This window comes from Rubrivirga litoralis (genome assembly GCF_031846415.1).
GTDB classification, from domain to species: domain Bacteria; phylum Bacteroidota; class Rhodothermia; order Rhodothermales; family Rubricoccaceae; genus Rubrivirga; species Rubrivirga litoralis.
Window position 1 is genome coordinate 1 of the sequence record NZ_JAVRHT010000022.1, and the last position, 56,956, is coordinate 56,956.

General features: G+C 73.7%; 46 protein-coding genes, 1 tRNA gene and 2 pseudogenes (1 of these 49 cut by a window edge). 25 read left to right on the plus strand and 24 right to left on the minus strand.

The features are described from left to right. Window positions 1-278 (plus strand): DUF4411 family protein (locus tag RM540_RS10240; protein WP_311663746.1); only part of this gene is annotated, 278 nt, incomplete at its 5' end. 194 nt (window positions 279-472) lie between these two features. On the opposite strand, the gene RM540_RS10245 is transcribed toward RM540_RS10240, so the two are convergent. Together RM540_RS10245 and RM540_RS10250 are read right to left on the minus strand one after the other, a co-directional pair. Next, window positions 473-2,767, minus strand: coding sequence for a glutamine--tRNA ligase/YqeY domain fusion protein (locus RM540_RS10245; RefSeq protein WP_311663748.1), 2,295 nt, complete (start codon window positions 2,765-2,767; stop codon window positions 473-475). Between the two features lie 597 nt (window positions 2,768-3,364). Continuing rightward, entirely contained in the window at window positions 3,365-5,452 is a 2,088-nt protein-coding gene (locus RM540_RS10250) for a prolyl oligopeptidase family serine peptidase (protein WP_311663750.1), read from the minus strand. 120 nt (window positions 5,453-5,572) lie between these two features. On the opposite strand from RM540_RS10250, the gene RM540_RS10255 reads away from it, so the two are divergent. Then, window positions 5,573-6,187 (plus strand): GNAT family N-acetyltransferase, encoded by a 615-nt coding sequence (locus RM540_RS10255; RefSeq protein WP_311663752.1) that lies wholly within the window; start codon window positions 5,573-5,575, stop codon window positions 6,185-6,187. Here RM540_RS10255 and RM540_RS10260 read toward each other — a convergent pair. From RM540_RS10260 to RM540_RS10280, 5 genes are all read right to left on the minus strand, one after another. Continuing rightward, on the minus strand, window positions 6,184-6,504 hold the full coding sequence (locus tag RM540_RS10260; RefSeq protein WP_311663754.1) for a putative signal transducing protein: 321 nt from the start codon (window positions 6,502-6,504) through the stop codon (window positions 6,184-6,186). The genes RM540_RS10255 and RM540_RS10260 overlap by 4 nt on opposite strands. A 115-nt stretch (window positions 6,505-6,619) precedes the next feature. Then, complete coding sequence (locus tag RM540_RS10265) at window positions 6,620-7,522, minus strand: endonuclease/exonuclease/phosphatase family protein (protein WP_311663756.1); 903 nt, start codon at window positions 7,520-7,522, stop codon at window positions 6,620-6,622. Window positions 7,523-7,574: 52 nt separating this feature from the next. Then, complete coding sequence (locus RM540_RS10270) at window positions 7,575-8,093, minus strand: VOC family protein (RefSeq protein ID WP_311663758.1); 519 nt, start codon at window positions 8,091-8,093, stop codon at window positions 7,575-7,577. A gap of 11 nt (window positions 8,094-8,104) precedes the next feature. Beyond that, window positions 8,105-9,442: a TlpA family protein disulfide reductase gene (locus RM540_RS10275; protein WP_311663760.1), complete on the minus strand. Its 1,338-nt coding sequence runs from the start codon at window positions 9,440-9,442 to the stop codon at window positions 8,105-8,107. 45 nt (window positions 9,443-9,487) lie between these two features. Then, a complete protein-coding gene (locus RM540_RS10280) occupies window positions 9,488-12,040 on the minus strand; it encodes a M14 family metallopeptidase (RefSeq protein WP_311663762.1) in 2,553 nt (850 codons plus the stop codon). Between the two features lie 183 nt (window positions 12,041-12,223). Between RM540_RS10280 and aroC the strand changes: the two genes are divergently transcribed. Further along, window positions 12,224-13,438, plus strand: a complete 1,215-nt coding sequence (gene aroC / locus RM540_RS10285) for a chorismate synthase (protein WP_311663764.1) — start codon at window positions 12,224-12,226, stop codon at window positions 13,436-13,438. A 322-nt stretch (window positions 13,439-13,760) separates the two neighbouring features. Here the strand turns inward: aroC and RM540_RS10290 are convergent, their stop codons facing one another. Beyond that, a complete protein-coding gene (locus RM540_RS10290) occupies window positions 13,761-14,918 on the minus strand; it encodes a mechanosensitive ion channel family protein (protein ID WP_311663766.1) in 1,158 nt (385 codons plus the stop codon). Window positions 14,919-14,987: 69 nt separating this feature from the next. Beyond that, entirely contained in the window at window positions 14,988-15,497 is a 510-nt protein-coding gene (locus tag RM540_RS10295; protein ID WP_311663768.1) for a hypothetical protein, read from the minus strand. Window positions 15,498-15,745: 248 nt separating this feature from the next. Between RM540_RS10295 and alaS the strand changes: the two genes are divergently transcribed. The 4 genes from alaS to RM540_RS10315 all read left to right on the plus strand — a co-directional run bounded on the left by alaS (window position 15,746) and on the right by RM540_RS10315 (window position 19,744). After that, on the plus strand, window positions 15,746-18,709 hold the full coding sequence (gene alaS / locus RM540_RS10300) for an alanine--tRNA ligase (protein WP_311663770.1): 2,964 nt from the start codon (window positions 15,746-15,748) through the stop codon (window positions 18,707-18,709). 198 nt (window positions 18,710-18,907) lie between these two features. Next, window positions 18,908-18,994 (plus strand) — tRNA-Ser (locus RM540_RS10305). Between the two features lie 88 nt (window positions 18,995-19,082). Continuing rightward, the gene (locus RM540_RS10310) at window positions 19,083-19,511 is read left to right on the plus strand and encodes a putative toxin-antitoxin system toxin component, PIN family (protein ID WP_311663771.1); all 429 of its coding nucleotides are present in this window, start codon (window positions 19,083-19,085) and stop codon (window positions 19,509-19,511) included. Further along, a complete protein-coding gene (locus RM540_RS10315; protein ID WP_311663772.1) occupies window positions 19,508-19,744 on the plus strand; it encodes a toxin-antitoxin system HicB family antitoxin in 237 nt (78 codons plus the stop codon). Before RM540_RS10310 ends, RM540_RS10315 begins: the two co-directional genes overlap by 4 nt. Window positions 19,745-19,850: 106 nt before the next feature. On the opposite strand, the pseudogene RM540_RS10320 reads toward RM540_RS10315, so the two are convergent. Continuing rightward, window positions 19,851-20,285 (minus strand): annotated as a pseudogene (locus tag RM540_RS10320) (lysozyme); the annotation flags it as partial. Window positions 20,286-20,388: 103 nt separating this feature from the next. Between RM540_RS10320 and RM540_RS10325 the strand changes: the two are divergent. The 3 genes from RM540_RS10325 (at window position 20,389) to RM540_RS10335 (ending at window position 24,482) form a co-directional block, all read left to right on the plus strand. Further along, window positions 20,389-22,458, plus strand: a complete 2,070-nt coding sequence (locus tag RM540_RS10325; protein WP_311663774.1) for a S46 family peptidase — start codon at window positions 20,389-20,391, stop codon at window positions 22,456-22,458. Between the two features lie 135 nt (window positions 22,459-22,593). Then, complete coding sequence (locus tag RM540_RS10330; RefSeq protein WP_311663776.1) at window positions 22,594-23,253, plus strand: hypothetical protein; 660 nt, start codon at window positions 22,594-22,596, stop codon at window positions 23,251-23,253. Further along, the gene (locus RM540_RS10335) at window positions 23,250-24,482 is read left to right on the plus strand and encodes a glutathionylspermidine synthase family protein (RefSeq protein ID WP_311663777.1); all 1,233 of its coding nucleotides are present in this window, start codon (window positions 23,250-23,252) and stop codon (window positions 24,480-24,482) included. Before RM540_RS10330 ends, RM540_RS10335 begins: the two co-directional genes overlap by 4 nt. Window positions 24,483-24,702: 220 nt before the next feature. Here RM540_RS10335 and RM540_RS10340 read toward each other — a convergent pair whose 3' ends face one another. After that, complete coding sequence (locus RM540_RS10340; RefSeq protein ID WP_311663778.1) at window positions 24,703-25,248, minus strand: hypothetical protein; 546 nt, start codon at window positions 25,246-25,248, stop codon at window positions 24,703-24,705. Window positions 25,249-25,401: 153 nt separating this feature from the next. On the opposite strand from RM540_RS10340, the gene RM540_RS10345 reads away from it, so the two are divergent. The 4 genes from RM540_RS10345 (at window position 25,402) to RM540_RS10360 (ending at window position 30,356) form a co-directional block, all read left to right on the plus strand. Continuing rightward, complete coding sequence (locus tag RM540_RS10345) at window positions 25,402-26,547, plus strand: M23 family metallopeptidase (RefSeq protein ID WP_311663779.1); 1,146 nt, start codon at window positions 25,402-25,404, stop codon at window positions 26,545-26,547. Between the two features lie 466 nt (window positions 26,548-27,013). Beyond that, entirely contained in the window at window positions 27,014-29,380 is a 2,367-nt protein-coding gene (locus RM540_RS10350) for an acyl-CoA dehydrogenase family protein (RefSeq protein WP_311663781.1), read from the plus strand. A gap of 127 nt (window positions 29,381-29,507) precedes the next feature. Continuing rightward, window positions 29,508-29,738 carry a hypothetical protein gene (locus tag RM540_RS10355; RefSeq protein WP_311663782.1) on the plus strand — a complete coding sequence of 77 codons (231 nt, stop codon included), beginning with the start codon at window positions 29,508-29,510 and terminating at the stop codon, window positions 29,736-29,738. 45 nt (window positions 29,739-29,783) lie between these two features. Continuing rightward, entirely contained in the window at window positions 29,784-30,356 is a 573-nt protein-coding gene (locus RM540_RS10360) for a hypothetical protein (RefSeq protein WP_311663783.1), read from the plus strand. Window positions 30,357-30,434: 78 nt separating this feature from the next. Here RM540_RS10360 and RM540_RS10365 read toward each other — a convergent pair whose 3' ends face one another. The 7 genes from RM540_RS10365 to RM540_RS10395 all read right to left on the minus strand — a co-directional run bounded on the left by RM540_RS10365 (window position 30,435) and on the right by RM540_RS10395 (window position 37,832). Then, window positions 30,435-31,238: a DUF922 domain-containing protein gene (locus RM540_RS10365; RefSeq protein WP_311663784.1), complete on the minus strand. Its 804-nt coding sequence runs from the start codon at window positions 31,236-31,238 to the stop codon at window positions 30,435-30,437. Between the two features lie 164 nt (window positions 31,239-31,402). After that, window positions 31,403-32,617: an ABC transporter permease gene (locus RM540_RS10370; protein WP_311663786.1), complete on the minus strand. Its 1,215-nt coding sequence runs from the start codon at window positions 32,615-32,617 to the stop codon at window positions 31,403-31,405. Window positions 32,618-32,762: 145 nt separating this feature from the next. Beyond that, window positions 32,763-33,986 carry an ABC transporter permease gene (locus RM540_RS10375; protein ID WP_311663788.1) on the minus strand — a complete coding sequence of 408 codons (1,224 nt, stop codon included), beginning with the start codon at window positions 33,984-33,986 and terminating at the stop codon, window positions 32,763-32,765. A 234-nt stretch (window positions 33,987-34,220) separates the two neighbouring features. Next, on the minus strand, window positions 34,221-34,709 hold the full coding sequence (locus RM540_RS10380; RefSeq protein ID WP_311663790.1) for a GNAT family N-acetyltransferase: 489 nt from the start codon (window positions 34,707-34,709) through the stop codon (window positions 34,221-34,223). 150 nt (window positions 34,710-34,859) lie between these two features. Further along, window positions 34,860-35,273 (minus strand): HEPN domain-containing protein, encoded by a 414-nt coding sequence (locus RM540_RS10385; protein ID WP_311663792.1) that lies wholly within the window; start codon window positions 35,271-35,273, stop codon window positions 34,860-34,862. Then, window positions 35,260-35,625 carry a nucleotidyltransferase domain-containing protein gene (locus RM540_RS10390; protein WP_311663793.1) on the minus strand — a complete coding sequence of 122 codons (366 nt, stop codon included), beginning with the start codon at window positions 35,623-35,625 and terminating at the stop codon, window positions 35,260-35,262. Before RM540_RS10390 ends, RM540_RS10385 begins: the two co-directional genes overlap by 14 nt. An 80-nt stretch (window positions 35,626-35,705) precedes the next feature. Continuing rightward, entirely contained in the window at window positions 35,706-37,832 is a 2,127-nt protein-coding gene (locus RM540_RS10395; RefSeq protein ID WP_311663794.1) for an ATP-dependent helicase, read from the minus strand. A 115-nt stretch (window positions 37,833-37,947) separates the two neighbouring features. Here RM540_RS10395 and RM540_RS10400 point away from each other — a divergent pair, with 115 nt between their 5' ends. Continuing rightward, window positions 37,948-38,709, plus strand: a complete 762-nt coding sequence (locus RM540_RS10400; protein WP_311663795.1) for a peptidase associated/transthyretin-like domain-containing protein — start codon at window positions 37,948-37,950, stop codon at window positions 38,707-38,709. A gap of 7 nt (window positions 38,710-38,716) precedes the next feature. Here RM540_RS10400 and RM540_RS10405 read toward each other — a convergent pair whose 3' ends face one another. After that, the gene (locus RM540_RS10405) at window positions 38,717-38,911 is read right to left on the minus strand and encodes a hypothetical protein (RefSeq protein ID WP_311663797.1); all 195 of its coding nucleotides are present in this window, start codon (window positions 38,909-38,911) and stop codon (window positions 38,717-38,719) included. Between the two features lie 229 nt (window positions 38,912-39,140). Here RM540_RS10405 and RM540_RS10410 point away from each other — a divergent pair. From RM540_RS10410 to RM540_RS10420, 3 genes and pseudogenes are all read left to right on the plus strand, one after another. Next, window positions 39,141-39,914 (plus strand): annotated as a pseudogene (locus RM540_RS10410) (ParA family protein); the annotation flags it as partial. Window positions 39,915-40,337: 423 nt separating this feature from the next. Continuing rightward, on the plus strand, window positions 40,338-41,282 hold the full coding sequence (locus tag RM540_RS10415; RefSeq protein WP_311663801.1) for a ParB/RepB/Spo0J family partition protein: 945 nt from the start codon (window positions 40,338-40,340) through the stop codon (window positions 41,280-41,282). Between the two features lie 64 nt (window positions 41,283-41,346). After that, window positions 41,347-42,018 (plus strand): DUF5683 domain-containing protein, encoded by a 672-nt coding sequence (locus RM540_RS10420; protein ID WP_311663803.1) that lies wholly within the window; start codon window positions 41,347-41,349, stop codon window positions 42,016-42,018. 77 nt (window positions 42,019-42,095) lie between these two features. Here the strand turns inward: RM540_RS10420 and RM540_RS10425 are convergent, their stop codons facing one another. Beyond that, window positions 42,096-44,177 carry an MFS transporter gene (locus RM540_RS10425; RefSeq protein WP_311663804.1) on the minus strand — a complete coding sequence of 694 codons (2,082 nt, stop codon included), beginning with the start codon at window positions 44,175-44,177 and terminating at the stop codon, window positions 42,096-42,098. Between the two features lie 160 nt (window positions 44,178-44,337). Here RM540_RS10425 and RM540_RS10430 point away from each other — a divergent pair, with 160 nt between their 5' ends. After that, on the plus strand, window positions 44,338-45,444 hold the full coding sequence (locus tag RM540_RS10430; protein WP_311663805.1) for a porin: 1,107 nt from the start codon (window positions 44,338-44,340) through the stop codon (window positions 45,442-45,444). Window positions 45,445-45,480: 36 nt separating this feature from the next. Here RM540_RS10430 and RM540_RS10435 read toward each other — a convergent pair whose 3' ends face one another. Then, the gene (locus RM540_RS10435; protein WP_311663807.1) at window positions 45,481-47,079 is read right to left on the minus strand and encodes a glycoside hydrolase family 10-like protein; all 1,599 of its coding nucleotides are present in this window, start codon (window positions 47,077-47,079) and stop codon (window positions 45,481-45,483) included. 181 nt (window positions 47,080-47,260) lie between these two features. Between RM540_RS10435 and RM540_RS10440 the strand changes: the two genes are divergently transcribed. Beyond that, complete coding sequence (locus RM540_RS10440; protein WP_311663809.1) at window positions 47,261-48,208, plus strand: DsbA family protein; 948 nt, start codon at window positions 47,261-47,263, stop codon at window positions 48,206-48,208. Between the two features lie 37 nt (window positions 48,209-48,245). Here the strand turns inward: RM540_RS10440 and RM540_RS10445 are convergent, their stop codons facing one another. The 3 genes from RM540_RS10445 to RM540_RS10455 form a co-directional block, all read right to left on the minus strand. Further along, window positions 48,246-48,794, minus strand: coding sequence for an outer membrane beta-barrel protein (locus tag RM540_RS10445; RefSeq protein WP_311663811.1), 549 nt, complete (start codon window positions 48,792-48,794; stop codon window positions 48,246-48,248). A gap of 153 nt (window positions 48,795-48,947) precedes the next feature. Further along, window positions 48,948-50,204 (minus strand): NADP-dependent isocitrate dehydrogenase, encoded by a 1,257-nt coding sequence (gene icd / locus RM540_RS10450; protein WP_311663813.1) that lies wholly within the window; start codon window positions 50,202-50,204, stop codon window positions 48,948-48,950. A 270-nt stretch (window positions 50,205-50,474) separates the two neighbouring features. Next, entirely contained in the window at window positions 50,475-51,269 is a 795-nt protein-coding gene (locus RM540_RS10455; protein ID WP_311663815.1) for a polyprenol monophosphomannose synthase, read from the minus strand. A 254-nt stretch (window positions 51,270-51,523) separates the two neighbouring features. On the opposite strand from RM540_RS10455, the gene pdhA reads away from it, so the two are divergent. The 5 genes from pdhA to RM540_RS10480 form a co-directional block, all read left to right on the plus strand. Then, complete coding sequence (gene pdhA, locus RM540_RS10460) at window positions 51,524-52,684, plus strand: pyruvate dehydrogenase (acetyl-transferring) E1 component subunit alpha (RefSeq protein ID WP_311663817.1); 1,161 nt, start codon at window positions 51,524-51,526, stop codon at window positions 52,682-52,684. Further along, complete coding sequence (locus tag RM540_RS10465; protein ID WP_311663819.1) at window positions 52,602-53,759, plus strand: pyruvate dehydrogenase complex E1 component subunit beta; 1,158 nt, start codon at window positions 52,602-52,604, stop codon at window positions 53,757-53,759. Before pdhA ends, RM540_RS10465 begins: the two co-directional genes overlap by 83 nt. A gap of 93 nt (window positions 53,760-53,852) precedes the next feature. Further along, window positions 53,853-55,409 carry a pyruvate dehydrogenase complex dihydrolipoamide acetyltransferase gene (locus tag RM540_RS10470; protein WP_311663821.1) on the plus strand — a complete coding sequence of 519 codons (1,557 nt, stop codon included), beginning with the start codon at window positions 53,853-53,855 and terminating at the stop codon, window positions 55,407-55,409. Window positions 55,410-55,594: 185 nt separating this feature from the next. Beyond that, window positions 55,595-56,425: a metallophosphoesterase family protein gene (locus RM540_RS10475; protein WP_349256320.1), complete on the plus strand. Its 831-nt coding sequence runs from the start codon at window positions 55,595-55,597 to the stop codon at window positions 56,423-56,425. 52 nt (window positions 56,426-56,477) lie between these two features. After that, window positions 56,478-56,956 carry the start of a DUF3667 domain-containing protein gene (locus RM540_RS10480; protein ID WP_311663823.1) on the plus strand. Its footprint extends 826 nt past the window's final position, so only the first 479 of its 1,305 coding nucleotides appear in the window; the start codon lies at window positions 56,478-56,480; its stop codon lies beyond the right edge, outside the window.

Below are 56,956 nucleotides of genomic sequence, written 5' to 3' on the forward strand. Positions count from 1 at the left end.
AAAATCAGCCGGTCGCCAACTTGTATGCACAGATGATCGCTTGGGTTCAGGCAAACAAGCAGTTCTCCGACGCTGCTAAAGCCGAGTTCGCCTCTGTTGCGGACGGCTGGCTCGCCGCATACGCTCATGCCAACAGCTGCACCATAATTACGGAGGAAAAATTTATTCACAACATAAGAAAGCGGGTACCCATTCCGAATGTCTGTGATGAATTTGACATCCCGTACACGGACACGTTCGATATGCTTCGCTCTTTGGGTTGCCAGTTTACCTCGTAAGCCAGCCTTGTGGCCAAGCTGCACAACCTGCGGCTGCAGGCCGGCAATGGGCTCCAGCGCCCTTGCTTCGTCCGGGCCTCGGCGTCTACGTTGCCATTCCGACCGTTCGCGGTCGCTGCCCATTGCGGCTGAGCCGCCCACTGTTAGGCCTCGCCCCGCCCGCCGTATAAGCGGGCGCTCCGTGGGCGGGGCGGCTACGCCAGCCGTTCGCGGAGCAGCGTCTGCACCTTCTGCGGGTTCGCCCCCTTGCCCGCGCGGCGCATGGCTTGGCCCACGAAAAAGCCGAACAGCTTCGTCTCGCCGGCTTGGTAACGCGCGACCTCGTCCGGGTTCTCATCGAGGGCCGCGTCGACGGCCGGCGCCAGCGCCTCGGCGTCGTGGATGGCCGCCAGCCCGCGGGCCGCGACGACGTCCTCGGCCGCCCCGCCCTCGGCGGCGAGCGCGGCGACGGCCTCGGCGGCCGCGTTGCGCGTGAGCGCCCCGGCCTCGACCATGCGGAGGACGGCGGCCAGCGACACGCCCGTCGCCCGGGCCGTGGCGACGGGCGCCTCGCCCAGCGCGCGCCGCAGGTCGTGGACGAGCACGGCGCCGGCCTCGCGCGGCGCGTCGTGCTCGGCGACTGTCTCCTCGAACAGAGCGAGCAGGTCGGCGTCGGCGGCCAAGACCGCCGCCTCCTCCTCGCCTACGCCCCGCCCGACGAGCACGTCGTAGCGCCCGCGCTCCTCGTCAGTCAGCGCGCTCGCTGGGTCGCGCGGGCCGGCGTCCCGTGCCGGGGCGGCCGCCTTCTCCGGGCGGGGCGGGGCGGGGGCCGCCTTCTTGCCCCAGCTGTCGCGGAGCGCCACGATCCGGTCGAACACGAGCGCGTCGGGCGCCGAGTCGACGGGGTCCCGCCAGAAGTAGCCCAGGCGCTCGAACTGGTACCGCGTGTCGGGCGCGTCGTCGGCGACGCTGGGCTCGACGTAGCCGCCCCGCTCGACGAGCGAGTCCGGGTTGAGCTCGTCCAGAAAGTCCTCGCCGGGCTGGGGGACCGTGAACAGCCGGTCGTAGAGGCGGAAGGTGGCGGGGCGGGCGTCGGCCGCATTCGCCCAGTGGACCACGCCGGCCACGCGGCGGCCTTCGGGCTCGGCGTCGAGCGTGTCGAGGTCGGCCGTCGCCCGCACGGCGACTACCCCGCCCGCGTCGTCGGTCTCGATGTCCGTCACGCGGACGACGTAGCCGTGGCGGAGGCGGACCTCGGCGCCGGGCGCCAGCCGGCGCCACCCCTTCGGCGGGTCGACGGAGACGTCGTCGCGCTCGACGTAGAGGTCCGGCCCGAGCGTGAGCGCCCGCGTGAGGGGCGCGCCCTCGGGCGGGGTGACGTCGTGGGGCCAGTAGGGGGCCTCGACCGTGACCGCCGCGTCCAGGTTCTCGACCGTCAGCGGGACCGGGTCGGTCACCGCCATCACGCGCCGGGCCACGCCGTTCAGGTCGTCGCGGACGGCGTACTCGTACTGCGGGTACTGGACGCTCCCGTTCACCTTCGTCACGCCCAACCCGTCGAAAAACGACCGGATGGCCTGCGGGCGCACGCCGCGCCGCCGCTGGCCCGCGATCGTCGGCATCCGCGGGTCGTCCCAGCCCGAGACCGCCCCGCCCTCGACGAGCGCGCGGAGCTTGCGCTTGCTGGTGACGGTGTAGTCCAGGTTGAACCGGGCGAACTCGTACTGGTGGTTCCTCGGCTCCGCGATCCCGATGGCGTCGAGGTACCAGTCGTAGAGCGGCCGGTTGACGTCGAACTCCAGCGTGCAGACCGAGTGCGTGACGCCCTCGATGGCGTCGCCCTGGCCGTGCGCCCAGTCGTAGAGCGGGTAGACGTGCCAGTCGTCGCCGCGCCGGTAGTGGCCGGCGTTCCGGCGGACCCGGTACATGATCGGGTCGCGGAGCTTCATGTTCGGGTGCGCCATCGGCCCGTGCTCCGTGTCGATCCGCGCGCGGAGCACGTAGGCGCCGTCCGGGTGTTCGCCGCGGCGCATCTCGTCGAGCAGGCGCAGGCTCTCGGCGGCGGGCCGGTCGCGGTCCGGCGACGGCGTCCCGGGCTCGGTGACGGTCCCCCGCCCCGCCCGGATCTCGTCGTCCGTCTGGCCGTCGACGTAGGCCAGTCCCTTGTCGACGAGCTCGACGGCCCAGGCGTAGAGCTGCTCGAAGTAGTCGGACGCGAAGCGGACCTCGGCGGGCTCGAAGCCCAGCCACCGCACGGCGTCTTCGAGAGCGCGCGCGAACTCCAGGCTCTCGCCCTCGGGGTTCGTGTCGTCGTAGCGGAGGTTGGTGGCCCCGCCGAACTCGGCGGCGAGCCCGAAGTTGAGGCAGATCGACTGGGCGTGCCCCAGGTGCGGGTACCCGTTGGGCTCGGGCGGGAACCGCGTGACCACGCGCCCGCCGTGACGCCCGGCGGCGACGTCGGCGGCGACGATGTCGCGGAGGAAGTTGGACGGGCGGGGCTCGGTCTCCACGGGCGGACGGCGGGGGCGGGGCGGTCGGGGGCCGCCACGATAACGCCGCCCCGCCCGAGCGCCACGCCGGGGCGGGGTGGAGACCGGGCGGAATCGGGCGGGGCGGGGGGGATGCGGGGCGGGCAGAGCCGGGCCGCCCCGCTCTGGCGCTGGGAGGCGTCGAGCCGCTCCCGTACGCCTCGGCACCCCCTGCTTTTCGGCCGGTCGCTGCGCTCCCAGGTCGAAAAGCTGTCCCCCTTGAACAAGCAGGGCCGGTACGTTCTGACACAGCCTCTCCTCCTTTGTCATCCTGAGCGTAGCGAAGGATCTCGACGCGGCCCCCGAGTCGTCGCCGGGACGTCCTGAGGGCGCCGCTCGCCCCTCCTGGATCCCCGCCTGCGCGGGGATGACGTCTATTTTAGGGCTTGTTTGGTGCTGAACTACAGAACTTAACAGCCCTGCCCTTGAAGAGGGGGGCAGTCCGAGCGCTCTTGAGCGAAGCGGTGGGCGGGCGGACGGGGGGTGCGCTCGGGCGGGGCTGCCCGCTCGACCGCCCCGCCCTCGTGCGGGCCACGTGGGGGCGGGGCGGCCACCCCGCCCGCCCCCGCGCCGGGGCGGCTACCGGAGCCGGTCCCAGAGGTACCCGTAGGTCACCGCCGTCGTCGTCGCCCGCTGCTCCGGCGTCACGCCCGACCCGTGGCCGCCCTCGGTGTTCTCGAAGTAGCGGACCGGGTGCCCCAGCGACTCCATGAGCGCCGCCATCTTCCGCGCGTGGCCCGGGTGCACGCGGTCGTCCCGCGTCGTCGTGGTGAAGAGCGGGACCGGGTAGTCGGCGTCCGCGTCGACGTTCTGGTACGGGCTGTATTCGCGGATAAAGGCCCAGTCGTCCGGGTCGTCGGGGTCGCCGTACTCGGCCATCCAGCTCGCGCCGGCCAACAGCTTGTGGTACCGCCGCATGTCGAGGAGCGGGACGCCGACGACGACGGCCCCGAACAGGTCGGGCCGCTGCGTCATCGCCGCGCCGACGAGGAGGCCCCCGTTCGAGCCGCCCATGATGCCGAGGTGCTCGGGCGACGTCACGCCGCGCGCGACGAGGTCCTCGGCGACGGCGACGAAGTCGTCGAACGCCCGCTGGCGGTTCTCGCGCTGGGCCGCCCGGTGCCACGCCGGCCCGAACTCGCCGCCGCCCCGGATGTTGGCGAGCGCGTAGACGCCGCCCCGCTCCAGCCACGCCGCGCCCGTGACCTCGTTGTACGACGGCGTGAGGGCGACCTCGAACCCGCCGTAGCCGTAGAGCAGCGTTGGGCTCTGGCCGTCGAGGTCGGCGCCCTCCTTGGCGACCAGGAAGTAGGGGACGCGCGTGCCGTCGTCCGACGTGGCCTCGTGCTGCTCCACCACGAGCCCCGAGGCGTCGAACCGGGCGGGGAGGGAGCGGACCGACTCGGCCGAGCCGTCGGGCTGGGCGAGGTAGAGCGTCGTCGGCTGGAGGAACGAGCTGTAGGCGAAAAAGAAGCGGTCGTCGTCGTCGCTCGCGCTCACCACGTCGACGCTCCCCAGCGGCGGCGCCTCGACCCGGTCGCCGTCCCACCGCTCGCCGTCCCACCGGAACCGGCGGAGCTCGCTGGACACGTTGTCGAGGAGCGAGACGAGCACGTAGTTCTCGGTCGTCGCCGTGCCCTCGACCGTCTGCCGCTCCGACGGCGCGAAGACGACCTCGAAGTCCCGGTCGCCCGCGAGGAAGTCCTCGTAGCCGATCCCGAGCAGCGCGCCCTGCGGGTACGTCTGGCCCCCGATCTCCCACTCGGAGCGGAGGTAGACGGTCAGCCGGTCGGCCACGAATCCGGCGTCGGCGTCGGCCGGGAGGTCCAGGAGGACGGGGCTCCCGTCGCGGAGGACGTAGGTCTCGCCCTCGAAAAAGCTGGGCCGGCGGACGACGACCGGGACCGTCTCGCCGCCCCGCCGGAACGACGCGGCCCACACGCCGACGTCGTCCGGCTCGCCCTCGTAGACCGTCTCGGCGCTGGCCAGCGGCGTCCCCCGCCGCCACCGCTTGACGACGCGCGGGTAGCCCGACGTCGTCATCGAGCCGTCGCCGAAGTCGGTCGCGACGAGCACCTCGTCCTCGTCGATCCAGGCCGTCGCGCCCTTGGCCTCGGGAAGAAGAAAGCCGCCGTTCACGAACGCCTTGTCCTCGACGTCGAACTCGCGCGTCTCGACCGCGTCCGCCCCGCCCCGCGACAGGCGGACGAGGCAGCGCCGGCCCTCGGGCTCGAGGCACGACGCTCCCTTGTAGGCCCAGTTCACGCCCTCGGCCTCGCCCAGGGCGTCGACGTCGAGGAGCGTCTCCCACGTGGGGTCGCCGCCCAGGTAGTCGTCCCACGACGTCCGCCGCCACAGGCCGCGCGGGTTGTCGTCGTCGGTCCAGAAGTTGTACAGCCAGTCGCCGCGGATGGACGGGAAGGGCACGCGGTCGGTGGCCGTGAGGAGTTCGAGGGTCCGGTCGTAGATCGGGCCGTAGTCCGGGCCGGCCCGGTAGTGGTCGAGCGTCTCGGCGTTGCGGGCCTCGACCCAGGCGAGCGCCGAGTCGCCCTCGACGTCTTCGAGCCAGAGGAACGGGTCGCTATCCGGGCGGGGCGGGGCGGCGTCTTGGGCGGTCACGGGCAGGGCGAGCAGGGCGAGTCCGAGGGCGGCGGCGGGGCGGAGCATGGCGGACGGGGCGGGGTGGGGGCACAGGATACTCTGCCGCCCCGCTCGCGCCGCGCGCCGCGTGCTCCGGGCGGAGCGGCTACCGGCGGTAGGTTCGCCGGCCCTCCGCCCACCCCGCCCATGAGAGGCCGCGGCCCCGCCCCGCCCCCCGGCCCCGATCCGTTCGCGGACGGGCTCCCCCCGCTCGACGGCGACCGCGTCCGCCTGCGGGCGCCGCGGCCGGCCGACGCCGCCGACGTGCTCGCCGTGTTCGGCGACGCCGGCCACCTCCGCTACTGGAGCCACGGGCCGCTCGCCGACCTCGACGCCGCGCGCGCCTACGTCGACGGCATCGGGGCGGGGTGGCGCGAGCGGCGGCTGTTCCAGTGGGCCGTCACCGAGCCGCCCGACGACCGGCTCGTGGGGACGGTCACGCTCGTGGACTGGGACCGCGAGCACCGCCGCGCCGAGGTCGGGTTCATCCTCCACCCCGCCTACGCCGGGCGCGGCCTGGCGACCGACGCCGTCCGCACGGCGCTCCGGTTCGCGGTCGGCGCGATGGACCTGCACCGCGTCGAGGCCGACGTGGACCCCGAGAACGCGGCGTCGCTCCGGCTCCTGGAGCGGCTCGGGTTCCGCCGCGAGGGCGTCCTCCGCGAGCGGTGGTTCACGTTCGGGACGTGGAAGGACAGCGTCGTCCTCGGCCTCCTCGCCGCCGACCTCGCGGGCGGGGCGGACGCGGGCGGGGCGGGCTAGGCCGCCTCGATCGGCCCCGGCGCCGGCTCCCCGCACGACCAGCACACGCCGAACTGGCCCTCGACGGTCTCGCCGCACCCACACGTCCACGGCTTCGCGTCCGGCCCCTCGTCGACGAAGCTGCGGACGGTCTCAGCCGAGGCGAGCGCCTCGTCGTCCGGGACCCAGACCTCGACCCACGCCTCGATGGGCGGGATCTCGCCCACGAACGCCGCCCGCGTCTCGCCGCGGACCTCGGCGCCGATGCCCTCGGCCTCCAGCGCGTGGCGGACGAGGTGGGCGACCGGGGCGTTCGGGGTGCTGTAGACGCGGGTCATGGTGGCGGGGGCGGGATGGCGTCGGTGTACGGCCGCCCCGCCCGCCGGGTCCGCCCAGGCCTTGCGCCCGCCCCGCCCGCAACTCGCGGGGCGGGGTGGAGGACCCGCGGCGCTCTTACGGCGCGTCCAGGACGAGCGTCGCCGTCACCGGGGTGTGGTCCGAGGGGAGACGCCGGCTGTCCGTCCCCGCGACGTCGCCGATCGTCCGGTCGTCGGTCGCCGCGCGGAGCACGCGGACGGGGCCGCTGACGAAGACGAAGTCGATCCGCCGGTCGTCCGTCGCGCGGCCAAAGTCGGTCCACGTCGCGGTCGGTCCCGTCGCCGGCGCCTCCGACACGAGGCGGGCGTCGCGGAAGTCGGCCGTGAGCGTGCGGTAGACGGCCGAGGTGTCGGCCGCGTTCACGTCGCCGGTGACCACGAGCGGGCCGTCGCCCGCGAGCGCGCGGGCGCGCTCCACGAGCAGGCGCGCGCTCTCGCGCCGGGCGGTCTCGCCGACGTGATCGAAGTGCGTGTTCACGGCGACGAGCGCCGCCCCGCCCCGCCGGTCGCGGAGCCGCGCCCAGGTCGCGATGCGTGGGAGCGCGGCGTCCCAGCCCACGCTGCCCGGGACGTCGGGCGTGGGCGAGAGCCAGAACGTGCCCGAGTCCAGCACCTCGAAGCGGTCGGCGCGGTAGAGGAGCGCGCTCTGCTCGCCGCCGCCGTCCGCCTCGCGGCCGACGCCGATCCGGGCGAAGCCGGGGAGGCGCGCGTCGAGGTCGTCGAGCATGGCGGGCGTCGCCTCCTGCACGCCGGCGAGGTCCGCCCCGCCCACGATGGCGGCCGCGGCGTCGCGGCGGTGCGGCCACGCGTTAGCGCTGTCGGACGCGAGGTGGAGCCGCAGGTTGAAGCTCATGACGCGCACGGCGGCGTCGGTGGCCGCGCCGTCCTGAGGTCGGTCTGGTCGGGCCGTTCCGCAGGCGCCGAGGGCGAGGAGGCCGGCGAGGGCGGCGAGGACGAGGGCGGGGCGGCGGACGGTCACGGCGAGCCCGGAGGGCGGGGTGGTGGGCCGCCAACGTACGCCCGCCCCGCCCTCAGCCCGCCACGTCGTTGACCTCGATCCAGTAGCCGTCGGGGTCCTGGACGTAGATCTGGCGGACGCCGTCGCCCCGCGTGCTGACGGCGCCGGCCACGCCGGGCCAGTCCGAGTACGGCACGTCGAGCGCCTGCACGCGGGCGATGAGCGCGTCCAGGTCCGACACGCGGAGCGCGAAGTGGACGGCCCGCGTGGGCTCGACGAAGCCCTCGCCGTAGTGGATCAGGTGGAGCTGGTCGGTGCCGCCCAGCGACAGCCACCGGATGACGGCCGGGTCGCCGGGCGCGGCGATCTCCTCCAGCCCGAACAGCCGCTCGTAGAACGCCACGCTCCGCCCGAGGTCGGCCACGTGGAGCGCCGTGTGGTCGAACCCGACGGCGAATGACACGTCGGCGGCCGAGACCGCCCCGCCCGCGCGCTCGGCCGCCGGGGGCGGGGCGGCGTCTTGGACCTCGGCGGCCGACTGGCACCCGCCGACGGCGAGGGCGGCGAGGAGGAGGGCGGGGCGGAGGCGCATGGGCGGGGTGGCTACGGTCGGACGGGGAGCGCCCGAACGTACGCCTCGACCTCGCTCAGCGAGAGGTTTCGGCGGCCTTCCCGCGACTCGACCAGCACGCGACTCGATGGGTCGACGAGGAGGTACAGCGGCCACCCCACCACGTCGAACCGCTCCGTGAGCACGCCGTCCTCCGTGTCCGTCACGACCGTCGTCTCCAGCCCGTACTGCCCGATCGTCTCGCGGACGGCGTCGAGCGGGGTGTCATAAACGACGTCGTTGTTGACGCTGACGATGGTGAGCCGGTCCCCGTACGTCTCGTCGAGTCGGTTGAGCGTTGGGATCTCCTCGATGCACGGGCCGCAGCCGATGGACCAGAAATCGAGCAGGACCAACCCGCCCCGGACCGACGCGAGGTCGAGCGATCCCGCGGCCCCGACGCGATCAAACGTCCCGGAGAGGTCGGCCGTTTCGCTCGACGGGACGAGGAGAGTCGACGTGGCGGGGCGGACGCGGTCAATCCGGTCGGGCTCCGCCCCGCCCTCGACGTACCACGCGGCGAGGCGTTCGGTGGGGAGGATCTCATCGGAGAGCGCGCGCCCGAGCAGGTCGTAGATGGCAAGCGCCTGGCCGGTCTCGCCTCGTCCGACATAGGCAAGCGCGAGGCGGCGGCCGAGGGCGTCAGCGCCGTAGGGCGTCCGGCCAACTCCGACCCAAGTCACGAGCCCCACGAGCGCGTCGGCGAGGTCCCCGTCCCGAAGCGCCTGCTCGACCTGCGCCTCGTCGAGGTAGCGTGTGGCCGTCGCCCGGAGGCCAGCGACGTAGGCCTCGTCAGGGCCGGAGTCGGGGTCGCCGTCTGCCAAGTCGCTCGCGAGGTAGGCGTCTGCGGCCTCGACGTAGAGCCGGAGCGCGCGTACGAGTCGCTCCCAGGCGTCAGCGGAGAGGACGCACCCCCTCAAGCTCGCGTTGTACGCCCAGTCGAGGTTGGGCCGGAAGAAGAGTGCCGCTCGGTCGAGCGAGGGCGAGGAGGCGGCGAGGTCGTCCGCATCGCCGGCGAAGGCCGGCACGGCGAACCGCTCCCACACCCGGCACTGGCTGGCGGTCGTCGTGTCCTGCCCGTACATCTCGAGGACGGCCCACATCGACGGGTACGTGCCCCACCGCCGGTAGGCCGCAGGCTGCTCAGCCATCTGCTCGTCCCAACGGTCTGCCAGAAGCTGCACGAACTGCACCGGGTCCTCGGGCGTCTCGCCCGCTGCGTCGAGCGCCTGCCACACCTCGACGGCGAGCATCTGCTGGTGGAGGTTCCGCAACCCGAGCGACGAATCGGGCGGGGCGGCGAGGAGGAGGGCGGCGAGCGCGACGGTCATGTCGATACGGGGCTGAACTCCTTGCAACGTAGGGCCGCCCCGCCCTCAGAACGCCCCGCCCAGGTAGACCGCGTTGAGGAGGAGCCCGTCCGTGCCCCGCCAGAACGCGCGGAAGGCCGGATCGAAGTCCAGGAGCGCGACGCCGCCCCGCCCGACGCGCCGCGCCTTGAGGGCCGCCGCGCCCGGCAGGCGCTCCAGGTTGCGGCCAGAGATGTAGCCGCTCAGGACCGGCTCGTCCGTAAACACGCCGACGTCCACGCCCGCCCCGCCCTCGCCGGGCTCGAAGAGGGCCGCGTCGCCCTTGAAGACGGCCACGCGGTCGCCGTAGCCGTAGGCCAGCGGGTGCGTCGGGTCGAGGGCTACGTCGAAGATGGAGCCGCCGACGGCCTGCGCCCCGCGCGCCGCGTCGCGGTCGGCGTAGAGGTAGTCCGTCGAATCGGGCGGGGCGGGGCGGGGCTCGGCGCCCAGGAGCCCGGCGCGGGCCGCCCACCGCGCCCCGCCCTCGGTCGCGACGAGCGTGCCGCCGTCGCGGACCCACGCCTCCACGCGCGCCGTCGCCGCCGAGTCGATGGGGGCGTAGGAGCCGTCGGCCATCACGAGGACCGTGTAGCGGTCGAGGTCGGCGCGGCCGACGTCCTCGGGCTCCAGCAGCGACACGCGCTGCCCGAACCGCTCGCTCAAGAGGTGCCACGCCTCGCCGGCCCCGTACGGGCTCGCGCCCGGCCCGGCCAGGAGCGCCACGCGGGCGGGGCGGAGCACGGGCCACTCGCGGCTGCCCAGGTCGTTGCCCGTCGGCGTGTAGCCGCTCGCGAGCGCGAACGCCTCGACGTGGTCCTCGGCGACCGCCCGCCGCACGATGGCGTGGACCGAGTCGGCCGGCGCGCCGGCGTTCTGGACCGGGACCACGAGCGTGCCGGCCTCGAAGTCGCGCGCCACCCCGCCCGCGGCCGCCGAGAACGGGCTCGTCGCGAGGCGCACGCGGACGCCCGCGTCCTGGAGCCGGCGGAGCGTGCGCGGCGCGAAGTAGCGGTCCCACCGGACGAGGTACGCCGTGCGCGCCGCCCCGCCCACCAGGCGGCCGCCGTCGAAAGCAACCTCGACCGGCTCGCCCGCGAGGCCGCCGGCCCGGTCCACCTCGGCCACGTCGGCGCCGTAGGCGAGCGGGAAGGTCCACGTCGAGACGTCGTAGAACAGGCTGTCGCCGTACTCCAGCGTCCGCTCCATGGCCGCGCGCACGAGCCGGCCCTGCGGCTGGTCGAGCGGGACCACAAGCGCCTCGCCGGCCGGCACGCGCCGCCCCGCCACCTCGACCTCGCGGGCCGAGCGGTAGACGCGGACGCGGCTCCGCTGGAGCGCCTGCGCGAGCGCCTGCGCCCGCGTCCGGCGCCGGTCGAGCGCGATCACGTAGGCGCCGTCGTCCAGCCCGTCACGGTAGAAGTCGCGCGCGTTGCGGAGCAGCCGCTCGCGGAGGGCGACCGCCGCCCGGAGCGTCGAGACCGACGTGGCGAGCTGGTTGCGGACGCCGAAGGCGTAGGTCAAGAGCCCGTTCTGCTCCGTCTCCACTTCGAGCGCCCGGCTCGACGCCTGCTCGAACAGGATGCCCACGGCCCCGTTCACGTCGGGGTACGTCGAGCCCTTGCCGTAGTAGAAGTCGTCGAAGCTCTCGCGCGAGTAGTACAGCGACCCGATCCGGTCGAGCTCGGCCGCGTGGTAGTCGGCGATGTCGGCCGTGAGGTCGAGCGTGGTCTGGGGCGTGTTCGGGTTGTTGCGCGACGGGATGCCGGGCTGGAAAAAGAACGTGGCCTCCCCGCCCATCTCGTGGTGGTCGGTCGAGACCTGCGGGCGCCACGTGTGCCACCACGCCATGCGCCCGCGGCTCTCCGCGAGCTCCGTCGGGAGCCAGTCGCGGTTGAGGTCGAACAGGTAGTGGTTCGTCCGCCCGCGCGGCCACGGCTGGTTGTGCTCGCGGTCCTGGTCGTCGGCGACGACGACGCCGCCCCGGTTCCCGTTCGCCCAGTCGACGAAGCGGTCGCGGCCGTCCGGGTTCAGCATCGGGTCGATGAGCACGACGGCGTCGTCCAGCAGCTCCGCCACCCCGCCCTGCCCGGCGGCGAGGTGGTAGAGGTAGACGAGCGCGGCCTCGGTGCCCGTCGCCTCGTCGCCGTGGACCGAGTAGCCCTGGTAGACGACGGCCGGCATCCGCGCGAGCTCGGCGTCGGAGACGGACCCGGGCGCCTCGCTCAGCCGGACGTTCTGGGCCTGGATCTCGCCGATCCGCGCCAGGTTCGCCGGCGACGACACGACGGCGTGGACCAGCCGCCGCCCCTCGTAGGTCTCGCCGTGGAACCCGACCTCGACGCGCGGCGACGCCGCCGCGACGGCCTCGACGTAGCGGACGACCTCCTCGGGCCGCGTGTGCCGCTCGCCGATCGTGAAGCCCAGCACCTCGCCGGGCGTCGGCACGGCCGGGTCGTACGAGGCCGTCCCCTCGACGGCGTAGTCGATGGCGAGCGGGACGGCCGGTTGCGCGGCGGCGACCTGCGGTTGCGCCGCGGCGACAGACAGGACGAGGACGGCGAGCAGGCTAGCGAGGCGCATGGGCGGGGCGGTTCAGAGGGCGGACGGAGCGGGTGGCGGGCGGGGCGGCCGTCGAACCTAACCCCAGCCCGGGACCGCCCCGCCCGCGCTGTCCCGCCCCGCCCGTGCTTCCCGCCGTTTCCCCGGCGCCCGCCCCGCCCCGCCCGCATCTTACCGTACCCCGTACCCCGTACCCCGTACCCCATGCTCCGCTACCTCACCGCCGGCGAGTCGCACGGCCCGTCGCTCGTCGGCATCGTCGAGGGGATGCCGGCCGGCGTCCCGCTCACGCCCGGCGACATCGACGAGCACCTCGCGCGGCGGTGGCTCGGGTTCGGGCGGGGTGGGCGCGCGAAGGTCGAGCAGGACCAGGTCCAGGTCCTCGGCGGCGTCCGCTTTTCGCACACGATGGGGAGCCCGGTCGCGCTCCTGCTCCCGAACGCGGCCTACGAGAAGGACCGGGCGGGGTGGCCCGAGACGATGGCCGTCGGGGGCACGGGCGAGGGCGTCGAGCCGGTCACGCTGCCGCGCCCCGGCCACGCTGACCTCGCGGGCGCCCAGAAGTACGGGTTCGACCGGCCGCCGCGCGGGCCGGACGTCCGCCCCGTCATCGATCGGTCGTCGGCGCGCGAGACGGCTATGCGCGTCGCGTGCTGCTCCGTCGCGCGGCAGATGCTCCGCGCGCTCGGCGTCGAGGTCGGCAGCCACGTCGTCCGCCTGGGCGGGGTGGGGTCGGACGACCCGGAGGCGTGGGCCGAGCGCCGCGATGCGCTCCTCGCCGACGGCGGCGCCCGCGCGCTCTACGCCGAGGCCGACACGTCGCCCGTGCGGATGCTCGACGCCGACCTCTCCGACGCCGCCGTCGAGCACGTCAAGGCGACCAAGAAGGCCGGCGACACGCTGGGTGGCGTCTACGAGGTCGTCGCCACCGGCGTCCCGGTCGGGCTGGGGAGCTACGCCCAGGGCGACCGCCGGCTGGGCGGCCGGCTCGCCGGGGCCGTCCTCTCCATCCAGGCCCAAAAGGCCGTCGAGGTCGGCGACGGGTGGCGGGCGGGGCGGCGCCCCGGCTCCGAGGTCCACGACCCGATCACGCGCGACGGCGACCGCTGGTCGCGCGAGACGAACCACGCGGGCGGGGTGGAGGGCGGCATCTCGAACGGGATGCCCATCGTCGTGCGCGGGACCATGAAGCCGATCCCGACGCTCATCAAGCCGCTAGGGACCGCCGACCTGGAGACGGGCGAGGCCCAGCCGACGCGGTACGAGCGGAGCGACGTGACGAGCGTGCCGGCCGCGAGCACGGTCGCCGAGGCCGTCGTCGCGTGGGAGATCGCCGTCGCCCTCGTCGAGCGCTACGGCGGCGACACGTTCGAGGCGCTGCGCGAGCGCGTCGAGGCCGACCGCGCGCGCGGCCTGTGACGGGCGGGCGCAGGCCGCCCCGCCCCGCCGGGTTCTCGTAGGGACACGGCTCGCCGTGTCCGGGACGGATGGCGGCCCGTCCCCACGTGGACACCACGCGTGGTGTCCCTACCAGCCCGCCCCGCCCGACCTGCCCCGCCCACGCGCGGCGCCTCGCCCCACCTTCTGCGTCACGCCGTTTGGGGCGGGGCGGTCTCCACCCCGCCCGGTCCGCCCGTCGTGGGCGGGGCGGTCTCCACCCCGCCCACACGCGGCGCCACCCCGCCCCGGGCCGTACCCCGTACCCGGTACCCCGTACCTACCGCTCGTACCCCGGAGGGCGCTAGGCCACAGCCGGCGGCGTGTCGTCCGCCCCGCCCGCCCCGTCCGGGGCGGAGCGGTCGTCGTCCACGCCGTCGCCGCCGGCCGCCGCGATCGCCAGCCCGATGCGGGCCGGGTCCGGGGCCGAGCCGCCCTTCGGGGCGGGCCACCCCTCGCGCTGCCGCGTGCGGTCGCCGTCCGTCTCCTCGGTCTGGTCGTGGAACAGGATCTGCTGGGTCGGGAACGGGAGGTCGATGCCGGCCGCGAGCAGCGCCCGGCTCACCTGCACCAGCACCCGGTCGCGGATGACCACGACGCTGCTCCGCTTGGGCTGGCTCCACCACCGCACACGGAGGTTCACCGACGAGCCCGCGAGGTCCCACGTGAGCACGTCCGGGCCGGGGTCCGCGAGGACGCCCTCGACGCCCTGGACGGCCGCGAGCGCGATCCGCTTGGCTTCCTCGATGTCGTCGCCGTAGCCGATGCCGACGTCGTACTCGCTCCGCAGCATGTCGTAGGCCGTAATCACCTGGACGGGGTCGGAGTAGATCTGGGAGTTCGGGATGATCACGCGGCGTCCGTCGTACGTCGAGATGAACGTGGCCCGCGTCTCGATGGCCTCGACGACGCCGGTGTACTCGCCCGACGTGATCTCGTCGCCCTGGCGGAACGGCTCGCGGAGCAGGAGGAGGATGCCCGCCAGCAGGTTCTGGAAGATGTCCTGGAACGCGAACCCCAGCGCCACCCCGCCGATGCCGAGCGCGCCGAACAGGCTCCCGAACGTGAACGTGGGGAAGACGATGACGAGCCCGACGAGCACCCCGATGATGAGGAGGACCGCGTAGGCCAGCCGCCCGAGGACGATCCCGATATTCGAGTTCCGCGGCCCCGGCGTCGCCCGGTGGATGACCCGGCGGACGCCGCTGGCGACCAGCCAGATCAGCGCGAACACGACGAGCGCGACGGCGAGGCGGGGCAGCGCCTCGACGACACCGTTGAGCATCTCCTGGACCTGGCCCACGGCCTCGCCCGTGGCCTCGGCCGCCGTCACCGCGGCCGTGTCGGCCTCCGGCGCGAGGTCGCCCGCGGTGATGATGGAGTCGACGGCGACGGCCCCCTCGAACAACGTGTCGGCGTCGGACGCGGCGGCCAGCGTGTCGGGGACTTGCAGCGGGGACATGCGGGCGGGGCGGGGGAGCGGGGCGGCAGAGACTACGCAAGCTCCGGCGCTCCGCCCCGCCCGGCGGGTCTACCGGCCCCGGCGCTCCACGAGGCGGACGTACAGGACGCCGTCCACCTCCTCGATCCCCTCGTAGTCGTCGGAAAACTTGGAGACGTCCACCTCCTCCCGGTCGATCCGGCCGACCAGCGTGGCGCCCCCGTCCTGCCCCGTGAGTTCGATCGACCGCGGCAGGAGGAGGCCGTCGAGCACCTTGCGGGCGTCGCGGTCGAACCGCAAGCGGACGCGGTCGCCTTTGAGCGAGTAAGTGCCCCCGATCCGGAGCCGGTCGTCCTCGCCCCGGAGCTCGTAGCGGAGCGAGACCTGCTCGTTGGCGAACAGCTCGAGGTCGGTCGCCGACGCGTCGACCCGCTCGAGCAGGTTGACCGCGTCCAGGGCCGAGCCGTAGGGCCGGAAGGAGAGGTCGGTGAGCGTGTACGTCCTCGACACGTCGTCGACGGTGAGCCTCTCCCCGAGCGAGAAGCACCCGGACAGGGCGGCGAGGAGGACGGCGAGGGCGGTAGCGGGGAGGCGGGGCATGGGGGGGCGTGTAGAGGGCCGGAGCGCTGGCGGCTCCGCCGGGCGGGGCGGGGTCCGCGCGGCGGCCGAAGGTATCCCACCCCGCGCCCGCTCCATCGGCTTTTCGAGGGCAAATGGACGGCCCCCGAGGTGGGGCGGGGCGGGCCGAGGCCAGCGCCACCCCGCCCCGCGCGTTCCTCCCCAAATCCCCACGGGCGGGGCGGCCGGCCGCGTAGGTTCGCCGCGCGTCACCCCGCCCCGCGCCCGCCATGCCCCGCACCTCCGCCGAGATCCGCCAGTCGTTCCTGGACTTTTTCGCCGCCCGCGGCCACGAGGTCGTGCCGTCCGCCCCGCTCGTGCCGCAGGACGACCCGACGCTCCTGTTCGTGAACGCCGGCATGAACCCGTTCAAGGACGTGTTCCTGGGCACGGGCTCCCGGCCCTACTCGCGCGCCGTCGACACGCAAAAGTGCCTCCGCGTGTCGGGCAAGCACAACGACCTCGACGAGGTGGGGCTGGACACGTACCACCACACGTTCTTCGAGATGCTCGGCAACTGGAGCTTCGGGGACTACTTCAAAAAAGAGGCGATCCGCTGGGCGTGGGAGCTCCTCGTCGACGAGTGGGGGCTCGACCCGGACCGGCTCTACGTGACCGTCCACGAGGGCGACGAGGCGCTGGGGCTGGCGCCGGACCAGGAGGCCGCCGACCTGTGGGCGTCCGAGACGTCGGTCCGCCCCGCCCACGTCCTGTTCCAGGGCTCGGCGGACAACTTCTGGATGATGGGCGAGACCGGCCCCTGCGGCCCGTGCTCCGAGATCCACGTCGACCTCCGCGACGACCACGAGCGGGCCGTCGTCCCGGGCCAGGACCTCGTCAACCAGGACGACCCGCGCGTGATGGAGATCTGGAACCTGGTCTTCATGGAGTACAACGCGGTCCACGCCAGCGACGGCACGCCCGCCCCGCCCGACGCCGACGCCGATCCCGCGGCCCAGGCCGCGACGCCGATCCGGCTCCAGCCGCTCGCGGCGAAGCACGTGGACACGGGCATGGGGTTCGAGCGGATCTGCGCCGTGCTCCAGGGGAAGCGCTCGAACTACGACACGGACCTGTTCGCCGGGCTCCTCGCCGCGCTCTCCGACCGGGCCGGTCTCCCGGCCTACGACCGGCTCGACGAGGCCGACGCCGACGAGCGGCGGCAACGGATCGCCATGCGCGTGATCGCCGACCACGTCCGCACGCTGGCCTTTGCGATCGCCGACGGGGCGCAGCCGAGCAACACGGGGCGGGGCTACGTCATCCGGCGCATCCTGCGGCGGGCCGTCCGCTACGGGTACCAGGGGCTCGGGCTCAGGGAGCCGTTTTTGGCCTCGCTCCTCCCCGCCCTCGCCGACGCGATGGGCGGGGCGTTTTCAGAGATCGTGGAGCAGCAGGAGGCAGTTGGGCGCATTGTGACGGCCGAGGAGGAGGCGTTTCTTAAGACCCTCGGTTCAGGGATTGAGGTATTTGATGCTCTTACAACGATTCCGGCTCAATATGCGGAGTACGTCGCAACAGAGCGGGGGCGGAATGAGAAGACCCCGATGGAGCTGATTTCGAACTATGATCAGATCCGCGACGAGCTCATGCATGCAGTCAAAACTGCTGGAGTCGCTAACGCCCTACTGACGGCTTACGACGAGACAATCCTGCACCCGGTCGCAGAGTCGCTCCTCAGTGAAGCTGCCAACCGGAAGACTCCTGGCGAAGTCGCGTTCACACTCCACGACACCTACGGCTTCCCCTCCGACCTCACCGCCGTCATGGCGCGCGAGCGCGGGCTGACCGTCGACGAGGCCCGCTTCGACGAACTCATGGCCGAGCAGCGCGAGCGCGCCCGCGCCGCCGCCGGCTTCTCGACCAAGGACCAGGGCCAGATCGACACCTGGGACCCGACGGCCGACGCCCAGACCCACGACGGGCGGCCCATCGACTTCCTCGGCTACGACGCGCTCTCCGTCGACGGCGCCCGCGTCCTCAAGACGCGGACCGTGGGCGGGGCGGAGGGCGACCGCTACGAGCTCGTCCTCGACCGGACCCCGTTCTACGCCGAGTCCGGCGGCCAGGTCGGCGACACCGGCACGCTCCGCGTGGGCGGGGAGGAGATCGCGGTCCTCGACACGGTCAAGGACGCCGAGGGCACCATCATCCACGTCGTCGACCGCCTCCCCGCCCAGCCCGACGCCGACGTGGGCGGGGCGGTCGACGCCGACCGCCGCCGCCGCATCACGCGCCACCACACGGCCACGCACCTTCTGCACGCCGCGCTCCGCGAGACGCTGGGCGACCACGTCCAGCAAAAGGGCTCGCTGGTCGCGCCCGACCGGCTCCGGTTCGACTTTTCCCACTTCGAGCGCCTGACCGACGACGAGCGCCGCCGCGTGGCCGACCGCGTCAACGAGCTCGTCCTGCGGAACGTCCCCAAGGGCGAGGAGCGCGACGTGCCCATTGCCGAGGCCAAGGCGCGCGGCGCGACGGCGCTGTTCGGCGAGAAGTACGGCGAGCACGTCCGCGTCATCACGTTCGACCCCGACGTCTCGCTCGAGCTGTGCGGCGGGACGCACGTGGCGTCGACGGGCGAGGTGGGGCTGTTCCAGATCGTGAGCGAGGGGAGCGTGGCGTCGGGCGTGCGCCGCGTCGAGGCCGTCGCCGGCGAGGCCGCGCTCGCGTGGCTCCGCGGCGAGCTGGACGAATTGGACGACGCGCGCGCCCGGTTCAAGCAGATCCCCGACGGGCTGGGGCTCGCCGTCGAGGGGCTCCAGCACGACCTGAAGGCGCTCGAAGCCACGGTCGCCGGGCTCCGTCAGGAGCAGGCCGCCGCCGGGCTCGGCCAGTACCTCGCCGACGCCGCCGACGTCGACGGCGTCCGCGTGGCGACCGGCCGCGTCGACGGGGCCGACATGGACGCGCTGCGCGGGCTCGCCGAGACGGCCCGCGAGCGGCTGGGCTCGGGCGGGGTGGCCGTCTTCGGCTCGGCCGCGGACGGCAAGGCGGTGCTCGCAGCGTCGGTCACGGACGACCTCGTCCAGCGCGGCGTGCAGGCCGGGAAGCTGGTCGGCGCGCTCGCCAAGCGCGTCGGCGGCGGCGGCGGCGGGCGCCCGACGCTCGCGACGGCCGGCGGCAAAAACCCGGCGGGCCTCGACGACGCGCTCGGGGCGGCGGCCGAGGAGGTCCGCGCGCTGCTCGGCTAGCCGCCCCGCCCCCGCCAGCCGAGCGGGGTGGGGCGGGGTGGTGCCGGGGCGTGCCGCCCCGCCCGCGCTTGCCGAACGGGGTGGGGGCGGGGTGGCGGCCGTTCACCCGCCCCGCCCTTTGGGTCCGTCGCTTGGTCCGCCCGCGTTCCGGGAGTCTTCACCAGCAGGCGGGGCGGGGCGGTCCGTACTTTTGGCGCTGGAGGGGTGCCAGAGTGGTCGAATGGGACGGTCTCGAAAACCGTTGTGCCCTTACGGGTACCGTGGGTTCGAATCCCACCCCCTCCGCTGGCGGCCCCGGCTCACTGCGAGCCGGGGCCGCTTTTCGTTGGGCCGCCCCGCGCGTCGTCCGGGCGGGGCGGCGTATCGTAGGCAAGTGATCCGGCCACACGTCGTCCTCGACACGAACGTCCTCGTCTCGGGCCTCCGCTCTCGGCGTGGGGCTTCGTTCCGGCTCCTCGACCTCGTGGGGGAGGGAGCGTTCGACCTCCACCTCTCGGTCCCTCTCGTCCTCGAGTACGAGGAGGTCCTGATGCGGGAGGTGGCGGGGCGGTTCGTCCCGGCCTCCGCGGTGGAAGCCATTCTCGACTTCCACTGTGCCGTAGCTCATCACCACCGGGTTTACTTCCTGTGGCGGCCCACGCTGCGCGACCCTAGCGATGATATGGTCTTGGAACTCGCGGTGACGGCGGGGGCCGATGTCGTGGTCACGCACAACCTTCGGGACTTCGCGGGCGTAGATCGGTTCGGGCTCCGAGCCGTTCCCCCTGGAGCCTTCCTCGCCGAAATCGGTGACTCACTATGAACGCAGTCCGCGTCGTCCTGCCCCGTTCGCTCCACGTCTACCTTGCCGACCTGGCGGAGCAGGAGGGCGTGACCGTGGAGCAGTTTGTGGCCTCGGCGGTCGCCGAGAAGGCGTCGGCGCTCATGGCCGAAGACTACCTCGCCGACCGCGCCCGCCAGGGCAGCCGGGAGCGGTATGACGCCGCGCTGCGGGCCGTCCCCGACGTGGCGCCCGACGAGCGGGACCGCCTCTAGACCGCCCCGCTCAGCGCCCGAGCCGGAGCACCCGCCGGAGCCACCCCGCCCGCTGAGGCCGCCCCGCCCCGCCCGCGTGGGCCAGCGGGGGCGGGGCGGACGCCTCGAACAGAGCCCGCTCCGCGGCGCGGCGGCGCACGAGCCCCCGCAGCCGCCGTCCGCCCGCGAAGGTCCAGCGGTCGAACTCCTCGGCCGCGTCCGCGTCGCCCGCGTTGATGCGGCGGAGGAGCGTCGAGCGCCGGAAGGCGCCCACGCCGAGGTTGTACGTGAAGCTCACGAGCGCGTCGAACTGGCCCTGCGTGAGCGGGACGGTCACGGCCGCGCGGACGGCGTCGGCGTAGACCTCGACCGTCTGGCGGAGGAGCGCCCGCGCCTCGTCGCGCGACAGGGGCGGGGAGAAGCCAGCCGGCAGCGGGCCGGTCCACCCATACCCGATCGTGGGCACGCCGACGGGGTCCGGCGCCCAGTCGGGGACGAAGCCCTCGAACTGCTCGATGAGCGCGAGGCCGGCGTCGGAAACGCAGGGCGGGGAGGTCGGCATGGGACACGGGCGGGGTGGCTGGCCCGTTAGGAGCGCGCCCGGGTCGAACCCCGCCCCGCCCCGGACGGTTCGACCCGCCCGCTCCACCGTCCCGCCCCGCCCGATGCGCCCGCTTGCGACCCTCGCCGCCCTTCTTTTTGCCTGGACCGTGGCCGCCCCGCCCGCGCCCGCGCAGGCCCCGACGTTCGACCCCGACACCGTCCGCGCGCAGCCGCTCGACGGCGGCAAGATGTGGCTCTTCGAGGACCCGCCGACCGAGTACCTCGCCGAGACCTACGGCTTCCGCCCCGACGAGGCGTGGTACCGCCGCGCGCGGCTCGCGTCGCTCCGCATGCCCGGGTGCTCGGCCTCGTTCGTGTCGCCGCACGGGCTCGTGCTCACGAACCACCACTGCGCCCAGTCGTCGGTCGTCGCCGTGGACGAGGGCGGGGAGGGGCTGCTCGACGCCGGCTTCGCCGCGACGGAGCTGGGGCAGGAGCGCCGCGTGCCCGACCTCTACATGGACCAGCTCGTCGCCATCGAGGACGTGACCGCCGAGATGTCGGCGCCCGTCGACGCGGCGCAGACCGACGCCGAGCGCGAGGCGGCGTTCGCCGAGGCTGAGGCCGCCGTGACGGCCCGGCTCCTGGCCGACTACGGCGTCACGGCGCCCGACGAGGACGCCGACGACTACGTGGTCCAGGTCGTCGCGCTCTACGACGGCGGCCGCTACTCGGCGTACACCTTCCGCCGCTACCGCGACGTGCGGCTGGTGATGGCGCCCGAGCAGGCGCTGGGCTTTTTCGGCGGCGACTACGACAACTTCACCTACCCGCGCTACGCGGCCGACTTCGCCTTTTTCCGCATCTACGGAGACGACGGGCAGCCGCTGGAGTCGCCCGAGTTTTTCCCGCTCTCGCAGGAGGGCGTCGAGGCCGGCTCGGTCGTGTTCGTGATCGGCAACCCCGGCTCGACCGCCCGCGGGCTGACCGTCGCCCAGCTCGAGTTCCTCCGCGACGTCCAGCTCGCGACCACGCTGGACTTTGTCGACAGCCGCGCCGCCGCGCTCCAGGCCTACCTCGACAGCGGCGAGGCGCCCGAGCCTGACCAGGTCCGCAGCCAGATCTTCGAGCTCTCCAACGCGCAGAAGGCGTTCGGCGGCCGGCTCCGCGGCCTGAGCGACCCGTACATCATCGCTCGCCGCGCCGCCGCCGAGCGCGACTTCCGCGAGGCCAGCCCCGAGGCCGCCGCGATCATCGACGAGCAGACGCGGCTCCAGGAGGAGAAGCGCGACCTCGCCGCCGCCTACCGCGCGTTCCCCTACCTCTACAGCCGGACCTACGGCTCGGCCCTGTTGCAGCGCGCCCAGGCCGCCGCCGAGGGGAACGCCGAGGCCGCCGCCGTCGAGGACCGCCCCGCCCGCCTCGAACGCGCCTACCTCGAAGCCGAGGTCGACGCCCTCCGCGGCTACTACCAAGCGCGCGGCGAGGCGCTCCCCACCCCGCTCCAGGGCGCGAGCGCCGAGGCCGTCGCTGACCGGCTCCTGAGCACGTCGGCCGCCGCCTCGGCCGCGGGCGGGGTGGCCGACGACGACCCTGCGGTCGTGCTCGTCCGCGCCGTGGCGCCCGACCTCGCCGCGTTCCGCTCGGCGTCGGCCGGCTTCTCGGCCCGCGAGGGCGACCTCGCGCGGCGCCTCGGCCGCGCGCGCTACGTGACGTACGGCGGGGCGGTCCCGCCCGACGCCACGTTCTCGCTCCGCTTTACCGACGGCGTCGTCACGGGCTACCCGTACAACGGAACGATTGCCCCGCCCCTGACCACGCTGTTCGGGATGTACGACCGCTACCACAGCTTCTGCACGAGCGGCCGCGACGTGGCGCGCTGCGACTGGGCGCTCCCCGAGAACTGGCTGGAGGCGCAGGGCAATTTGGACCTGTCCACGCCCGTCAACTTTACGTCCACGTCCGACACGATCGGCGGCAACTCGGGCTCGCCGACCGTCAACCGCGACGGCGAGCTCGTCGGGCTCAACTTCGACCGGACGATCGAGGGCCTGGTCCGCGACTACCTCTACGCCCCCGAGCGCGGCCGGAACGTGATGGTCGACACGCGGCTCGTGCAGGAGGCGCTGGCGAACGTCTACGACCTCGACGGCCTGCTCGCCGAGATCCGCAGCGGCACGCTCCGACAATGAGGGATAGAGGGAGGGGAGAGGCATAGAGGGATGAGCAGAGAGCGGGCCGCTCCGCCCGCTCCAGATCCGCCACCCCGCCCCGCCCTCGCATTCCCTCATCCCTCGATCCCGCATCCCTCCATCCCTCCCCCCACCATGTCCCGCTCGTTCCTGCGCCGCGCCTCCGAAGTCCGGGGCGGCCTCTACCTCACGACCGGCCTCGCGCTCACGACCGGCGCCGCCGCCCCGCTCGTCGGGTGCCAGCCGGCCGCCCCGCCCCCGCCGCCACCAGCCGAGCAGGCCGTCCCCATCACCGGCGTCGAGGTCGTGGTCCAGCAGCAGGAGGACGGCTCGTTCCTCATCGCCGACGAGAAGGTCGTTGAGGGCGCCGCGGGCGGGGCGACCGTCATCTACACCGACGGCCGCGTCGAGCGGATCGCGGACCCCGACGCGTTCGCGGCGAAGCTCCCCGCCGAGCCGCCGCCGCAGGAGCAGGTGCGGCCGCAGGGCGGCGGGTTCAGCCTGGGCAACGTGCTCATGTTCTCGCTGCTGATGAACGCGTGGTCGCCGGCGCGGTACGGCGGCGTCGCGTACAACCCGCCGCCGCGGGCCTACGCCAACCGGACCACGTTCGACCGCGTGAATCGGCAGGCCCGGCCCGCCGTGCAGTCGGCCCGGGCGCGGGGCACGCTCGCGACCCCGCAGCGGACGACGGCCTTCCGGCAGGCCCAGGCCGTCCGTCAGACGGCGCCGACGCGCTCGCGCTCGGGCGCCTTCGGCCGCTCGGGGCGGGGCGGTCGCGGGTTCGGCGGATGAGCACGACCGAGACGAACAGGGCCGCCCCGCCCGAGGCGCCCGCCCCGCCCATCCGCCTGCGGCGCGTGGGGACGCTGCCCGCCGAGGCCCTCGACGCGGCGGGGTGGTCGTGGCTCTACGACGAGGGCGCGGCCGACTACCTCACCGACGACGTGGTCGTCGTGACCGAGGCCGAGGCCGAGGCGCTCTACCTCGCCGGTGCCGAGCTCTACGACATGATCGTCCAGGCGGCCGACCACGTCGTCGAGGCCGACCGCCTGGGCGAGATGGGGCTCCCCGACGTCATGCACGACCTCGTCCGCCAGACGTGGGAGGACGAGCGGCAGTGGCACGTCTGGGGCCGGTTCGACCTCGCCGGCGGGGTGGGCGGCGTGCCCATCAAGCTCATCGAGTTCAACGCCGACACGGCCACGCTCCTCCCCGAGAGCTCGCTGCTCCAGTGGGCGCAGGTCTCGCGCGCCGACCCCGAGGCCGTCCAGTACAACGCGCTCTACGAGCACCTCGTCGAGCAGTTCGGCCGGCTCAAGGGGCGCAACCCGGACCTCGTCTACGACGGCCGCGCGTCGCTCCTGGCGACCGACGTGGACGGGCTCCGCGAGGACGCCGCGAACCTGGCCGTGCTCGCCGCCGCCGCCGAGGAGGCCGGGTTTTCGGTCACCGCCCGCCCGGTCCACGAGGTCCACTTCGCGCCGGGCGAGGGCGTGTTCACGTTCGAGGAGGGGGCGGGGTGGACGCGCCACGACTTCGTGGTCAAGCTGGTGCCCTGGGAGTCGTTCGTCGAGGACGAGCCCGAGATTTTCGAGACGCTGGCCGGGCTCATCCTGGACCGCCACGTGGTCGTCGCCAACCCGCCCTACGCGCTGCTCCTCCAGTCGAAGCGGCTCCTGAAGGTGCTGTGGGAGCGGTTCGAGGGGCACCCGCTGCTCCTCCCCGCTCACTACACGCCCATCGAGACGGGCCGCTTCGTGGAGAAGGTGGCGTTCGGTCGCGAGGGCGCCAACGTCACGCTCTACGACGCGCTGGGCAACGAGACGCTGCGCACGCCGGGCGACTACGACGTCTACCCGACCGTCTTCCAAGCCTGGGCCGACCTCCCGCACGACGCGAACGTCGACCTCTACCAGACAGGCCTCGTGTGGGCGTTCGAGCCGTGCGCCATCGGGTTCCGCAAGGGCGGGGAGGTCATCGGGAACGAGAGCCCGTTCGTGGGGCACGTGGTGGAGGAGTGAGCAGGTAGAGCAGGTAGAGCAGGTAGAGCAGGTAGAGCAGGTAGAGCAGGTAGAGCAGGTAGAGCAGCGGGCGGGGCGGCGGCCGAAAAGTTCCGCGGCGATCCCGCCCCGCCCGGTGGCGTGAGCGGGGCGGGGTGGGCACCTTGCTCTCCCGCTCTCCCGCTCTCCCGCTCTCCCGCTCTCCCGCTCTCCCGCTCTCCCGCTCTCCCGCTCTCCCGCTCTACCTGCTCGCTCCCGCCCCCCGCACCGAGAGCGGGGCGAAGTCCTGCGACGGGTACAGGCCGCCCCGCCCGTCCGGCACGTCGACGCGGATGAGCGGGTAGCCCGAGCGGATGTGGCACGCGTTGCACCCGACGGCCACGCGCGCGAGGGCGGGGCGGACGTCGCCGCCCTGCTCGGCGACGCGGACGAGGTCGGCCGCGCGCGGGAGCGCTACCTCGGCGGCGATCGCGCTCACGTCCTGGCCGTCGATCACGAACCCGCTCTCGACCACGAGGTGCGCGTTCTCCTCGATCTTCTGCGCGTAGAACGCGGCGAGCTCCGGGTTGCCGGCGTCGGCGGCGAGCGCGGCCTTTTCGAGGTAGCGCTGAAACAGGATCATGTGGCGGAGGAGGTCGCCCTCCTCGAACGCCGTGTTCCGCACGTAGTCCTCGGCCCGCTGCGCCGGCGTCTGCGTGTTCGGGGCGAACACGGTGAACATCGCCGTGAACACGGCGAACACAGCGAGCAGCAGGGCGGCCGAGGCGAGGATCGTAGCGCGGGACACAGGCGGGGCGGTGGGGGAGCGGACAACGGCGGCCGGCGTGCGCTGGTCCGCCGAATTCCACACGAATGGCTCGGTCCCGAGGGGCGCCCCGCCCCGCCCCGCGGAACGGCGAGCGGGGCGGGGCAGGTTGGAGCCGCTCCCTGCTCCGCGCTCATGCCCGTCCGCCCCGCCGCCCTGCTCGTCCTGCTCCTCGCGCTCGCCGCGTGCCAGAGCGACCGCGCGCCGCGGGAGGCGGCCGACCGCCCCGCCCACCGGACAGCGCTGAGCGGGGCGGGGGCCGACGAGGCGGGCGCCGACGCGGGCGGGGCGGGGGGGCTCGACCTCGCCCTGCCCACGTCGAACCGGGCGCTCCTCGACGGCCGCCCCGAGGACTTCTACATGGGCGTGAGCGTGACGATCGACAGCCTGCGGCCGGCGAAGTGGGAGGGCGGCCAGTACGGGTTCGTCCGCGACCCCGTGCCCACCGTGTTCGGGTTCAAGACGTTTCGGCGCGTCCACGAGGGCCTCGATATCCGGCCGACAGGGCGCGACGCCGAGGGCAACGCCGTCGACACCGTGCGCGCGATCGACGCCGGGCGCGTGGTCCACGTCAACACGGCGGGGTCGAGCTACGGGAACTACGTGGTCGTCGAGCACACCTGGAGCGGGAGCCCGGTCTACAGCCTCTACGCCCACCTCGCCGAGCCCTACGTGGCCGTCGGCGACGCGGTCGGGCGGGGCGGGACGCTGGGGAAGATGGGGTTCACAGGGCGCGGGCTCGGGCGGAGCCGCTCGCACGTCCACCTCGAGATCGCGCTCCTGCTCAACCGCCACTTCGACCGCTGGTTCGACCAGTACATCGGGACCACCAACCTGCAGGGCCTCTTTTTCGGGACCAACCTGGCGGGCGTGCCGCCGGCCGAGCTGTACGAGGCGCTCGCGCGGGACCCCGACCTCACGTTCCCCGAGTACGTCCGCGGCTTGGAGGAGGGCTACGTCGTGGACCTCCCGGGTGGGGCGCCGCTCGACCTCCTGAGCCGCTACCCGTGGCTCGGCCCGGACGCCGCCGCCACCCCGCCCGACTCGGTCGCCGCGTGGCGCGTCGCGTTCACGCAGGAGGGCGTCCCCATCCGCGTCGAGGTGGCCGACGAGTCAGTCCCGCGCCCGACGGTCGAGGGCGTGAGCCTGCGGATCTGGCTGGGCGACCGGAGCACGAACCGGATGCTCTACCGCCGCGGCGTGTCCTACGAGCCGGCTCGGCGCGGGTACAGCTACTTCGCGCTCCTGGCGACGACGGCCGAGGGGGCGCCGGCGTGGTGAGGGGTGGGAAAAGGGAAAAGGGAAAAGGGAAAAGGGAAAAGGGAAAAGGGAAAAGGGAAAAGGGAAAAGGGAAAAGGGAGCGCGCCGGCCGGTGGTGCCCGTTTTGTTCCGCCCCGCCCCGTTCACACCTGGGCGGGGCGGTGACAAGCGAAGCCGCCGTCGACTGAAGGCGCCGGCAGTCCCCCTCCTGGCCAGGAGGGGCTAGGGGTGGTTGTGACGAGGACGGGGCGGTTCGGCCTGGCACCGCCCCGCCCGATGCCGCCCGACGCCGCCCCGCCCGGACGGGCGACCGCCGGTCGCCCCTACGGTGCCCGCCCCGCCCATGCGCGTTTCGGGCGGGGTGGCGCATCTGCTGCCTGCTGCCCCCGGCGAACCCTGGGCGTCGTTTCAGAACGCCGTGAAACTTCGCGGCCCGGCATCTTTGCCCGCCCCGCCCGGGTAGGGACCGCACGCCTCCTCTGTCTCCATGCCCGACACGACCGCCCCGCTCGACTCCTCGACCGACCGCGAGCCCCTCGCCGACCTCCCCGGCGGCGTCGCCCCGGTCCTCCCGTTCCTCTATGTCGCCTGGGCCGACGGGATGCTGACGCCGGCCGAGATCGGCGTCGTCCGCGACCGGATCGCCGCGATGGACTGGCTGAGCGAGCGCGACCGCGCCCAGATCGCGGCGTGGCTGGACCCGTCCGCCCCGCCCGACGCCTCGACCTACTTCGGGTGGGTCCGCACGATGCGGCAGGCGGCGCGCCGGCTGCCGAGCGCCGAGGGCGCCGACCTCGCCGGGTTGGGCGAGGCGCTGGCCGGGCTCGCCGGGCAGGGCGATGGCGCGGGCATCCCGGCCGAGGCGCGGCGCGCGCTCGAAGAGTTGGAGGCCGAGATCGGCGTCGTCGGCGAGGAGGTCGTGCGCGACCTGCTCGAAGCGCCCGCCCCGCCCGAGGAGGAGCGCCGCGCGGCGCGGCCGGCGTTCAGCGTGGGCGCGCTCCAGTCGCTCCTCGACGCGCCGCACGCCGAGACGCGCGACCGCATCCGCGACCTCCTCTCCGACCCGTTTTTCGCCTACCCCGAGCCGGGGATCTCGAACGACGCCTACCGTACGCTCATCCTCCAGTGGGTCCAGCGGCTGGGCGAGGAGGGCATCGGCTCCCTCGCCTACCCCGAGTGGGCCGGCGGCACGGGCGACATCAGCCGCTTTATCGCCGCCTTCGAGACGCTCGCCACCCACGACCTCAGCCTCGTCGTCAAGTTCGGCGTCCAGTTCGGGCTGTGGGGCGGGTCGGTCCAGCAGCTCGGGAACGAGGAGCAGCGGCGCGAGCTGCTCCCGGCGATCGGGCGGGGCGAGTTGCTCGGCGCGTTCGCCATGTCCGAGCGCGGCCACGGCTCGAACGTCCGCGACCTCCAGACGACGGCTACGTTCGACCGCGAGGCGGACGAGTGGGTCATCGACACACCGACCGACCACGACCACAAAGAGTGGATCGGGAACGCGGCCCGCGACGGCCGCATGGCGACCGTCTTCGCCCAACTCGTCATCGACGGCGAGGGCCACGGCGTCCACGGCTTCCTCGTCCCGCTCCGCGACGAGGGCGGGGCGGTCATGCCCGGCATCCGCATCGAGGACTCGGGCCACAAGATGGGGCTCAACGGCGTCGACAACGGCCGCGTGTGGTTCTCGGACGTCCGCGTGCCGCGGACGGCGCTCCTCGGGCGCTACGCGTCGGTCAGCCCGGAGGGCGTGTATTCGAGCCCGATCCCGAGCGCCGGCAAGCGGTTTTTCGTCATGCTGGGGACGCTCGTCGGCGGGCGCATCGCGGTCGGGGCGGCGGCCAACAGCGCGGCCAAGGCCGGGCTCACGGTCGCCGTCCGCTACGGGGCGCGGCGGCGCCAGTTCGGGCCGGCCGGCGGGCCGGAGGTCGTCGTGCTGGACTACCTCAGCCACCAGCGCCGCCTGCTCCCGCTCGTGGCCACGAGCTACGGGCTGAACTTCGCGCTCCACGCGCTCGCCGAGGACTTCGCGGCGCTCGACGCCGACGCCGACACGCGCGAGGTCGAGGGGCGGGCGGCGGCGCTCAAGTCGATGGCCTCGTGGCACGCCACGCGCGCGCTCCAGGAGGCCCGCGAGGCGTGCGGCGGCGAGGGCTTCCGGTGGTCGGCCCGGATCGCCCACCGCAAGGCGGACTCCGACATCTTCACCACGTTCGAGGGCGACAACACGGTCCTCCAGCTCCAGGTCGCCAAGGGGCTCCTCGGCGGGTACCGCCAGGAGTTCGAGGACCTCAACGCGTGGGGCATGCTCCGCTACCTCCGCGAGCAGGCCGACGTGCGGCTCGGCGAGGTCAACCCGCTCGCGCGCCGGAACACGGACGAGGCGCACCTCCTGGACCCGGCGTGGCACCGGACGCTCTTCGAGCGCCGCGAGCGGACGCTCTTGGTTCAGGTGGCGGCCCGCCTCAAGGGGCGGATCGACCGCGGCGACGACTCGTTCGACGCCTTCGTCGAGGTCCAGGACCACCTGCTCACGCTGGCCCGCGCGAACGCCGAGCGCCTGGTCCTGGAGGCGTTCCAGGACGCCGTCGAGCGCGTGGAGGACGCGCAGCTCCAGAACACGCTCCGCCTCACGTGCGCGCTCTACGCGCTCGAACACGTCGAGCGCGACCGGGGCTGGTTCCTCGAGCAGAACCTGTTCGACGGGCCGGTCTCGAAGGCCATCCGCACCCAGGTCAACGCGCTGCTCGGCCGGCTCCGCCCCGTCGCCGTCGAGCTCGTCGACGCCTTCGGCATCCCGGACGAGCTCCTGGGCTCGGAGATCGGGGCGGGGCGGATGCCGCTCGACCCGTAGCCGCCCCCCCCTCGCCACGGGCGGACCCGGAAGGCGAAGCCCGAGCGCGGACCCAACGGACGGACCCAAAGGGCGGGGTGGTCCGCCACCCCGCCCACGTTTTCCGCCCCGCCCCCGGGGCCTGCTCATGCGCATCACTGACCTGGAATCCGGGACCGTCTACGCCGTCCGCACCCCGTTCCGCGACGACCGCGGGACGCTGGTCCTGGAAGGCGACCGGATGACGTACGAGCGCCACCGGGCGGTCCCGTTCGAGGGCGCCTTTGAGGTCGCGTTCCGCGAGGAGACGCTCGTGCTCCACGAGGACCGGCAAAAAGACGTGGTCGAGCACGCCGAGCGGTTTCTGCGGGAGGTGTAGGTGCCCGGGCGGGGCGGCGGTGCCCCGGCCATCTTCTTCTGACCGATGCGCCTGCCGCTCTGTCTCCTCATGCTCGCCGCCGGCTGCGCGCCGTCCGACGCCCCCGGTCCCGCCCCGCCCGGTCCGACCACGGCGGGCGGGGTGGAGGAGGCGCCGGCGGAGCCGAACCTGAACGCCGCGCTGAGGGAGGCACTGCTCGGGATCTACGGACCCGACAGCGGCGAGGTCCGCTACTTCTGGGGCGAGGTCGACCTCGACGGCGACGGCCAGCCCGAGGCCGTCGCGCACGTCGTCGGCCCCCTCGTCTGCGGGTCGGGCGGCTGCAACACGCTCGTGTTCACGCCGGGCGGCGGCGGCCTCTGGCGCGTCGCGGGCGTCTCCGTCAGCCGCCCGCCCGTGATCGCGGCGCAGACGGAGACGAACGGGTGGCGCGACCTCGCCGTCGGCGGGGGCGGGGCGGAGGGCGGCCGCGCGCTCCTGCCGTTCGACGGCGCGTCGTACCCCAGCAACCCGACCGTCGAGCCGGCCCAGCCCGCGGACGGGGCGGTCGACGGCACCGTCGTCATCGAGCCGTTCGACTCGTTCGCGGACGGCGAGCTTCTGCGGGAGGGAGGCTGAGGGGCGCCGACCGTGGTCGAGGTGGAGGCGTCTTGGGATCCCCGGTCGGCCGCCCCGCCCCGCCACCGGGCGGGGCGGTTACTGATCGAGCGGCCACGCGGCCCCCTCGGTCCGCCCGTGGTCGGTCTCCCGGTCGTAGCGCTCCTGCTCGGCGGCCGTCCGGTCGTAGGCCTCGCGGACGCGGCGTCGGCCCTCAGCGTCGGCCTCGGGGCACGTCGGGGCGTGGACGCTGGCGAACGCGTCGGCGAGCGCCTCGGCGCCGGCGACGGCCCGGTCGCGGTGGCCGTCCTCGTGGCGCCGCAGCGCGGCTGTGAACCGCGCCCAGTCGCGGCGGAGCGCGTAGTCGACGGGGCCGCCGGGGTCCCAGTCGGGGAGCGTCATCGTGAGGTCGAGGTCGACCTCGACGGCCTCCAGGCGGCACCCCGCCCCGCCCGCGACGGCCCGGAAGCGGACGACGACGTCGGACGCCGTCATCCCGAAGTAGGTCGTGCCGTGGTCGGTCGGCCCGCCGGCCCGCATCGAGCGGTGGACCTCGGCGACGGACCGCCCGCGGACGGCGTAGGGGCGGACGTCCAGGCGGGTCCGCAGCGTGGGCGGCGCCGGGGGCTCGCGCGGCGTCTCCGCCCCGCCCGACCCCGCAGCGGGCGGGGCGGGGCGGCCCGCGTAGGCGACGAGGGCGAGGGCGGCGACGAGGGCGAGCGGGCGCAGGGGCGGGGCGGCGCGTTCGCGGAGGTATCGGCCGCTCGCCCCGCGCCTCGTGCTCCGCGCCGGAGCGGAACGCCCCGGTTCCCACCCCGCCCGCTGTCGGCGGACCGGGCGGGGCGGCCCCGGGCGGTGGCGTCCAGAACCACCCCGCCCTCGGGGTCCGCCCGCCCTAGACACGACGAGTCGTGTCTCTACGAGTGCCGTTCATTGGCGGGGTGGCAGAGGGCGGGGCGGCCCGGTTGGGGCGGGGCGGCAGGGCACAGCGCTCCGCCTCCACCCCCGCTCTGCCCATTCCTAGTTCCCCTTTCCTATTTCCTGACGGCCCCGCCCCGCCCGCGGCGCTACTCCTGGCGGAGCGCCTCGATGGGGTGCAGCCGGGCCGCCTTGGTCGCCGGGTAGACGCCGAAGGCGAGGGCCACGGCCGTGACGCCGGCGAGCGCGCCGAGCGCCCACGCCCACGGGAACGCCGGCGACGAGTCCAGGACGGCCGCCGCCACGTTCCCGCCGAGCACGCCCAGCGCCACGCCGGTCAGCCCGCCGATCTGGCACAGGACGACGGCCTCGACCAGGAACTGCCGGCCGATGTCGCGGCGCGTAGCGCCGAGCGACTTCCGCACGCCGATCTCGCGCGTCCGCTCCGTCACGCTGACGAGCATGATGTTCATCACGCCCACGCCGGCGGCCAGGAGCGCGATAAGCCCGATGCCTACGCCGCCCGCGGTCAGCGCCGAGGCGAACCCGTCGAAGGTCTCGGCGGTCGCCTCGTTCGACGTCACCTCAAAGTCGTTCTCGGCCTCGGGCGGGAGCCGGCGGATGGCCCGCATCTGCCCAATCGTCTCGGCCCGGAGCCCGGGGACCGCCTCGGCGCTCCGCGCGCGGACGTCGATGTCGACGTCGGCCTCGTCGAGCCCGTAGGCCGCGATCAACCGCGTGATCGGGACGTAGACCCGGTTGTTCGCGCTGCCGCCGCCGAGCCCCTCGGCCTCCTCGCCCGCCACGCCGACGACCGTGTACCGCCGGCCGTCGATGCGGACCTCCTTGCCCACGGCCTCGACGCCCTCGAACAGGGTCCCGACGAGCGTCGCGCCCAAGACGGCCACCGATCGGGCCGAGCGGACGTCGTCGTCGGTGAGGAAGCGGCCCCGGGCCAGCGACTTCCCGTTGTTCTCGAGGTAGTCTCCGGTCGTCCCCATGAGGCCCACGCTGGGCTCCGTCGACTCGCCGCCGGCGCGGACCGTCGCCCCGCCCTGCCACAGCTTCGGGCTGACCGACGCCGCGAGCGTGAGGAGGTCGTCCAGGCGCTCGGCCTGCGCGTACGGGAGCGGCTGACCTTTCATCTGGCCCGTCATCGGGTCCCACTCCCGCTCGACGGTGATCGTGTTGGTGCCCAGCCCGACGAGGTTGTCCTTGAACGTGCCGTCCAAGACGCCGACGGCCGTGACCGACGCGATCACCGAGAACACGCCGATGGCCATGCCGACGAGCGTGAGCGCGCTCCGCAGCTTGTTCGCGCGGAGGGCCTGGAGGGCGAGGCGGAGGGTCTCGGCGAACGACACGGGCGGGGCGGGGTGGGTGACGAGTTACGGGTAAAGGGTGACGAGCCAATGCGGATGCGGGCGAGGCGGGAAGCTCTTGCTCGCCGCCCGCGACGGGGGGGGCGCTGGGGAGGCCACTCGCCCGTCACTCATAACTCGTCACCCATCACTCGTAGCGGAGGGCCTCGATGGGGCGGGACCGCGCGGCCTGCCACGCCGGGACGACGCCGGCCACGAGCCCGACGACGACGCAGAGCCCGAACGCGAGCGCGACCGTGCCGGCCGAGAGCTGGGCCGTAAACACCTGGTTGATCCCGAACGCCACGAGCGCCGCGATCGCGACGCCAATCACCCCGCCCACGAGGCACACGAGGACGGCCTCGACGAGGAACTGGATGAGGACCGACCGCCGCGTGGCCCCGAGCGCCTTGCGCACGCCGATCTCGCGCGTCCGCTCCTTGACGCTCACGAACATGATGTTGGTCACGCCGATCATGCCGACGAGCAGCGAGAGCGCCGTGAGGAAGATGCCGACGCCGTAGGTGGCGATTCGGATGGCCTGCACGAAGTCGCGGAGCACGTCCTGGCGGTTGATCGAGAAGTCGTCGTCTTCGAGCGCGTCGAGCCCGCGCGCCTGGCGCACGACGCCGACGAGCGCGTCCTGGACCTCGTCGACGCTCACGCCGTCGGCCGCGCGGACCTTGACCGAGAGGCCGGGGTTGCGGTCGAACACGCGGCGGTACGTGGGGAGCGGGAGGATGGCGTAGGAGTCCGTCGACTGACCGAAAAACGACGGCCGCGGCGCCAGCGTCCCGACGACCGTGAACGTGCGGCCCCCCATGCGGACCTCCTTCCCGATGGGGTCCTCGGACGGGAACAGGTCCTCGACCACGTCGGCGCCGAGCACGACGACGGCCCGCCCCGCCCGGCTCTCGGCGTCGGTGTAGAACCGGCCGGCCGCGAGGTCGACGCCGCCCGTGTCGGGGAACTCGGCCGTCGACGCCTCGAAGAACACCCCGTTAACGCGGTCCTGCCCGCGCTGGATGTCGGTGACCCCGCCCGCGACCGGGGCCACGGCCGCCACGCCCTCGGCGCGCGCGCGGATCACGTCGGCGACGTCCTCGTCGATGGGCGGCCGGTTCCGGTACTGCCACCAGTCGCCCTGGATGATCCACGGGGTCCGGTCGACGAAGAGGGCGTCGTCGCCGAAGAGCGAGAGGCTCCGGTTGAACGCGCCCTCGACCCCGTTGATGACCGTGAACATGGACGTCACGGACACGATGCCGATGACGATCCCGAGCGTGGTCAGGAGCGCCCGCGTCTTCCGCTCCCACAACGCGGACGCGGCGATGCGGACGCCCTCGACGATCTCAGTGTTAACGGCGGGCACAGTGGGCGGGGCGGGGTGGGAGCGGCCGGTCGGGGCGACCTACGGGCGGGGCGGGGCGGGGTTGCGGGACGAGCGAGGGGTGACGGTTATGAGTGATGAGCAAGAGGCGAGTCTCTCTACGCCGGTGCTCTCCCGCTCGTGCAGCCACCCCCGCCTCTCTAGGAGCCGCTCGCGAGGGCGGGGCGGTTGGCGGAGCGCGCCGCGGCTGAAAGGGACCGCCCCGCCCGTCACTCATCACCCGTCACTTTTCGCCCCCAGGTCCCGCTCGAAGCGGAGGCGGACGTCGCGGTAGGCCGCGTTGTAGCCAGCGGCGGCGACCGTGTAGCCGGCGGCCAGCCCGAGGACTGTCATGCCGGGGTGCTTGTTGGGGAACGTGTCGTAGGCGAACCGGGCGTAGCCCATGCCGCGCGCCTGGTCCTCCATGCGCACGAGGAGCGCCCGCGCGACGCCCGTGCGGCGCCAGCGGTCGAGGACGCCGCCCTTGGCGCTGTAGAAGGTGGTGGCCGTCTCGGCGTAGCCCACCTTGTAGCCCACGGCCCGGTCGCCGACCGACGCGAGGAGGAACGTGAGGTCGGTCCGGTCGAGCCGGTAGATCACGCGGCCCTCGCCGAAGACGGCCTCGTTGAGGTCGCGGACCTCGTCGAACCGGTCCATCCCCACGCGCTCGATGCGGAGTCCGGGCGGGCCGTCGGGGACGATGTCGGGGGCGAGGTCGATCTGCATGGCGGACCCGGGGAGGACGCGGCCGGCGGGGTACGGTACGGGCCGCCCCGCCCGCGGTCAAGGGCCGCCCGCCGGGTCCGCCCCGCCCGAGGCGGCGGGCGGGGCGGTCTGCCCCCGCCACCCCGCCCCGGCGGCGCGGGCGGGGTGGGGCTACGGCCGGCCGGCCACCTGCTCGGCCGCCCACTCCACGACGGCGCGGGCGTCGGCGACGGCCGCCTGCCACTCGGCCTCGTCCACGTCGCCGAGGTCGGCGGGGTAGCGCGTGATCACGGCGTACTGCGTGAGCGCCTGGGCGGCCTCGGCCGACAGAGGGGAGGCGCCGGCGCCGGCTCGCTCGGCGAGGTCGATCAGCAGGATCACATCGTGCGTCTGCGGCGGAGGGGCTCCGGTCCGTGCGAGGAGGACGGCCTTCAGCGCCTTCTCGGCGGCCTGCTGTGCATGAAAGCACAGGAGCTCGAGGTAGACGCCCGAGGGCGGGGCGGACTCCGCCAACAGGAGGTCGGCGTGGGCGTAGCCCAGCCACGACCTCGGGTCCGAGGAGTCGGAATGGCTAGAGGACGGCACGAGCGAGAAGAGGGGCAGCTTTCGCGTCGTAGAGCGTGCGGCCCGTCCGCAGGATCTCGCGGTAGACGAGCCCCGGGTTGTCGCCGTGCTGGGCGAGAACGGCGGGCGTGGTCACGAGCAGGTCAATGCCCACGCCCGGACGCGGGAGGCGCGCCCCGATCTCGACCATCGCCCGCCGGCGCGGCGTCCCGTCAGGCATCACCACCAGGAGGTCGACGTCGCTGTCGGGCCGGGCGGTCCCCGCCGCGCGGCTCCCGAACAGGACCACGCGGAGCGGGTCGAACTCGGCCACGATCTGCGCGACGAGCGGGCGGACGAGCGGGTCCTCGGCAGGGTCGGCGTGCGTGGACATGGGGGCGGGGCGGACCCAACGGGCGGACGCAAGGTGCGAACTCGCCACATGGTACGGGCCGCCCCGCCCGCATGCTCCGCTCAGCCGCCCCGCCCCGGCAGCGCGGGCGGGGGAGACTCGGGGAGCGCCGGCGCGTCGGCCGCCTCGGGCGGGGCGGCGTCCTCGACGAGCGACCACGGTTCGAGGAGCGCCTCGGGCACGCCCGACAGGAACCGGCTGGGCTCGGTCAGAAACTGGCCCGTGCCGCGCCGGTACTGCGCGAGCGGGTACGAGCAGTACAGCTCCGTCTCGGCGCGCGTGAGCGCCACGTAGAGCAGCCGCCGCTCCTCGTCCTCGCCGTCCTGGTCGCGGACGGCGTACTGCGACGGGAGCACGCCGTCGAGCGCGTGGAGCAGGAAGACGGTGTCGAACTCGAGCCCTTTCGCCGAGTGGATCGTCGAGAGCACGAGCGGCGCCTCGTCCTTCAGCGCGCCCTCGGCCGCCTCCTGCGACCAGTCGAGCGGGTCGAGCGCGAGCGACTCCAGGAGCGCCGTCCGCGAGCGGTGCTGCGCCGCGAGCGCTGCGACGGCGTCGAGGTCGGCCTCGCGCTGGGGCCAGTCGTCGGCGTAGACGCGCTCGAAGACCGGGCGGTAGTACGCGAGCACGCGCTCGACCTGGGCCTCGGGCGCGAGCGCGTCGCCGCCAGGGCGGGGTGGGGACCCGTCGCGGAGCGGCGTCAGCGCCTCGACCAGGCGCGCCACGTTCCGCGCGACGGCCGGCGACGGGACGATGTCGTCGGCCGAGCGGAGCGCGTGGACGGCCGCCCCGCCGGTTTGCGGTCCGCCCGCGTCCGCCGCCCCGCCCGTGGCGGTCGAGATCCAGTCGAGGAGCCGCGCCGCCGTCTGTGGGCCGACGCCCTCGACGAGCCGGAGCACCCGGTTCCAGGCGACCGCGTCGGCCGGGTTCTCGGCGACGCGGAGGTGGGCCACGACGTCCTTGACGTGGGCGGCCTCGGCCAGCTTCAGCCCGCCGTATTTCACGAACGGGACGCCGCGCCACGTGAGCTCCGCTTCGAGCGCGTACGAGCACCACCCCGACCGGAACAGGACGGCCTGCCGGTCGAGCGCCACCCCGCCCTCGCGCTTGTCGAGCACCACCTGCGCCACGAACCGGCTTTCCCAGTCGTCGTCCGGCGCCTGGACGAGGGCGGGGCGGTCGCCGCCCTCGCGGTCCGTGAACAGGCGCTTGTCGTACTTCTCGCGGGCGCCCGCCAGGACGTGGTTGGCGAAGTCCAGGATGGGCTGCGTCGAGCGGTAGTTGTGCTCCAGCTTCAGCACGCGCGCGCCGTTGTAGCGCTTGCCGAAGTCGAGGATGTGGCCTACGTCGGCCCCGCGGAAGCCGTAGATCGACTGCGCGTCGTCGCCGACGGCCGTCAGGTTGCCGTGGGCGGACTGGAGCTGCTCCACGAGGTCGGCCTGGAGCGCGTTCACGTCCTGGTACTCGTCGACGAGGACGTGCCGGCACCGCCCCGCGACGGCGCGGCGCGCGTCGTCGCTCTCGGTGAGGAGCCGGAGCGTGAGGGCGAGGAGGTCGTCGTAGTCGACCACGCCCGTCTGGCGCTTGGTCTCGGCGTAGGCCCGCTGGAGGTCGAGGAGCAGGTCGAGGTGGCCCGCGTACTGCGGGTAGTCTTCGGTGAGCACGTCGTCGAGCGCGATCCCGCGGTTCGTGGCCGCCGAGAACATGGCGAGCAGCGTCCGCTTTTTGGGGAACCGCGTGGGGAGCGTGTGGAGCCCCATCCGCGTCCGCGCGAGGTCGACCACGTCGGCGGCGTCGGCGGCATCGAGGACCCCGAACCGGCGCGGGTAGCCGATGGCCTCGGCGTGCACGCGCAGCGTCTCCAGGCAGAAGGCGTGGAACGTGCCGCCCCGCACCCGTTCGCAGCGGCCGTCGAGGAGCGCGCCGGCGCGCTCGATCATTTCGCGGGCGGCCCGGCGCGTGAACGTGAGGAGCGCGATCTGCTCCGGCTTCACGCCCGTCTCGACGAGGTAGGCCACGCGGTACGTGAGCGTCCGCGTCTTGCCGGTCCCGGCGCCGGCCACGATGAGCGTCGCCCCGCCCGGCGCCGTCGCCGCGGCGTGCTGCTGCGGGTCGAGCGCCTCGGCGTAGTCGATCTGGAGGGCCGCGGGCGGGGCGGGCGCCCGGGGCTGGAGGACGAAGCGGCGGGCCACGGGCGGGGCGGGGTGGTGGCGTGGAGTCTACGTCGCTTTGGCCTGGGGGCGGTCCGAAGCGCCTGGACCTGAAGCTGTCCCGCCCGTACCCTACGGCAATTCCGCGCCCGGCTTCATGACCCGCCCCGCCCTCCTCGCACTCGGCCTGCTTGTCGTCACGACGGCCGCGAGCGCCCAGGACACCACGCGCCTCCTCGTCACCGTCGTTGACGACTCGACGGGGGCCGTTGTCGCAGGCGCCATCGTCGGCCTCATGGGCGGGACGATCCAGGCGGTCTCGGGTGCCGATGGCCTCGCTCGGCTCGACCTGCCGCCCAACATCTACGTGGTCCACGTCAAGGCCGACGGCTACGACCCAATTACGTTCACAACTTCGGTGGACGGAGCGGAGGTGGCCGGAACCGCCGGGCTCCTGCCGGCGGCGCGGGCACTCGACGAAGTCGTCACGACGGCCGAGCGGCCCCGGCGCGACCTCGACCAGGTTGGGTTCTACACGCGCCGGGCCGAGGGGCGTGGAGCCTACCTCGATCGTGCGGAGCTCGACCTAAAGGGTCAGGGTCAGCTCGCCGCTGTCCTCATTGGGATGCCCGGCGTGAAGGTTCAACGGTGGAGCGAGCCGCCACTCGGGACGCGTCTCGTGGCTGTGTCGTCACGGGGCGGGATGGGGCCGGACGGGCTCCGCAGCGCAGCGCCGTGCCCTATGAGGATCTACCAGGACGGCGTTAAAATTGGAGATGACCAGGACTTCGATCTCACGCAGCACGAGACGGAGGGGCTCGCCGGCATTGAGGTCTACGCCGGCCCAGCGACGGTTCCGACCGAGTACCGGCAGTTCACGCCGTGTGGTGTGATCCTGCTGTGGACGCGGAGCGAGTAGGACCTCCCTAGCGGTCCCACGCCGCCTCGTCGCCCTCGTCGAAGTCGGCGAACGCTTCGGCGAGCCCGCCGAGCGCCTCGGCGGCCGTTTCGAGCACGGCTGCGAGCTGGTCGTCGTCGGTCTCGTGGACGCGGTCGCGGAGCGACGACTGGAGATCCAGGAGGTCCTGGTGCGAGCGGCGGGCGGTGTCGGCGAGCGGCATGGGCGGGGTTGGAGAGTGGGAGGGGGCTACCGGCCGCCCCGCCCGTTGGGTCCGCCCTGTGGGTCCGCTTGTTGGGTCCGCCCGTCAGTTTTTACTCCGCCCCGCTCGGGCGGGGCGGTCCCGGAGCGGTGGCGATGGGGGGCGGGGCGGCCTATATTCGGGCCGTCTCCCCCGCGCCCCTCAGGGCACTCGGCGCGGGCCGTCTCCCCCCACAGCGCCCCCCCCCGTCATGGGCAAGGTCATCGCGGTCGCGAATCAGAAAGGCGGGGTCGGGAAGACCACGACGGCCGTGAACCTGGCCGCCTCGCTGGCCGCCTCCGAGCACCCCACGCTCCTGCTCGACACGGACCCCCAGGCCAACGGGACGTCGTCGCTGGGCATCGAGAGCCGGACGGCGCCGTCGTCCGTGTACGACGTGCTCACCGGGAGCGTGGCCGTCGAGGACGCCACGCTCCATACGGAGATGCCGTTCCTCGACGTGGTCCCCAGCCACATCAACCTGGTCGGGGCCGAGATCGAGATGATCGACCTGTTCGAGCGCGAGCGGGTCTTGAAAAAGGCGCTCCAGCGCGCCCGGCGGACGTACGACTTTATCGTCATCGACTGCCCGCCGTCGCTGGGCCTGCTCACGCTCAACGCGCTGACCGCCGCCGACTCGGTCCTCATCCCGGTCCAGACCGAGTACTTCGCGCTCGAAGGCCTGGGCCAGCTCCTGAACACGATCAAGATCGTTCGGCAGCACCTGAACCCGGACCTCGAGATCGAGGGCGTGCTGCTGACCATGTTCGACGGGCGCCTGCGGCTCTCGAACCAAGTGGCCGCCGAGGTTCGCCGGTACTTCGGCGACCGCGTGTTCGAGGCCGTCGTGCAGCGGAACGTCCGCGTGTCGGAGGCGCCCAGCTTCGGCAAGCCGGTGCTCCTGTACGACGCGGTCTCGTCGGGGTCCAAAAACTACATGGCGCTCGCGGGCGAGGTCATCCGCAACAATCAGCGCTACCTCGAAGACGAGGCGGCCGGCGAGGCGTCGGACGGCGCCCCGCTCGACGCGCCGCCGGTCGTGGCCGAGCCCGCCCCGCCCCGCCCCGCGCCCTCGGGCGCCGCCCGCCCCGGCCCCGACGCGGGCGGGGTGGAGCCCCAGCCGCCGCCTAATCCGTCGCCGAGCGCGCCGCCGCCGCCCGCCTCGCCCCCGACGGTGTCGGCCCCGCCGCCGAGCGCCGCCCCGCCCTCGTCGCCGAGCGCGGCCGGGCGTGGCGACGGGTTCGGAGAGCCCAGCCGCGTCGTCCTCGCCTCGCGCGCGACGCCCGGCCGCCCGGGCCAGTGAGTCCGTCGGCCGGCGAGTCGGCGAGCGCCTCCGCTCGACCCGGCTCCGCCCGGCTGTAGCCTCGACCCACTGATCGACCGACCGATCTATCGACCCCCGAACACGATGGCCACCAAGAAAGCCGCCCTCGGCAAGGGCCTCAGCGCCCTCCTCCCGCAGCAGCCCTCGGAGCCCGGCGACGAGGGCGGAGCGGGCACGCGCCTCTACAACTTCGAGGAGCGCCGCCGGCTCGCCGGCCGCGTCGCCGACCTGGAGGTCGAGGCCATCCGGCCCAACCCGTACCAGCCGCGGAAGGACTTCGACGAGGACGCCCTCGACGAGCTCGCCGCCTCGGTCCGCCAGCTCGGCATCATCCAGCCGCTCACGGTCCGCGCCCTCGGCGACGGCCGCTACGAGCTGATCTCAGGCGAGCGCCGGCTCCGCGCGAGCCGCCGCGCCGGGCTCACGCGCGTGCCGTGCTACGTCCGCGAGGCGGACACGGAGGAGATGCTCGAGATGGCGATCGTCGAGAACGTCCAGCGCGAGGACCTCAACCCGGTCGAGGTGGCCCTGGGCTACCAGCGGCTGATGGAGGAGGTGGGGCTGACGCAGGAGCAGGTGGCCGAGAAAGTGGGCAAGAGCCGGCCGACGGTCGCCAACGCGCTCCGCCTGCTCCGGCTGCCGCCGCGCGTGCAGGCCTCGCTCCGTGAGGGGGCGCTCTCCTCGGGCCACGCCCGCTCGCTCGTCGGCGTCGAGGACCCCGACGCGCTGCTCGCCCTCCACCGCGCGACCCTCGACGAGGGCCTCTCGGTCCGCGAGGTCGAGCGCCGGGCGCGGGCGCTCCGCGAGGGCGCCGCGCCGGAAGACGCCGCCCCGCCCGCGCCGTCGGCCCCGGCCGCCGGGCTCCCCGACCGCGACCGGCTCCAGGTCGAGGCGATGGAGGCGAGGCTCCGCGACCGCGTCGCGTCGCAGGTCCGCATCCGCCACCGCGACGACGGCGGGACGATTGAGATCGCGTACTACTCGGTCGACGATCTGGAGCGCGTGGTCGACCGCCTGCTCGGGGACTAGCCGGCGCGGCGGCCCGTTCTGCGGAGACAGACCGGCGGGCTGCTGAACGCTGGGGAACGGAGACATGCGGACCGGAAGCCGACAGGCCGGCAAGGCCAACGGGCAGAGAGCTGCAGGCCACCGCCCCGCCCGGCGGGGCAGGGTGGCGTGCGGCCTCGTCGCCCTGGCCCTCTTTGCTGCCGCGGGCGGGGTGGAGGCGCAGGTCGTGGCCCCGCCCCCGGTAGACGCCCCGCCCGCCGATTCGGTCGCGGCCGACTCGCTGCCGTCGCCGCGCGGGGCGGTCCTCCGGGCGGTGGCCGTGCCGGGGTGGGGGCAGGTGTACGCGGGCCAGCCGCTGAAGGCGCCGTTCGCGGCGGCCGCCGTCGCGGGTGCCGTGGTGTACGCCGTCTCGCGGCAGCGGCAGTACCGTCGGTACGAGCGGGCAGCCCGCTACGCTGGCTGCGTCGACGAACCCGACCGGATCGACTTCGAGGAGAAGTGCTCGCCCGACATTCTGGAGTCGACGCGCGACGAGTGGGAGGCGCTCAACGAGCCCACGTTCGCGAGCGTGAAACCCATCCGCGACCGGGCGCGCGGGCAGCGCGACATCGCCGTTCTCGTCGTCGGCGTGGCGTACGCGGTCCAGGCGCTCGACGCCTACGTGGCGGCGCAGTTGGCCGGCTTCGACGTGAGCGAGGACCTCTCGGTGCGGCTCGCGCCTGAGCGGGGCGGCCTCGCCTTCCGCGTGCGGCTGTAGCGGGGGCGGGGCGGCCGGGCAGCGCGTGGGCAGGGCGGTGGCGCTCCACCCCGCCCGCGACGAGGGGGGCGGGGCGGTCAGGCCGCCCCGCCCGCGTCCTCCGGCTCCTTCTTCCCGAACGTCGGGTCCACCTTGATGCGCGCGACGACGAGGAAGCTGGGGAGCGTGGCGATGAGGACCCACGTGAAAAAGCTCTGGTAGCCCACGAGGTCCTCCAGCCAGCCCGAGATGAGGCCGGGGAGCATCATGCCGAGCGCCATAAGCCCGGTCCCGATCGCGTAGTGGGCCGTCTTGTGCTCGCCCTCGGAGATCCAGATGAGGACGAGGAGGAAGGCGGCGAACCCGAACCCGTACCCGAACTGCTCGATGGCGACCGCCCCGCTCACGACCCACAGGCTCTCCGGCCGGACGACCGCGAGCGCGAGGTAGACCGCGTTCGGGAGGTTGATGGCGAGGACCATCGGCCAGAGCCACCGGCCCAGCCCGTCGCGGGCGGCCACGATGCCGCCCAGGATGCCGCCGACCGTGAGCGCGGCGACCCCGACCGTGCCGTACACCAGCCCCACCTCGCCGGTCGTGAGCGCGAGCCCGCCGGCCTCGGCCGAGTCCAGCAGGAACGGCGTCACGAGCTTGACGACCTGGCCCTCGGCGAAGCGGTAGAGCAGCACGAACGCGACGGCGACCCCGATCTCGGGCTTCTCGAAGAACGACACGATCGTCTCGGCGAACGGGCTCCCCGAGAACGGGAGCGACCGGAACAGGCGCCCCCACGGCCCGGTCCAGCGCGGCGCGACGATCCCGGCCAGCGTCATCGGCACGAGGAGCACGACGAGCGTCGGGATGAACAGGGCGAGGAACGCGAGGTACTGCGCGATGCCCTCCGCCCCGCCCGAGCCCGCGGCTGCCGGGGCGTCCTGGGCGGGGCGGGGGAGGGCGACGGCGTGCCACGCCATGAGCGCCAGGAACACGCCGGCCAGCACGAAGAACGAGATCGACCACGCAAACGGGATGTTGCCGCTCGTGGCCCGGAACGTGGCCGCGGTCGGCCCGTCGAGCTTCGGGTCGGCCTGGACGACGGCGAGGAACGGGCGGTCCCAGTTGGCGGCCGTGAACGTGAACCGCTCGCCGCCTTCGACCAGGTGGAGGCTCTGGTCGCCGCCCGCGAGCCCGAGGTTGACGGCCACCTCCTCGCCCGGCGGCGGCGGGCCGGACAGGCGGAGCGCGACGACGGCGAGGTCGCCGGCCGTGGCGCTCGGGGGCGGGGCGTCCTCGCCGAACAGCCCGGCGATGGCTCGGCCGAGCGGGTCCGACACGCGGCGCGTCCACCACGACGGCCCGGCGTCGTCGGCCGGGCCGCCCGCGGCCGCCCCGCCCTCGGCGGCGTAGAACCCAGCCGCGGCGTTCGCGGCGCGCGCGCGGCGGAGAACGGCGCCGACCTCGGCCGTGTCGCGGGGCGCGATCCCCACGGAGAGGACCGGGGCCGAGGCCGTGAGAGCCAGGTCGCCGCGCGCGGCGCCCGCGGCCGCCGTCCGCTCCGTGGCCCCGAGCGGGAGCGCGTCGGGCGCGAGCGGGGCAGCCAGCTCGACCGCCCGGACCTCGACGTCGACGGCGCCCAGCCCGGTCGAGCTCTCGAGCGTGCCGGCCAGGAACGGGACGGCGCCGGAGACGGCGAAGATGGCGGCCCGGTAGAACGTGCTCCGGATGCCCACGTACCACGCCTGGTCGTGCTCGTCGAGGGCCAGCAGGTAAAACCCGTCGGCGGCGATGTCGTGCGTGGCCGACGAGAAGGCGAGGAGCCAGAAAAACGCGAGCGAGCCCTGCACCCACGCGTCAGTCGGCAGCGTGAGCGCGACGCCGGCGAGGCCCCCGCCGATCAGCACCTGCATCACCACGATCCACCACCGCTTCGTCTTCAGCACGTCGACGAGCGGGCTCCAGAACGGCTTGATCACCCACGGCAGGTAGAGCCAGCTCGTGTAGAGCGCGATGTCGGTGTTCGACATCCCCATCCGCTTGTACAGGATGACCGCCAGGGCCATGACGGCCATGTACGGGAGCCCCTCGGCAAAGTACAGCGAGGGCACCCACCGCCAGGGCGAGCGCGACGTGGGCGCGGCGTCGGAGGCGGTCGGGGGGGCGTCGGTGACGATCTCGGCCATCGAGGGCGGGGCGGTCGGGTGGGGGCGTCCGATGGTACGACAGCCGGCCCCGGCCGCCCCGGGGTCACACGCCGCCCCGCCCCCACACGCGGCCCGGACGGGGCGGCGAACCGGGCGGGACGGTCGGCCGTTTCGGGGGCCGCTCCCGCCGCTCCTACCTATGCTCCTCCGCCTCGCCCTCGCCGCCCTCGCCCTCGCGGTCTGCGCCCACCCCGCCCGCGCCCAGGAGGTGGCCGAGTCGCCGGACCTGGAGGGGAAGGGCGACCGGATCACGTTCGGCGGGCTCGTCCAGACCCAGTTCAACACGTCGGGCCAGGACGGCGCCGACGCGACCGAGCTCTCGCTCCGCCGCGTGCGCCTGTCGGCGAACGCGCGCGTGAGCCCGATTGTCAGCGGGCGGATCCAGGCCGAGCTGGCGAACGCGGCCACGGGCGGGGCGGCCGAGCTCAACGAGGCGTACGCGCTGTTCCAGTTCGACCCCGCGGTCGGCGTCCTGGTCGGGAAGGGGGGGCGGCCGTTCGGGATCATCGACGCGACGACGGCGGCCACGCTCACGCCCATCGAGCGGGGCGCCCGGTTCCGCGGCGCCGAGGCCGTCGAGCTGTACCGGACGCTGGAGGCGCTGGCGTACGCGGGCCGCTCGGTGGGCGTCCAGGTGCTCGGCGAGGCCGGCCCGGTCGTCTACGCGGCCGGCTACTTCCGCGGCGCGACGGGCGAGGAGGGGGGCGACGCCGACATCCGCCAGGTGGCCGCGCGCGTCCAGGTCCAGCCGGTCGCCGGCGTCAAGGTCGGGCTGGCGGCGACGAACCGGGCGTTCGCCCGCGACGCCCCGCCCGCCCTCGACGGCGGCCTCGGGGCCGACCCGTCCGGCGACACGCGGCGCGGGAGCGGGGTGGCGCTCGACGTCGAGATCGGCGACTACGGCCGGACCGGGTTCCACGCGCTCGGCGAGGTCGTGACGGGCACGCTCGACCCGTTCCGCGACCACGCGTTCCGCGGCGCCCAGGGCTGGCTGGCCTACCGCGTCGGAGGCCTGGCGGGGCGGACGGACAGCGTGCTCGTGGCCGTCGAGCCCCTGCTCCGCGTGAGCGCCGCCGACGCCGAGGGGCCGCTCGGCGAGTCCGACGGCGTGCTCCTCACGCCGGGCCTCAACCTGTACGCGGCCCGGAACACGCGGCTGGCCCTCAACCTCGACGTGTTCCTCCCGAGCGCCGACGACCGCGAGACGCTTGTCGCGTTCCGCGGCCAGGTCCAGATCGCGTTCTGAGGCCGCCCCGCCCGCGCATGGGCGGGGCGGCGGTTTTTAGGGGCGGGCCACGTCGACGCGCCGCGCCGGGCTCTCGACGCCCACGCGGCTCACGGCCGAGACGGCGACGGCCTCGGCGCCGGCCGGGAGCGCCATCGACTGCACCCCGCCCCCGACGACGCGCCACGACCACGCGCCCCGCGTCCGCGTGCGGACGACCCACTGCCACACGGGCTCGCTGCCCTCCTGCGCCCACACGGCCCGCCCGCCCTCGACGCGGACGGCGGGCGGGGCGGGCGGGGTGGCGCCCAGCCACGGCGAGGCCGGGACGAGCGCGGGCTCGGCGTACGGCCCCGTCCCCAGGTTGCGGCCCAGCGAGCTGTAGCGGTCGAGGAGCGCCTTCATCGAGAAGTGGACGGTGCCGGTCGCCTCGGCGTCGTCGCGGACGAGGCGGACCTGGCGGACGATCTGCTCGGGCTCGTAGCCGCCCACGTCCGGGAGCGTCCGGCTGTCGTAGAGGCCGGGCCAGAGGTGGCGGCCGCGGTCGTTCTGCTGGCCCCACCAGTCGAGGAGCGCGGGGAACGGCTGGCCCCGGCTCTCGATGGACCAGTAGAGCTGCGGCGCGAGGTAGTCCAGCCAGCCCTCGCGCAGCCACCGCCGGGCGTCGGCGTAGATCTCGGCGTACTGGTCGAACCCGCGGACGCCGGCGGGGTGGCCGGGCCGCCAGATCCCGAACGGGCTGATGCCCACCTTCACGTGGGGCTTCTCGGCCTTCACCTCGCGGTAGAGCCGCTCGACAAAGCGGTCGACGTTCTGGCGCCGCCAGTCGTCGCGGCCCAGCGTCTCGCCGGCGGCGACGGCGCGGGCATAGCTGGCATCGTCGGGGAACGACACGCGCCGGCCCCGCTTCTCGACCGGGTACGGGTAGAAGTAGTCGTCCAGGTGGACGCCGTCGACATCGTAGCGCTGGACCACGTCGAGGATCGTCCGCATCGAGTGGTCCGTCGCCTCGGGCTCGCCGGGGTCGAGCCATGTGTAGTCGCCGTAGGTGCGGACGAGGTCGGGGCGGAGGACCGAGACGTGCTGGCCGTCGCGGGGTCCGCGCTGCGTCGGGTGGCTCGCGCGGTACGGGTTGAACCAGGCGTGGAGCTCGAGCCCGCGCGCGTGGGCCTCGTCGACCGCGAACTGGAGCGGGTCGTACCACGGGCTCGGAGCCTGCCCCTGCCGCCCGGTGAGGACCTCGGACCACGGCTCGTAAGGCGAGAAGTACAAGGCGTCGGCGAAGGGGCGGACCTGGAACACGACGGCGTTGAGCCCGACCTCCACGGCCCGGTCGAGGAGCGACCGGAGCTCGGCCTGCTGCTGCGCCGTCGAGAGCCCGGACCGGCTCGGCCAGTCGATGTTGGCAACGGTCGCGATCCAGGCCGCTCGGAACTCGCGGGCCGGCCCGGGCAGCGCGGCCGCGTCGACCACCACCCCGCTCGGCCGGGCGGGCGCCTCGGGCGGGGCGGCCGGCGGCGAGGGCGCTTCGGGCGGTCGCTCGGCGACGGGCGGGGCGGGCGCGGCCGGCGGCGTCGGCGGCGTGAGCGGCGGCGCCCCGCACGCGGCGACGGCGACGGCGAGCGCGAGGACGAGCGGGGCGGGGCGGAGCGTCACGGCGGGAACGGAGGGAGGGGCCGTGAGACTACGCCCGAACGGGGCGCCCCCGCCGGCCTCCCCGCCCGCTCCGTCGCCGCGGGTTCATCTGTTCGGACGTCCGGTTCGGGCGGGGCGGGCATGGTTCTGGCGGTACGTTCGTTCGGTCCGCTTCGCCCCGCCCCCGCCGCCCCGCCCGCCCGTGCGCCTCCCGCTGTTCGCCGCCGTCCTCCTCACCGCCGCCGGCTGCGCGCCGACCGACGCCCCCGCCCAAACGCCCGCCGAGGGCGACGTGGGCGAGGAGCTGACGCAAGAAGAAGAAGCCCGCGTGCTCGACAACCTCCGCGTCGAGATCCCCGAGCTCGCCACCCTGCCCCTCGACCTCGGCCCGCTCGCCGCGAGCGGGGCGGACGGCGTCCGCCTCGGCACGCTGACCGTCGACGGCCGGCAGACCGTCCCGGTCCTCCTGTCCGACGACGGCGCGCGCTTGTTCCTGCTCGCCGGCCCGCCCCTCGACGTGGGCCGCGACGAGGCCGCCCTCGCGTCGGTCCGCGCCGACCTCGCGGCGGCCGAGGCGCAGGCCGACAGCCTCCGCCGGTCGCTGCTCGCCCCGCTCGTCGCCGGCCGCCCCGCCCTCGGGGCCGCGAGCGCGCCGGTGACAGTCATCGAGTTTACCGACCTCCAGTGCCCGTACTGCGCCCGCGGCGCGGCGACCGTCGAGGAGGTCCTGGACGAACGCCCGGACGACGTCCGCGTGGTCTCGCTCCCGTTCCCGCTCGGGTTCCACGACTGGGCGCGGCCCGCGGCCATCGCGTCGGAGTGCCTGGCCGACCAGCCCGACGTCTACTGGGCCGTCCGCGACGACCTGTTCGAGAACCAGGACGCGGTGACGACGGCCAACGTCCTCGACCGGATCGCGGCCGTCGCCGCCGCGGGCGGGGCGGACCCGTCGTGGCGGGCGTGCGCGACCGACGCGTCCTCGCCGGCCCACCAGGCGGCGGCGGCGACCGTCGACCAGTCCGTCGCGGCGGCCGAGCAGCTCGGCGTGACCGGCACGCCGGCCTACTTCGTCAACGGCACCCTGATTTCGGGCGCCCGCCCGCTCGCCGACTTCCTCCAGGCCGTCGACGCGGCGCGCGACGACGCCTGAGCGCGACCGCCCCGCCCGATGTGGGCGGGGCGGGCCGCTAGAAGCGGTAGCCCAGCCCGGCCGTGATCTCGGCGAACGTGCCGCCGAAAACGTCCGGCCCGCCCAAGCTCGCGGTCCCGCGCAGGCGGCCGGACGTGCGGACGAGGACGCGGTCGGTGACGGCGGCGTCGAGCCCCAGCGACAGCACGATGGCGCCGTCGAACTCGGGGTCGAAGTCCCCTGAGGTCGTGGACCCGCCGGGGTACGTGATCTGGAACGGCCCCGGGTCGCTCAGCGGGACGAACGCGCCGAACCCGAGCCCGACGAACGGCCGGAACCGCGTGCCCAGCGGGAGGCCGGCCTGAAACTCGACGTTGGGGAGCAGGTAGCTCACGTCGCCGAACTGCTGGGCGGTCCGCGAGAACCCGACACCGCCCTCGACGGCGAGCACGCGCGTGATCGGCCGGTGGGCGCGGACGTCGGCCACGAACGCGCTCCCGGTGCCGGACAGGTCGAAGGCCGCCCCGCCCGCCTGGACGGAGACGACGGTTTGAGCGGCGGCGGGGGCGCCCGCGAAGAGGGCGGCGAGGAGGAGGACTCGGGTCATCGCGGGGGCGGGGTGGAAGGCGGCGATACGGAGTCAGCCGGCGCCATGCCCTGTTTGGTCACGGGCGCAGGAAAAAAACCGCCCCGCCCCCGGCGAGCGGGGCGGGGCGGTCGGGGAGCGGGCCACCCCGCCCATGCGGGCGGGGCGGAGGCTTTACAGGTTCTCGATCAGCGCGTCGGCGAACTCGCTCGTCTTGAGCTTCGTGGCGCCCGTCATCTGGCGGTGGAAGTCGTACGTCACCCGCTTCGACTGGATCGTCGCCTCCATCGCGCGCAGGATGGCGTCGGCCGCCTCGGTCCAGCCCATGTAGCGGAACATCATCTCGCCGGAGAGGATGACGCTCGACGGGTTCACCTTGTCCTGGCCGGCGTACTTCGGCGCCGTCCCGTGCGTGGCCTCGAAGAGCGCGACGCCCGTGTTGTAGTTGATGTTGGCGCCGGGCGCGATGCCGATGCCGCCGACCTCGGCCGCGAGCGCGTCCGAGACGTAGTCGCCGTTGAGGTTGAGCGTCGCGATCACGCCGTACTCGTCGGGCCGCGTGAGGATCTGCTGGAGGAAGGCGTCGGCGATCACGTCCTTGACCGTCACCGTCACGCCGTCCTTCGTGAACTGGCGCCACGGGCCGCCGTCGAGCTTTTCGGCCCCGTACTCGCGGTCGGCCAGCTCGTAGCCCCAGTCGCGGAAGGCGCCCTCGGTGAACTTCATGATGTTCCCCTTGTGGACGAGCGTGACCGAGTCGCGGCCCTCGGCGACGGCGTAGTCGAACGCGGCGCGGACGAGCCGCTCGGTCCCCTCCTTCGACACCGGCTTGATCCCGAACCCGGCCGTGTCCGGGAAGCGGACGTTCTGGAAGCGGTCGGGGAAGTTCTCCTTCAGGAGCGCCTTGAACCGCTCGGCGTCGTCGGACCCGTCCTCGAACTCGATGCCGGCGTAGATGTCCTCGGTGTTCTCGCGGAAGATGACCATGTCCACCTTCTCGGGCTCCTTCACCGGCGACGGCACGCCTGCGAAGTACTGCACGGGGCGGACGCAGGCGTAGAGGTCGAGCTTCTGCCGGAGCGCCACGTTGAGCGACCGGATGCCGCCGCCGACGGGCGTCGTGAGCGGCCCCTTGATCGAGACGAGGTACTCGCGCATGGCCTGTAGCGTGTCCTCGGGCAGCCACTCGCCCGTCTGGTCGTGGGCCTTCTCGCCGGCCAGGACTTCGAACCACACGATCTCGCGGTCGTCTCCGTAGGCGCTCGCCACGGCCGCGTCGAACACGCGCGAGGCGGCGGCCCAGATGTCCGGCCCGATCCCGTCGCCCTCGATGTACGGGATGACGGGGCGGTCGGGCACGCGGAGGCCGTCGGCGGTCTGGGTGATCGTCTCGCCGGAGGTCGGGGGCTGGAGGTGGTCGTACGTGGCCATCGGGGCGGGGTGGGGGAGGGTGATACGGGCGGGGTGGACGGCCGGCGGCGGTGTCGAGATCCGGCGCCGAGAGGTTGGGGGTTGTTGGGTTCGGGGTTGTGTAGGGTTTGGGAGGGCGGGGCGTGCATCGCTCTCGGGCAACCACCCCGCCCCGCCCCTTGACGCCGCGGGCGGGGCGGCAGTCATCTTTGCTGAACCCTGAACCCTGAACCCTGAACCCTGAACCCTGAACCCTGAACCCTGAACCCTGAACCCTGAACCCTGAACCCGTCAGAGCCGCCCCGCCAGGTCGCGGAGCCTCAGCTCCCACACCTTCCGCGCCGCCTCGCGGACGATCTCCTTCGTCATCTTGCTCTCGCCCTCGCTCCGCTCCGTGAACACGATGGGCACCTCGACGAGGCGGAAGCCCTCGCGCCAGGCCCGGTAGTTCATCTCGATCTGGAACGAGTACCCGTTCGAGCGGACGCGCCGGAAGTCGATGGCCTCGAGCACCTCGCGGCGGAAGCACTTGAACCCGGCGGTCACGTCCTGGAGCGGGAGCCGCGTGATGGCCCGCGTGTAGACGCCGGCCCCGTAGCTCAGGACCAGGCGCCCGAGCGGCCAGTTGAGCACGCGGAGCCCGTCGATGTAGCGGCTCCCGACGGCCACGTCCGCCCCGCCGGTTTGCGGTCCGCCCCCGGCCTCCGAAGGCGGGAGGCACGCGACGACGAGGCGCGTGAGGTCGTCCGGGTTGTGCGAGAAGTCGGCGTCCATCTCGCACACGTAGCGGAAGCCGGCGTCGAGCGCGACGCGGAACCCGTCGAGGTAGGCCGTCCCCAGGCCCGACTTCCCCGGCCGCCGGAGGAGCCCGACGCGGGCGGGGTGGTCGCGCTGGATCGCGGCGACGACGTCGGCCGTCCCGTCCGGCGACCCGTCGTCGACGACGAGCACCGAGAACGCGCCGTCGAGCGTGAGCACCCGCTCGACGAGCGCCCCGATCGTCCCGGCCTCGTTGAACGTCGGGACCACGACGACGGCGCTGAGGCCCCGGTCCGGGTCGGGGGGCGTGAGGAACGGGGCGGGCACGACGCGGACGGCGGGGGCGGGGCGGCGCAGGATACGGCCCGAGCGGGCGCCGCTGAACGCGGGGCGGGGCGGAGCCGCCGTTGAGAGACGACGGAGACCGCTCCGCGGGGCCACCCCGCCCCGCCCCGCGGCGGTAGCTTGGGCGGACTCCCAGGGCGGGGCGGATCTCCGGCGCGCAGTCACCGGTTCCGCCCCGCCCCCGGAGCCCCCTCCCGAGTCCCCCGTGGGACGCCCCTTCTGACCACCCCGCCCCCATGGCCGGCACGACGAAGACCTCGACGAAGACCCCCAAAGGGGACGGCGCAGCCAAGAAGGCCGCTCCCAAGAAGAAGGCCGCGTCGCCCGCGACCAACGGGGCGTTCACGCCCGACACGCCGGACGTCCGCGTGTACCGGGGGAGCGGCCGCACGCACGAGTCGCTGGGCCTGAGCGCCGACGACGTGCTCGAGATGTACCAGAACATGCTGCTCCAGCGCCGCTTCGAGGAGCGGGCGGCGCAGATGTACGGGCGCCAGAAGATCGCCGGCTTCCTCCACCTCTACATCGGCCAGGAGGCCGTCTCGACCGGCGCCGTCCGCGCCCTCCGCGACGACGACCCCATCATCACGGCCTACCGCGACCACGGCCTCGCGCTCGCCCGCGGCATGTCGTCCGACGCCGGCATGGCCGAGCTGTTCGGGAAGATCGACGGGTGCAGCCGCGGCAAGGGCGGGTCGATGCACTTTTTCGACGTCGACAAGCACTTCTACGGCGGCCACGGCATCGTCGGCGGCCAGATCCCCGTCGGCGTCGGCATGGGGTTCGCGCTGAAGTACCGCGAGACGGGCGGGGTGGCGCTCGCCTTCTTCGGCGACGGCGCCATCAACCAGGGCGCGTTCCACGAGGCGGCCAACCTGGCCTCGCTCTACGACGTGCCGGTCCTGCTCATCGTCGAGAACAACGAGTACGCGATGGGCACGTCGGTCGCCCGCGCCCGCGGCGACGCCAACCTCTACAAGCAGGGCTACCCGTACGGCATGAAGACGGCCGTGATCGACGGGATGGACCTGTTCGAGGTCTACGGCGCCTTCCAGGAGATCGCCGACGACGCCCGCGGCGAGACCGACGGCCAGACGAAGCCGTACTTCGTCGAGGTCCAGACCTACCGCTACCGCGGCCACTCGATGTCGGACCCGCAGAAGTACCGGACGAAGGAGGAGCTCGAAGGCAAAAAGGGCGAGGACCCCATCCTCCGCGTCAAGGCCTACATCCTGGAGCACGAGCTCTTCCCCGTCGAGCGCCTCGACGAGGTCGACGAGGACGTCAAGGCCGAGGTTATGGCCGCCGTCGACTTTGCCGAGCAGTCGCCGCTCCCCGACGTCTCGACCATGTACGAGGACGTCTACGCCCAGGAGGACTACCCCTTCATCGTCTAGCGGTCCACCCCGCCCCGAACCAACACGCAATACGAAACACGCAGCAGCCACGCGCAGACAACGTGTTGCGTGTTGCGTGTCGAAGCTCCCAGCTATGGCCGAGTTGCAGTTTAGAGAAGCCCTCCGCGACGCGATGACGGAGGAGATGGAACGCGACGAGAGCGTGTTCCTCATGGGTGAGGAGGTCGCCGAGTACGACGGCGCCTACAAGGTGTCGCAGGGGATGCTCGACCAGTTCGGGCCGAAGCGCGTCGTCGACACGCCGATCTCGGAGTCCGGATTCACCGGGCTCGGCATCGGGGCGGCCATGCTGGGGCTGCGGCCGATCATCGAGTTCATGACGTGGAACTTCACGTTCGTGGCCTTCGACCAGATCGTCTCGAACGCCGCCAAGGTCCGCTACATGTCGGGCGGGCAGGCCAAGGTCCCCATCGTCATGCGCGGCGGGAACGGCGCGGCGGGGCAACTCGGGGCCACGCACTCGAACTCCGTCGAGGCCTTCTACACCAACGTCCCCGGCCTCAAGGTCGTCGCGCCGTCCAACCCGGACGACGCCAAGGGCCTGCTGAAGGCGGCCATCCGCGACGACGACCCCGTCCTGTTCCTGGAGTCCGAGCTCATGTTCGGCCTCAAGGGCGAGGTCTCGGACGAGAAGGACTACCTGCTCCCGATCGGCAAGGCCCGCATCGCGCGCGAGGGCGACGACCTCACGATCGTGGCCCACTCCAAGAGCTACTGGCTCGCGATGGAGGCCGCCGAGGAGCTCGCCAAGCAGGGCTACGAGGCGACCGTCATCGACCCCCGCACGCTCCGCCCGTTCGACACGGACGCTGTCGTCGAGTCGGTGAAGAAGACGAACCGGCTCGTCATCGTGGACGAGAGCCAGCCGTTCGGCGGCGTGGCGTCTGAGGTCGCGTTCCGCATCCAGCAGCAGTGCTTCGACCACCTCGACGCGCCCATCGAGCGCGTGACGGCGAAGGACGTGCCGGCCCCCTACGCCAAGAACCTGATCGAGGCCTGGATGCCGTCGGTCGACGAGACGATCCAGGCCGCCAAGCGCGCGCTGTACGTGTAACAAAGAGGGATGGAGGATGGAGGCATAGAGGGATGCCGCCCCGCCCGTGCCCGCCGTATCCCTCGATCCCTTATCCCTCAATCCCTTTTTGTCATGGCGATTGCAGTTGAAATGCCCAAGATGAGCGACACGATGGAGGAGGGCGTCCTCGTGTCGTGGCTCGCCGACGAGGGCGCATCCGTGTCGGCCGGCGACGTGATCGCCCAGGTCGAGACCGACAAAGCGACGATGGACCTCGAGGTCTACGACGACGGCGTGCTCCTCAAGCGGGTCGTCGGCGAGGGCGACAGCGTCCCCATCGGCGCGCTCATCGCCGTGCTCGGCAAGGAAGGCGAGTCGGTCGACGACGTGGTCGCCGAGTACGGCGGCGACGGGTCCGCCGGGAGCGCGGCCGACGTCGAGGCCGCCCCGCCCGCGCAGCAGGAGAACGAGCCGGCCCCGGCCGGCCTCGAAGGCAAGACGGCCACGGCCGACGCCATCGACGCCCCGGCCCCGAGCGCGCAGCCGCTCGGCGGCGACGGGACCACCACCCCGCCCGCGGCGCAGAGCCGACAGGGCGGGGCGGACGCCGGCGCGGCCGGGACCACGGCCGAAGGCTACGGCCACCGGCCCGACGCCGCCGAACCGCAGGTCGGCGCCAGCCAGCCCACGACGTCGGCCGCCCAGGGCGGGGCGGCGCAAGACGGCGGCCGCGTCAAGGCGTCGCCGCTGGCGCGGCGGATGGCCGACGAGGCCGGGCTCGACCTGGCCCAGATCGCCGGCTCCGGCCCGGACGGCCGCGTCGTCAAGCGCGACGTGGAGGCGGCCCGCGAGGGCGGGGCGGCCCAACCCGCAGCCCGCTCGGCGCAACCCGTCGAGGTGCCCGCGAACCGTCCGGCTGCGCAGCCCGCCACCCCGCCCGCGGCGCAGGGCGGGCCACAAGCCGGCGGACCGCAAACGGGCGGGGTGGAGACTGGCGGGGCCGACCTCCGCATCACGCAGATGCGGAAGACGATCGCCCGGCGCCTCGCCCAGAGCAAGTTCACGGCCCCCCACTTCTACCTCACGGTCGACGTGGCCATGGGCGGGGCGATGGCGTTCCGCAAGGACCTCAACGCGGTCGCCGCCGAGCGCGACATGGGCAAGGTGAGCGTGAACGACCTCATCACGAAGGCGTGCGCCGTCGCGCTCCGCCGGCACCCGATGGTCAACGCGAGCTACCTCGAAGACGAGGGCGTGATCCGCCAGCACGAGGCGGCCCACGTCGCCGTCGCGGTCGCCATGCCCGAGGGCCTCATCACGCCCGTCGTCCGCAACGCGGACGCGAAGGGGCTGGCTCAGATCGCGGCCGAGACGCGCGACCTCGCCGGCCGCGCCCGCGACGGAAAGCTCGACCCCTCCGAATACGCCGGCTCGACGTTCACGACGTCGAACCTGGGCATGTTCGGGATCTCCGAGTTCACGGCCATCATCAACCCGCCCAACGCCTGCATCCTCGCGATCGGCACCATCCGCGACGTGCCCGTCGTCGAGGGCGGGGCGGTCGTCCCGGGCCAGCTCATGACGCTCACGCTCTCGTGCGACCACCGCGTCGTCGACGGGGCCACGGGCGCCGCCTTCCTGGGCGACGTCAAGGACCTGCTGGAGGAGCCGCGCCTGATGCTGCTGTGAGCGAGCGGGGTTCAGGGTCCGGGGTTCAGGATTCGGATGCCGCCCCGCCGCCGCGCGAGCGGGGCGGGGTGGGGGAGACGGGCGCCACCCCGCCCCACAAAGAGAAGGCGGAAGAGCGCTCTTCGACCTTAAACCCTGAGCCGACAGGCCGGCGCAGCCAACCTCCGAACCCTGAACCGATCCGCCTGGCTCATCTGTCCGACGTTCACTTTGGGCGGATCTCGCACCCGCGCATCGTCGACGCGCTCGTAGACGAGGTGAACGGGGCCGGACTCGACCTCGTCGTCGTCTCGGGCGACCTGACGCAGCGGGCGCGGACGCGGGAGTTTGTGGCGGCGCGGGCGATGCTGGACCGTTTCGACGCGCCGGTGCTGGTGGTGCCTGGCAACCACGACGTCCGCGCGTGGTGGCACAACCCGTTTGCCCGGCTGTGGCGCTCGTCCAAGCGCTTCCGCCAACTGGTCAGCCCCGACGTGACGCCGTCGTTCGCGGAGCCCGGCCTCGCCGCGTTCGGCCTCAACTCGGCCCACGGGTGGACCATCAAGGGCGGGCGCATCCGGCCAGAGCACGTGGCGGAGATGGAGACGTTCTTTTCGCGCCAGCCGCTGGATGCGTTCCGCGTGCTCGTGCTCCACCACCACCTCCTGGTCCTGGAAGGGCTCGACAGCGACGAGGTCTCGCGCGGGGCGAGCCGGGCGATCGGGGCCGCCCAGCGTGCGCGCGTCGACCTCGTCCTGTGCGGCCACCTCCACACGAGCCACGTGGCCCCAGTCGAGCTCTCGCCCGCGACGGCCGCCGGCGGGGGCCACCGCGTCGTCATCGCGAGCGCCGGCACGGCCACGTCGAGCCGCGGGCGGGGCGTCGACCGCGACGTCAACTTCTACAACTGGATCACGGTCGAGCCCGAGCGCTTCGTGGTCCAGGAGCGCCGGTTCGACGCGGGGGCGGGGCGGTTCGAGGCCGCGCGCGAGTCGACGTTTGACCGCGACCGCCGCCCCGCCCGGTCCGGCGCGTAACGTGGGCGGGGCGGCCCCGTAGGTTGGTGGCCACCCCGCCCACGGCCCGCTCGTGCCCGACCCCGACGCCCCCGCCGCTCCTCCCCGCCGTGCGCGGCTCCCCGAGCCGACGACCGCCCCGCCCTCAGGGGACGGGGCGTGCGCGAACTGCGGCACGCCGCTCGCGGGGCGTTATTGCAGCGAGTGCGGCCAGCGCAACGAGCCCCTCCGCCTGCCGGTCCACCGCTTCGTCGCCCAGTCGTTCACGGAGTTTTTCGGGCTCGACGGTCGCGTCTGGGCCACGCTCGGCGTGCTCCTGTTCAAGCCAGGCAAACTCACGGCCGAGTTCCTGGCGGGGCGGCGGCAGCGGTATCTCCGCCCGCTCCGGGTTTACCTCTCGGCCACGCTCGTCTTCTTCGTGCTCCTCGCGCTCCTCGACCCGGTCGGCCGCGTCCGCGACACCATGTTCGACGAGGGCGGGGTGGACCTCGACTCGACTGTCGTCGTCGCGGCCTACCTCGCGGACGTCGAGGCGCAGATCGCGGACGAGCC

What these genes read in the sequence shown, in the direction of transcription:
- RM540_RS10415 (WP_311663801.1), top strand. Translation starts at nt 40,338, where the DNA reads ATGGCCACCAAGAAAGCCGCCCTCGGCAAGGGCCTCAGCGCCCTCCTC.
- RM540_RS10380 (WP_311663790.1), bottom strand. Translation starts at nt 34,709, where the DNA reads ATGCAGATCGACCTCGCCCCCGACATCGTCCCCGACGGCCCGCCCGGA.
- RM540_RS10290 (WP_311663766.1), bottom strand. Translation starts at nt 14,918, where the DNA reads ATGTCCCCGCTGCAAGTCCCCGACACGCTGGCCGCCGCGTCCGACGCC.
- RM540_RS10330 (WP_311663776.1), top strand. Translation starts at nt 22,594, where the DNA reads ATGTCCCGCTCGTTCCTGCGCCGCGCCTCCGAAGTCCGGGGCGGCCTC.
- aroC (WP_311663764.1), top strand. Translation starts at nt 12,224, where the DNA reads ATGCTCCGCTACCTCACCGCCGGCGAGTCGCACGGCCCGTCGCTCGTC.
- RM540_RS10470 (WP_311663821.1), top strand. Translation starts at nt 53,853, where the DNA reads ATGGCGATTGCAGTTGAAATGCCCAAGATGAGCGACACGATGGAGGAG.
- RM540_RS10355 (WP_311663782.1), top strand. Translation starts at nt 29,508, where the DNA reads ATGCGCATCACTGACCTGGAATCCGGGACCGTCTACGCCGTCCGCACC.
- RM540_RS10425 (WP_311663804.1), bottom strand. Translation starts at nt 44,177, where the DNA reads ATGGCCGAGATCGTCACCGACGCCCCCCCGACCGCCTCCGACGCCGCG.
- RM540_RS10400 (WP_311663795.1), top strand. Translation starts at nt 37,948, where the DNA reads ATGACCCGCCCCGCCCTCCTCGCACTCGGCCTGCTTGTCGTCACGACG.
- RM540_RS10260 (WP_311663754.1), bottom strand. Translation starts at nt 6,504, where the DNA reads ATGACCCGCGTCTACAGCACCCCGAACGCCCCGGTCGCCCACCTCGTC.
- RM540_RS10390 (WP_311663793.1), bottom strand. Translation starts at nt 35,625, where the DNA reads ATGTCCACGCACGCCGACCCTGCCGAGGACCCGCTCGTCCGCCCGCTC.
- RM540_RS10325 (WP_311663774.1), top strand. Translation starts at nt 20,389, where the DNA reads ATGCGCCCGCTTGCGACCCTCGCCGCCCTTCTTTTTGCCTGGACCGTG.
- RM540_RS10345 (WP_311663779.1), top strand. Translation starts at nt 25,402, where the DNA reads ATGCCCGTCCGCCCCGCCGCCCTGCTCGTCCTGCTCCTCGCGCTCGCC.
- RM540_RS10250 (WP_311663750.1), bottom strand. Translation starts at nt 5,452, where the DNA reads ATGCTCCGCCCCGCCGCCGCCCTCGGACTCGCCCTGCTCGCCCTGCCC.
- RM540_RS10275 (WP_311663760.1), bottom strand. Translation starts at nt 9,442, where the DNA reads ATGACCGTCGCGCTCGCCGCCCTCCTCCTCGCCGCCCCGCCCGATTCG.
- RM540_RS10255 (WP_311663752.1), top strand. Translation starts at nt 5,573, where the DNA reads ATGAGAGGCCGCGGCCCCGCCCCGCCCCCCGGCCCCGATCCGTTCGCG.
- RM540_RS10360 (WP_311663783.1), top strand. Translation starts at nt 29,784, where the DNA reads ATGCGCCTGCCGCTCTGTCTCCTCATGCTCGCCGCCGGCTGCGCGCCG.
- RM540_RS10315 (WP_311663772.1), top strand. Translation starts at nt 19,508, where the DNA reads ATGAACGCAGTCCGCGTCGTCCTGCCCCGTTCGCTCCACGTCTACCTT.
- alaS (WP_311663770.1), top strand. Translation starts at nt 15,746, where the DNA reads ATGCCCCGCACCTCCGCCGAGATCCGCCAGTCGTTCCTGGACTTTTTC.
- RM540_RS10445 (WP_311663811.1), bottom strand. Translation starts at nt 48,794, where the DNA reads ATGACCCGAGTCCTCCTCCTCGCCGCCCTCTTCGCGGGCGCCCCCGCC.
- RM540_RS10270 (WP_311663758.1), bottom strand. Translation starts at nt 8,093, where the DNA reads ATGCGCCTCCGCCCCGCCCTCCTCCTCGCCGCCCTCGCCGTCGGCGGG.
- RM540_RS10420 (WP_311663803.1), top strand. Translation starts at nt 41,347, where the DNA reads ATGCGGACCGGAAGCCGACAGGCCGGCAAGGCCAACGGGCAGAGAGCT.
- RM540_RS10335 (WP_311663777.1), top strand. Translation starts at nt 23,250, where the DNA reads ATGAGCACGACCGAGACGAACAGGGCCGCCCCGCCCGAGGCGCCCGCC.
- RM540_RS10405 (WP_311663797.1), bottom strand. Translation starts at nt 38,911, where the DNA reads ATGCCGCTCGCCGACACCGCCCGCCGCTCGCACCAGGACCTCCTGGAT.
- RM540_RS10350 (WP_311663781.1), top strand. Translation starts at nt 27,014, where the DNA reads ATGCCCGACACGACCGCCCCGCTCGACTCCTCGACCGACCGCGAGCCC.
- RM540_RS10430 (WP_311663805.1), top strand. Translation starts at nt 44,338, where the DNA reads ATGCTCCTCCGCCTCGCCCTCGCCGCCCTCGCCCTCGCGGTCTGCGCC.
- RM540_RS10295 (WP_311663768.1), bottom strand. Translation starts at nt 15,497, where the DNA reads ATGCCCCGCCTCCCCGCTACCGCCCTCGCCGTCCTCCTCGCCGCCCTG.
- RM540_RS10280 (WP_311663762.1), bottom strand. Translation starts at nt 12,040, where the DNA reads ATGCGCCTCGCTAGCCTGCTCGCCGTCCTCGTCCTGTCTGTCGCCGCG.
- pdhA (WP_311663817.1), top strand. Translation starts at nt 51,524, where the DNA reads ATGGCCGGCACGACGAAGACCTCGACGAAGACCCCCAAAGGGGACGGC.
- icd (WP_311663813.1), bottom strand. Translation starts at nt 50,204, where the DNA reads ATGGCCACGTACGACCACCTCCAGCCCCCGACCTCCGGCGAGACGATC.